51 protein-coding genes, 2 pseudogenes and 1 riboswitch are annotated in these 46030 nt (G+C 29.6%); of the genes and pseudogenes, 6 read left to right on the top strand and 47 right to left on the bottom strand.

All coding sequences use genetic code 11. The features are described from left to right. The 19 genes from BMW96_RS08670 to BMW96_RS08580 form a co-directional block, all read right to left on the bottom strand. Positions 1-250, bottom strand: a 250-nt coding sequence (locus tag BMW96_RS08670; RefSeq protein WP_143050728.1) for a transposase, incomplete at its 3' end; no start/stop codon positions are given. A gap of 279 nt (positions 251-529) precedes the next feature. Next, complete coding sequence (locus BMW96_RS08665) at positions 530-898, bottom strand: hypothetical protein (RefSeq protein WP_092354506.1); 369 nt, start codon at positions 896-898, stop codon at positions 530-532. 10 nt (positions 899-908) lie between these two features. After that, positions 909-3470 (bottom strand): translation factor GTPase family protein, encoded by a 2562-nt coding sequence (locus BMW96_RS08660; RefSeq protein WP_092354504.1) that lies wholly within the window; start codon positions 3468-3470, stop codon positions 909-911. A 173-nt stretch (positions 3471-3643) separates the two neighbouring features. Next, positions 3644-4381 carry an amino acid ABC transporter ATP-binding protein gene (locus BMW96_RS08655; RefSeq protein ID WP_092354502.1) on the bottom strand — a complete coding sequence of 246 codons (738 nt, stop codon included), beginning with the start codon at positions 4379-4381 and terminating at the stop codon, positions 3644-3646. Further along, positions 4381-5952, bottom strand: a complete 1572-nt coding sequence (locus tag BMW96_RS14735; RefSeq protein WP_092354499.1) for an ABC transporter permease subunit — start codon at positions 5950-5952, stop codon at positions 4381-4383. The genes BMW96_RS08655 and BMW96_RS14735 overlap by 1 nt, the downstream gene beginning before the upstream one ends. Before the next feature lie 56 nt (positions 5953-6008). Next, positions 6009-6176, bottom strand: a riboswitch (Lysine riboswitch). A 406-nt stretch (positions 6177-6582) separates the two neighbouring features. Then, positions 6583-7152, bottom strand: a complete 570-nt coding sequence (locus BMW96_RS08645) for an NUDIX hydrolase (RefSeq protein ID WP_092354497.1) — start codon at positions 7150-7152, stop codon at positions 6583-6585. Positions 7153-7169: 17 nt separating this feature from the next. Then, a complete protein-coding gene (locus BMW96_RS08640) occupies positions 7170-7565 on the bottom strand; it encodes a hypothetical protein (protein ID WP_092354495.1) in 396 nt (131 codons plus the stop codon). Positions 7566-7585: 20 nt separating this feature from the next. Next, positions 7586-8170: a nucleotidyltransferase family protein gene (locus tag BMW96_RS08635; RefSeq protein WP_092354493.1), complete on the bottom strand. Its 585-nt coding sequence runs from the start codon at positions 8168-8170 to the stop codon at positions 7586-7588. Next, positions 8170-10461, bottom strand: a complete 2292-nt coding sequence (locus BMW96_RS08630) for a xanthine dehydrogenase family protein molybdopterin-binding subunit (RefSeq protein ID WP_092354490.1) — start codon at positions 10459-10461, stop codon at positions 8170-8172. Before BMW96_RS08630 ends, BMW96_RS08635 begins: the two co-directional genes overlap by 1 nt. Beyond that, the gene (locus BMW96_RS08625; RefSeq protein ID WP_092354488.1) at positions 10461-10934 is read right to left on the bottom strand and encodes a (2Fe-2S)-binding protein; all 474 of its coding nucleotides are present in this window, start codon (positions 10932-10934) and stop codon (positions 10461-10463) included. Before BMW96_RS08625 ends, BMW96_RS08630 begins: the two co-directional genes overlap by 1 nt. After that, positions 10924-11727 (bottom strand): FAD binding domain-containing protein, encoded by an 804-nt coding sequence (locus tag BMW96_RS08620; RefSeq protein ID WP_092354485.1) that lies wholly within the window; start codon positions 11725-11727, stop codon positions 10924-10926. Before BMW96_RS08620 ends, BMW96_RS08625 begins: the two co-directional genes overlap by 11 nt. A 3-nt stretch (positions 11728-11730) precedes the next feature. Then, on the bottom strand, positions 11731-13134 hold the full coding sequence (locus BMW96_RS08615; protein WP_092354483.1) for a uracil-xanthine permease family protein: 1404 nt from the start codon (positions 13132-13134) through the stop codon (positions 11731-11733). Between the two features lie 11 nt (positions 13135-13145). Beyond that, positions 13146-13913, bottom strand: a complete 768-nt coding sequence (locus tag BMW96_RS08610; RefSeq protein ID WP_092354481.1) for an ABC transporter ATP-binding protein — start codon at positions 13911-13913, stop codon at positions 13146-13148. Further along, positions 13913-14905 carry a FecCD family ABC transporter permease gene (locus BMW96_RS08605; RefSeq protein WP_092354479.1) on the bottom strand — a complete coding sequence of 331 codons (993 nt, stop codon included), beginning with the start codon at positions 14903-14905 and terminating at the stop codon, positions 13913-13915. Before BMW96_RS08605 ends, BMW96_RS08610 begins: the two co-directional genes overlap by 1 nt. A gap of 6 nt (positions 14906-14911) precedes the next feature. After that, complete coding sequence (locus BMW96_RS08600; protein WP_092354477.1) at positions 14912-15928, bottom strand: ABC transporter substrate-binding protein; 1017 nt, start codon at positions 15926-15928, stop codon at positions 14912-14914. Next, positions 15925-16455 (bottom strand): nucleoside-triphosphatase, encoded by a 531-nt coding sequence (locus BMW96_RS08595; RefSeq protein WP_092354475.1) that lies wholly within the window; start codon positions 16453-16455, stop codon positions 15925-15927. The genes BMW96_RS08600 and BMW96_RS08595 overlap by 4 nt, the downstream gene beginning before the upstream one ends. Positions 16456-16637: 182 nt before the next feature. Next, entirely contained in the window at positions 16638-16940 is a 303-nt protein-coding gene (locus tag BMW96_RS08590) for a hypothetical protein (RefSeq protein WP_092354510.1), read from the bottom strand. Positions 16941-16956: 16 nt separating this feature from the next. Next, on the bottom strand, positions 16957-17607 hold the full coding sequence (locus BMW96_RS08585) for a Type 1 glutamine amidotransferase-like domain-containing protein (RefSeq protein WP_244881294.1): 651 nt from the start codon (positions 17605-17607) through the stop codon (positions 16957-16959). A gap of 50 nt (positions 17608-17657) precedes the next feature. After that, positions 17658-18464 (bottom strand): MerR family transcriptional regulator, encoded by an 807-nt coding sequence (locus BMW96_RS08580; protein ID WP_092354473.1) that lies wholly within the window; start codon positions 18462-18464, stop codon positions 17658-17660. Between the two features lie 82 nt (positions 18465-18546). Here BMW96_RS08580 and BMW96_RS08575 point away from each other — a divergent pair, with 82 nt between their 5' ends. Next, the gene (locus BMW96_RS08575; protein ID WP_092354471.1) at positions 18547-19194 is read left to right on the top strand and encodes a GNAT family N-acetyltransferase; all 648 of its coding nucleotides are present in this window, start codon (positions 18547-18549) and stop codon (positions 19192-19194) included. Positions 19195-19237: 43 nt separating this feature from the next. On the opposite strand, the gene tig is transcribed toward BMW96_RS08575, so the two are convergent. Continuing rightward, entirely contained in the window at positions 19238-20188 is a 951-nt protein-coding gene (gene tig, locus BMW96_RS08570) for a trigger factor (protein WP_092354469.1), read from the bottom strand. Between the two features lie 354 nt (positions 20189-20542). On the opposite strand from tig, the gene BMW96_RS08565 reads away from it, so the two are divergent. Next, the gene (locus tag BMW96_RS08565) at positions 20543-21076 is read left to right on the top strand and encodes a methylated-DNA--[protein]-cysteine S-methyltransferase (protein ID WP_092354467.1); all 534 of its coding nucleotides are present in this window, start codon (positions 20543-20545) and stop codon (positions 21074-21076) included. Positions 21077-21170: 94 nt separating this feature from the next. On the opposite strand, the gene BMW96_RS08560 is transcribed toward BMW96_RS08565, so the two are convergent. The 3 genes from BMW96_RS08560 to BMW96_RS08550 all read right to left on the bottom strand — a co-directional run bounded on the left by BMW96_RS08560 (position 21171) and on the right by BMW96_RS08550 (position 24270). After that, positions 21171-22151, bottom strand: coding sequence for a diaminopimelate dehydrogenase (locus BMW96_RS08560; protein WP_092354465.1), 981 nt, complete (start codon positions 22149-22151; stop codon positions 21171-21173). Positions 22152-22317: 166 nt separating this feature from the next. Continuing rightward, positions 22318-23358: a 16S rRNA (cytosine(1402)-N(4))-methyltransferase RsmH gene (gene rsmH, locus BMW96_RS08555; RefSeq protein ID WP_092354463.1), complete on the bottom strand. Its 1041-nt coding sequence runs from the start codon at positions 23356-23358 to the stop codon at positions 22318-22320. A 258-nt stretch (positions 23359-23616) separates the two neighbouring features. Continuing rightward, complete coding sequence (locus tag BMW96_RS08550; protein WP_092354461.1) at positions 23617-24270, bottom strand: HipA domain-containing protein; 654 nt, start codon at positions 24268-24270, stop codon at positions 23617-23619. Between the two features lie 342 nt (positions 24271-24612). On the opposite strand from BMW96_RS08550, the gene BMW96_RS14360 reads away from it, so the two are divergent. Continuing rightward, a complete protein-coding gene (locus BMW96_RS14360) occupies positions 24613-24885 on the top strand; it encodes an integrase core domain-containing protein (protein WP_211283637.1) in 273 nt (90 codons plus the stop codon). A 326-nt stretch (positions 24886-25211) separates the two neighbouring features. Here BMW96_RS14360 and fic read toward each other — a convergent pair whose 3' ends face one another. Then, positions 25212-25817, bottom strand: a complete 606-nt coding sequence (fic, locus tag BMW96_RS08535) for a protein adenylyltransferase Fic (protein WP_092354457.1) — start codon at positions 25815-25817, stop codon at positions 25212-25214. Positions 25818-25880: 63 nt separating this feature from the next. Between fic and BMW96_RS08530 the strand changes: the two genes are divergently transcribed. Further along, on the top strand, positions 25881-26117 hold the full coding sequence (locus BMW96_RS08530) for a restriction endonuclease subunit S domain-containing protein (protein WP_092354454.1): 237 nt from the start codon (positions 25881-25883) through the stop codon (positions 26115-26117). On the opposite strand, the gene BMW96_RS08525 is transcribed toward BMW96_RS08530, so the two are convergent. The 13 genes and pseudogenes from BMW96_RS08525 to xerA all read right to left on the bottom strand — a co-directional run bounded on the left by BMW96_RS08525 (position 26006) and on the right by xerA (position 36727). Further along, on the bottom strand, positions 26006-26311 hold the full coding sequence (locus BMW96_RS08525) for a type I restriction-modification system subunit M N-terminal domain-containing protein (protein ID WP_433915389.1): 306 nt from the start codon (positions 26309-26311) through the stop codon (positions 26006-26008). The two genes, BMW96_RS08530 and BMW96_RS08525, sit on opposite strands and share 112 nt — an antisense overlap. A 91-nt stretch (positions 26312-26402) precedes the next feature. Beyond that, positions 26403-26576 (bottom strand): annotated as a pseudogene (locus BMW96_RS14495) (helix-turn-helix domain-containing protein). 194 nt (positions 26577-26770) lie between these two features. Beyond that, complete coding sequence (locus tag BMW96_RS14155; protein WP_157796100.1) at positions 26771-26944, bottom strand: hypothetical protein; 174 nt, start codon at positions 26942-26944, stop codon at positions 26771-26773. A 283-nt stretch (positions 26945-27227) separates the two neighbouring features. After that, on the bottom strand, positions 27228-27578 hold the full coding sequence (locus BMW96_RS08515) for a restriction endonuclease subunit S domain-containing protein (protein ID WP_092354452.1): 351 nt from the start codon (positions 27576-27578) through the stop codon (positions 27228-27230). Positions 27579-27587: 9 nt separating this feature from the next. After that, complete coding sequence (locus BMW96_RS14690; protein ID WP_257606892.1) at positions 27588-27710, bottom strand: hypothetical protein; 123 nt, start codon at positions 27708-27710, stop codon at positions 27588-27590. A 236-nt stretch (positions 27711-27946) separates the two neighbouring features. Beyond that, positions 27947-28264, bottom strand: coding sequence for a type II toxin-antitoxin system RelE/ParE family toxin (locus BMW96_RS08510; protein WP_092354451.1), 318 nt, complete (start codon positions 28262-28264; stop codon positions 27947-27949). Positions 28265-28267: 3 nt separating this feature from the next. Beyond that, the gene (locus BMW96_RS08505) at positions 28268-28534 is read right to left on the bottom strand and encodes a type II toxin-antitoxin system Phd/YefM family antitoxin (protein WP_092354449.1); all 267 of its coding nucleotides are present in this window, start codon (positions 28532-28534) and stop codon (positions 28268-28270) included. Positions 28535-29069: 535 nt separating this feature from the next. After that, positions 29070-29561 (bottom strand): HEPN/Toprim-associated domain-containing protein, encoded by a 492-nt coding sequence (locus BMW96_RS08495; RefSeq protein ID WP_092354447.1) that lies wholly within the window; start codon positions 29559-29561, stop codon positions 29070-29072. Positions 29562-29653: 92 nt separating this feature from the next. After that, positions 29654-29884, bottom strand: coding sequence for a hypothetical protein (locus BMW96_RS14355; RefSeq protein ID WP_211283638.1), 231 nt, complete (start codon positions 29882-29884; stop codon positions 29654-29656). Positions 29885-29904: 20 nt separating this feature from the next. Beyond that, positions 29905-30885, bottom strand: coding sequence for an ATP-binding protein (locus BMW96_RS08490; protein WP_218139418.1), 981 nt, complete (start codon positions 30883-30885; stop codon positions 29905-29907). A gap of 505 nt (positions 30886-31390) precedes the next feature. Then, on the bottom strand, positions 31391-34447 hold the full coding sequence (locus tag BMW96_RS08485) for a type I restriction endonuclease subunit R (RefSeq protein ID WP_092354445.1): 3057 nt from the start codon (positions 34445-34447) through the stop codon (positions 31391-31393). Between the two features lie 100 nt (positions 34448-34547). Continuing rightward, positions 34548-35729, bottom strand: coding sequence for a restriction endonuclease subunit S (locus tag BMW96_RS08480; RefSeq protein WP_092354443.1), 1182 nt, complete (start codon positions 35727-35729; stop codon positions 34548-34550). Positions 35730-35743: 14 nt separating this feature from the next. Continuing rightward, positions 35744-36727 carry a site-specific tyrosine recombinase/integron integrase gene (gene xerA / locus BMW96_RS08475; protein WP_092354441.1) on the bottom strand — a complete coding sequence of 328 codons (984 nt, stop codon included), beginning with the start codon at positions 36725-36727 and terminating at the stop codon, positions 35744-35746. A gap of 98 nt (positions 36728-36825) precedes the next feature. Between xerA and BMW96_RS08470 the strand changes: the two genes are divergently transcribed. Continuing rightward, positions 36826-37497 carry a restriction endonuclease subunit S gene (locus BMW96_RS08470; protein WP_180320310.1) on the top strand — a complete coding sequence of 224 codons (672 nt, stop codon included), beginning with the start codon at positions 36826-36828 and terminating at the stop codon, positions 37495-37497. Here BMW96_RS08470 and BMW96_RS08465 read toward each other — a convergent pair. From BMW96_RS08465 to BMW96_RS08430, 9 genes are all read right to left on the bottom strand, one after another. Next, a complete protein-coding gene (locus BMW96_RS08465; RefSeq protein ID WP_092354439.1) occupies positions 37494-38033 on the bottom strand; it encodes a restriction endonuclease subunit S in 540 nt (179 codons plus the stop codon). The two genes, BMW96_RS08470 and BMW96_RS08465, sit on opposite strands and share 4 nt — an antisense overlap. A 2-nt stretch (positions 38034-38035) precedes the next feature. Continuing rightward, on the bottom strand, positions 38036-39085 hold the full coding sequence (locus BMW96_RS08460; RefSeq protein ID WP_092354437.1) for a PIN domain-containing protein: 1050 nt from the start codon (positions 39083-39085) through the stop codon (positions 38036-38038). Next, complete coding sequence (locus tag BMW96_RS08455) at positions 39069-40583, bottom strand: class I SAM-dependent DNA methyltransferase (RefSeq protein WP_092354435.1); 1515 nt, start codon at positions 40581-40583, stop codon at positions 39069-39071. The genes BMW96_RS08460 and BMW96_RS08455 overlap by 17 nt, the downstream gene beginning before the upstream one ends. Positions 40584-40585: 2 nt before the next feature. Further along, complete coding sequence (locus BMW96_RS08450; RefSeq protein WP_092354433.1) at positions 40586-40792, bottom strand: helix-turn-helix domain-containing protein; 207 nt, start codon at positions 40790-40792, stop codon at positions 40586-40588. A gap of 14 nt (positions 40793-40806) precedes the next feature. Next, on the bottom strand, positions 40807-42597 hold the full coding sequence (locus BMW96_RS08445; protein WP_092354431.1) for a GmrSD restriction endonuclease domain-containing protein: 1791 nt from the start codon (positions 42595-42597) through the stop codon (positions 40807-40809). Positions 42598-42759: 162 nt separating this feature from the next. After that, positions 42760-42912 carry a hypothetical protein gene (locus tag BMW96_RS14150; protein ID WP_157796101.1) on the bottom strand — a complete coding sequence of 51 codons (153 nt, stop codon included), beginning with the start codon at positions 42910-42912 and terminating at the stop codon, positions 42760-42762. Positions 42913-43235: 323 nt separating this feature from the next. Then, positions 43236-43580: a DUF6431 domain-containing protein gene (locus BMW96_RS14795; protein ID WP_418361236.1), complete on the bottom strand. Its 345-nt coding sequence runs from the start codon at positions 43578-43580 to the stop codon at positions 43236-43238. 198 nt (positions 43581-43778) lie between these two features. Beyond that, on the bottom strand, positions 43779-44633 hold the full coding sequence (locus tag BMW96_RS08435) for a hypothetical protein (protein WP_092354427.1): 855 nt from the start codon (positions 44631-44633) through the stop codon (positions 43779-43781). A gap of 288 nt (positions 44634-44921) precedes the next feature. Beyond that, complete coding sequence (locus tag BMW96_RS08430) at positions 44922-45194, bottom strand: hypothetical protein (RefSeq protein WP_092354425.1); 273 nt, start codon at positions 45192-45194, stop codon at positions 44922-44924. Between the two features lie 327 nt (positions 45195-45521). On the opposite strand from BMW96_RS08430, the gene BMW96_RS08425 reads away from it, so the two are divergent. Further along, positions 45522-45686: an Arm DNA-binding domain-containing protein gene (locus BMW96_RS08425; RefSeq protein ID WP_211283641.1), complete on the top strand. Its 165-nt coding sequence runs from the start codon at positions 45522-45524 to the stop codon at positions 45684-45686. Positions 45687-45807: 121 nt separating this feature from the next. On the opposite strand, the pseudogene BMW96_RS14350 reads toward BMW96_RS08425, so the two are convergent. Beyond that, positions 45808-46030 (bottom strand): annotated as a pseudogene (locus BMW96_RS14350) (IS4 family transposase); the annotation flags it as partial.

The raw sequence follows: 46030 nt of genomic DNA, 5'->3' as shown, positions 1-46030 counted from the left end.
CAGCAATAAACATAAATCTGATATCAGTTTTGCACAAATCAGCTAATCTTCTAGTAGAACAGTAACCAAAAAGTGATTTGGCAAGAACAAGAAGTTTAAACATCATAACTCCATCATACCCATAAGAATTTCTGTTAGAGAAATCGACATACTTAGCAACATTGATCCCTTCCGCAACTTCAATAACAGTTCTACAAATATCATCATGAGCAATATCTTTTTCGAAAGATAATGAAAAATCCAGTAGCATATTCGGTTGATATGCGTTATAATTTTTTGTGTGTAGTGTTGTATTCATAACTAACATTATACCAAAAAACACGGATGACCGTGTTTTTTTTCGTTTTTTTGAAACTGAAATGAGTTATTTACTCGTTACAGCCCCTACTATTTTTTTATAATGTTATCATAGAAATAATTGTTATCAATGAACTCTATATTCTACCTTCAAAAATTATTTGAAGACTTGAATATATAACTCATAATAAATTTTAGTTTTTATTTTCCAATAAAGATACAACCAATATATTTAATGATATTGTTCATAAACTTTCATCAATTTTTGATAAGCATTCTTTATACTTGTTTCATGTTCTTCTGCAAAGATTATAGTTGTATTTTCTAAAACAATGACTAAACAATAATGAAGTCTTTTATTTAAACGGCGATCTAATAATCCAATATTACCAAAAATATTTATATTTACTTCTTCAATATTTCTTTTTAATTCATCTGTTGTACCATAAACTATTTTGATAACTTGATTATATGAAAATTTCTTCTTTTTAATTAGACCATTTACATAAAAACAATCTCTATCAATAACTAAAGTATAAATAGCTCGTTTAGAATATTCATTAATTCCACTAATATAATTGAGATTGTATTTAAAACTCATAATCTACCCCCTATTCTTTATGATATTTCTTTAAATCTTGTAACAAATAATTATATCCTTTAGGTTGACGGCTTTTAAATTCAGCCAATTTTTCTTTATCCAAATATTCAATTTCTAAACGTAATTCCCTAGATGAAATTCGCTTGGCCCCCTGTCCTAAAACAATCAATTGTTCTAAAGCATCTGATGTAGCAACTGTAATACTATATTTACTAGCTAATTCATGAGTAGTACGTTCAATATACATATCAGCAGTTTGAGCTTCTTTAGTATATACAATATAAATATTATGATACTTATAACTACTTCCCAAATTATCTTTTACTTTATAAGCATCAAAAACTAAAATTAAAATACACTTTTTATATCCTTGATAATTACACATAATATCAATCAATCGTGACCTTGCGGCATCTAGATTATCTTTAGCTAGTTCTTTAAGATCTGGCCATGAATGAATAACATTATAACCATCAATTAGATAACATTCAGGAATATGTTTATAAACTGGTTCATTGAGTAATTTTCTTGGTGTTTCTTTCATAAAATTACGGTTTTTAACAGGTCCATAAGTTTTTGTGAATATTTCTTCTAGTTCTTTATCTGCATCATCAAATTTAGTAGTTTGCTGATATTTTTCTTCTATTCTAGAAGTTTTTTTTAATTGTAAAGGAATGTGCATATGCTTCTCTACTTCATCCCATTTAACATTATAACCTGCACCATGACTACAAAAAACAGAACCAGTCGGGTTATCTTTATCAGTTTCACTATCATAATTAATTTGTTTAATAACCTCATCTTCATCTTGACAAGGATGATATCCAGCAACTTGACATATTAACCGACCTTTACCCTTAGTATAATTAATTACTTCACTTTGATAATTTTGCATTCTGCTTACTGGAGCACTACCAGTAATACTAACAACTTCTCTATGAATATCAGGCATAACAAAAGATCCTTTCATTGCTTCAATATCATAAATAGCTTTACTTAAAAATTCAACAGGTAATTCTAAAGTAAAATCAAAATATGGTTCCAATAAAATTGATTTGGTTGACTTTAAACCTTGTCGAACAGCCCGATATGTTGCTTCACGAAAATCGCCACCTTCAGTATGTTTTAAATGTGCTTTACCAGAGATAAGAGTTATTTTCATATCAGTAATTGCAGATCCAGTTAATACACCTAAATGTTCCTTTTCCTTTAAATGTGTCAAAATCAATCTTTGATAACTACTAGATAAAACCTCATCCTTGCAATTAACCCCATATTCCAAACCACTCCCTGGTTTACCTGGTTCTAAAAGCAAATGAACTTCAGCATAATGACGCAATGGTTCAAAATGCCCCACTCCTTCTACTGCTTCTAAAATAGTTTCTTTATATATGATCTTACCATGATCAAAACTAACATTTAATCCAAATCTTTCATTAATAAGGTTTTTAAGAACTTCAATTTGAATAGCTCCCATTAGTTGAACATGAATTTCTTGAGTATGATTATTATAATTAATATGTAATTGAGGATCTTCTTGAGCTAATAAAGATAATTTTTCTAATGTTTGATGCCAATCATGATCTTCTGGTAAAATAATTCGATAATCCATATAAGGTGATAATACAGGTTGGATTATTTCCTCTTCAATTCCTAATCCCTGTCCAGCCATAATATTCTTAAAACCTTTGATAACACAAATATCTCCAGCTTTAACTTCATTTACTAATTGATATTTATTGCCAGAGTAAATTCTAATTTGATCAACCTTTTCATCTTTACCAATTTGTGCTTTTGTTTTTAATGTTCCACCAGTAATTTTAAGATGAGTCAATCTATTACCTTGTTTATCATGACTGATTTTAAATACCCGAGCTCCAAAATCTTCTGGATATTCCTTTTCTTTAATATAACTAGTGAATTCATTTAAAAAGGTATCAATCCCTTCCATTTTTAGTGCTGAACCAAAGAAACATGGAAAAAGCTGGCGCTTTATAATTTCTTCAATTAACATTTCTTTTGGAAGTGTATTATGTTTTAAATAATATTCTAATAATACTTCATTATTTAATGCAATATTTTCATAAAAATCATCATCAAGATTTTCAAAATCATAACACTGTTCATTTAAACGTTTTTTTAATTCTGATAATAGTTCTTCTTTATTTGCATGGATATTATCCATCTTATTTATAAAAATAAAAGTTGGTATTTGATAATGTTGTAACAACTTCCAAATCGTTTCACTATGTACTTGAACTCCATCTATACCACTGATTACTAAAATTGCATAATCTAATACTTGTAATGTTCGTTCCATTTCAGTTGAAAAATCAACATGACCAGGAGTGTCAATCAATGTTATTTGACAATCATTCCAATTAAATACTGCTTGTTTTGAAAATATCGTAATTCCCCGATTTCTTTCTTGGACATTATAGTCCAAGAATGCATCTCCATGATCAACTCTCCCTAAAGTACGAATTGCTTTACTTAAATACAAAACACTTTCAGTCAATGTTGTTTTACCTGCATCAACATGTGCTAATATTCCTAATACTATTTTTTTCATTTTATCATCCTGCTTATATTGTAATAATATTATTATAAATATAATTATAAAAATTACAATAATATTAAAAAGTTATTTAAAGAAAATAAATTATTCAAAATTATATATTTGTAAAAAAGATTGCCAGAAAATTTTATTTCTACAACAATCTTTTTATTACTAACATATTTAATTTATTGATTTAAAAAACGCTTTAAAAATTCTTTTGTCCTATCCTTAGAAGGATGGTTAAAAATATGATCAGGAGTCCCCTCTTCAACAATCACCCCATTATCCATAAATACAACTCTAGAAGACACATCACGAGCAAACTGCATTTCATGAGTAACTACTATCATTGTTAATCCTTCATTAGCTAAATCTTTCATAACCTTAAGTACTTCACTAACCATTTCAGGATCTAAAGCACTAGTTGGTTCATCAAACAATAACACTTCTGGTTCCATACATAGTGCTCTAGCTATTGCTACTCTTTGTTTTTGACCACCTGAAAGCTGAATACTTCCAGCTTTAGCAAATTTTTCCATTCCAACTTTTTCAAGAAACTTCATCGCAATTTTAGTTGCTTCTTCACGACTTCTTTTTAATACTTTCATTTGACCAATCACACAATTTTCAAGAACAGTTTTATTATTAAAGAGATTAAACCCCTGAAATACCATTCCAACTTTACTACGATGTACATTAACATTAATTTCACCTTTTAAAATATCTTTTCCATGATACATGACACTTCCAGAATTAGGAATTTCCAAGATATTCAAACAACGTAGAAAAGTTGATTTACCACTACCACTAGCTCCAATAATAGTAACTACTTCACCTTTTGAAACAGTAAAATCAATATCATGTAATACTTCTAAATTACCAAACGATTTTTTTAAATGTCTTACTTCAATAATTAATTCCATTACTTTACCCTCCCTTTACTATCAAATGTAATTACTTTTTTACAATTCATTCTATTTTCAATATAATTTAAAATTCTAGTAGTTGGGAAAGTTAAACACAAATAAATCAATGCAACAACAAAATAAGTTGGTACAAATGCATATAAGCTTCCAGCTACACTTTTAGCTTGGTAAAATAACTCAGTAACTGCAATAACATTTAGCACACTACTATCTTTGATATTGATTACAAACTCATTACCAATAGATGGAAAAGAATTCTTAATTGCCTGAGGTAAAATAATATATACCATTGTTTGAATACTATTCATCCCAATACTTCTAGCTGCCTCAGTTTGTCCTTTATCAACTGATTGAATCCCCGAACGAACAATTTCTGCCATATATGCTCCAGTATTAATAGTGATGACAAAAATTCCTGCTGTAAATGGATCCCAATGAATAATATTTTTAAGTCCATAATAAATAAATGCTCCTTGTACCATCATTGGTGTTCCTCTAAAAATCTCAATATATATGGTTGTAATAATCCAGGCAGTTCTTTTTATGATCTTACTAAATAATTGTTCTCTTTCTTCAATTTTAATAGCTCTGATTGCTCCAATAACTAGTCCAATTAATAACCCTAAAATCGTTCCTCCAAAAGCTAAAGTTAATGTTGAGCCAATTCCACTGAAAAATAATGAACTATATACTTCAAAAATCTGTTTTGCTGCAACAAAAATATTATCACTTAAACTAGTGATAGTAGCAGGAATTCTATCAATTGCTTCATCCATCATTTCTTTTTTATCTTCATCAGATATAGAATTAAGATATTCATCAATTTTATTTTTTAATTCTAAATTTTCCTTACTTACTGCAATAGATACTGAAGTATCTGTTAAATCAACATCAAATCCTTTTCCCTCTTCAAATTCAACATATGTTAAATCAGGATTAGTTGCAACAATTCCAGCAGCTACAGGTAATTCAGCAGTTACAGCATCTACTAATTCATTATTTAACTGCATTACCATTGCTGGATAATCCTCTAAGGCAGTAGCATGTTTAACACCAGGAATCTGATCAATTACAGTATCATACAAAGTATTTAGTTGTCCCAGTACCTTTTTATTAGAAAAATCTTTTAAACTCTTAGCATCTTCTAATTTATCTTTCTTTCTTACAATTAATACCATTTGTGATTCATAATAAGTCTGGGTAAAATCAACTCTTTGACGACGATCTGCAGTATCAGTCATACCAGCAATAATGGCATCAATCACCCCCGCTTGTAAAGCTGGTTCTAGCCCATCCCAACTCATTTTTTTAATTACTAATTCTTTTCCTAAATGTTTAGCAATTTCACGAGCAACAGCTACATCATAACCATCAGCATAACCCCCACCCTCTAAAAAAACAGCCGTTTCTGTCTCATTTACTTGTGTCCAGTTAAATGGAGCATAATTACATTCCATTCCTACAACAAATGTATTATCATTCTCTTCTTCAGCCTTTATAGGAACAACTGGTATAATTACAGTAAGTACTAAAACTAATACTGTAAAGATTTTTAATATTCTTTTCATCTATTTATCTCCTTAAACAAAATTAAAAAGTCGTGCTACTAACACGACTAAAATTCTGTGTCAATAGCTCCTCTTCATTACTGAAGGAGTACTGTAGGTATTTCCTACAGCACCTAGATAATAAATTGCCATCTATTATCTATCGGCAAAGATTACCTTTCCTATAGATCAATGTATGCCTACTCACTATAGTACTCTGATGCCTTGCAACCTCTATTTTTTCCTCATAACAATATCTTAATCAATAAAGTTTGTCAATATATATAATTATTTTGTTTTAAATCATTTTCCTAAACCAAAAATAATAATTTTAGGATTATTTTCAAAACAAAACATTCATATCTAAAAAATTATTTATAATAATAAAATAATATATAAATTATCTATTTTAGACAATAACTTTCTTTTTTATACAAAAATAATTAAAAATTCAGTATTTCCATAATAAATTACTCGTTTTAATAAAAATATATTATTAAAACAAACAGCTTTAACTAAGAGTAATAAATTATGTTATAAACAATTATAATATAAAAATAGAATAGTTAATCATTTATATATCAATTTAGATTATCAATCATTTTTCCTATATATATCATATTCCAATACACAATAATAAAAACAGAGTTTTTAAGCTCTGTTTCTTAGTTTTAAAACACGTTTTATTAGTTTATGGTAAATAGGAATCATTTCTTTTTCCTTTACCACTTGTTCTATTTCATTAAGAGCAATCCATTTTACAGCTTTATTTTCATCAAGTTTTGGTATAACTTGTTGTTTATCATCAGCAATGAAAGCAAAAGTAAAATTAAAATGCAAATGAAAATCTACTAACTGATTATTTTTAAAATGTAATTGCACAGGTAATATGTCTATTGCTATCCAGTCATCACTTAAAAAACAAATATCTTTAATTCCAGTTTCCTCCATCGCTTCACTAATAGCAACCTGACCTAAATCATGGTTACCATCAGCATGTCCACCAAGCCAAGCCCAAGAATTATATATATTATGATGTGCCATTAATACTTTATTTAATGTAGGATTTAATACCCAGGCAGATACTGTTATATGAGCAGTTTTATTATCTCTTGTTAAAGCATTAGGACTATCTTTAATAAAATCTTTAATAATTTGAAGTTGTTTAACTTCAAATTCATTAATTAGATTGAGATTTCTTGATCTTTCTAATTCTATCATATTTAATCTCCAGTTTCTTACCCTTTAAGATACTGAATAATATCTCTAGTTAACTTAAAATTATTTTTTAAATTAGGGTTTATAATTATTTCATTAGTATCATCCATCTTTTTCATTAATTGTAAACATTCAAAGATAGATACTGACAAACAATATTTAAATTGTCTGTTGGTATTTTTTTGATTAGAAAAAACAGAAAAATATCGTTTATCATTTATAATAAATAAGTTATCTAGAATCATTAACAGATCATCTTTTGGTATTTGAAATAATTTGCGTTTAGAAATTTTTATTGTGGTAAAAAGATATAGAGGATTTTTTTGTAAATAATCTAAAATATCTTTTAGATTATTTAACTCTTTATCACAATTATATTTAATTATTAAATCTAACAGCTTATCTTCATTTACCATTTATTTTCCCTTATCCATTCTTATTGATAATCATCAATTAAATCCTCTAATTTGTCTATATCTAATAGCTCAAGTCCATTTTCAATTTGATAAAATAGACATTTATCTTGATGTTGATTAATAATCTTACGTCCACCTTGATCACCCTCTAATTTCATTAACTCTTCAATATAGGTCGCATCAAATATAGTTGGATTTCCTACTCGACCTTGATAAATCATCGAAGCTAAAGAATAATTAGAATTATTATAAATATCAAGCATTTTATTTAAAGTTTGATAATTTAAATAAATTTGATCTGCTACAACAAACATAATTTGAAAATTATCCTGCTGATTAATCATTTCTATTCCAGCTTTGATTGAATAGGAAAGCCCCTCCTGACATTTAGAACTATATATATAATCAAGTTCTGGATAACAGCTTATTATTTCAAGGTACTGTGTCACTACAATTAATTTACAATCACTGCGGTTAGAAGATAATTTAATTAAATTATCTAAACCATAACGATATAATTCTTTTCCCCTTACTTTATACAGTAGTTTATTTGAGCCAAAGCGAATACTATTACCAGCTGCTAAATAAATAATATATGTTCTCATTATTCTTCTGGTAATGCCATTAATACTTTTTCTGGTGTCATTGGTAACTCCCTAAGCCATATTCCTGTAGCATTATAAATAGCATGTGCAATTGCTGGAGAAGGTGTATTAATTACAATTTCTCCAATTGATTTAGCACCAAAAGGTCCTGTCTTTTCATAACTGCTTTCAAATTCAACTCTTAATTTACCCATATCTAAACGAGTTGGAATTTTATATTGCATGAATGAATTTTCAGCAATAGCACCTTTTTCACTATATTGAACATTCTCATAAAGAGCCATTCCAATCCCTTGAACTAGTCCTCCTTCAGTTTGAACTTTTGCTAGATTAGTATTAATAACAGTTCCACAGTCAACTACTGCCACATAATCTAAAATATCTACTTGTCCAGTTTCTTTATCTAATTCAATTTCTACCATTCCAACCATAAATGGTGGTGGTGATACTGGTGAAGAATGTGTAACAGTTACTTGAGTTGAAATATTATTTCCACACATTGATTTAGCTGCTAATTCTGATAAAGAAATAATTGTATCAGTGTTTAAGTTTTTAATACCATTTTTAGTAAATTCAAGTTCCTTAATTGAACACTCTAGTTTTTCAGCTGCCAATTTACATAGATTTTCTTTTAATTGATAACAAGCTTTTTCAACAGCCTTTCCAGTAACATAAGTAGTACTTGAAGCATACGAACCAGAATCATATGGTGAAGCATCAGTATCTGCTCCAAACACAATAATTTTATCAACATCACAATCTAAACACTCTGCAGCCATCTGTGCTAAAATAGTATCACATCCTGTTCCCATATCTGCAGCTCCTATCAAAAGAGTATAATATCCTTCATCATCAAGTTTAATTGTTGCTGAGCCAACGTCTACCCCAGAAATTCCAGATCCCTGCATTGCCATTGCCACACCAGCAGAACGAACTTTTCCATTTCCTAAATCACGGACTTTTGCTTTGTTTTGCCAATCAAATAGCTTTTTAGCATGACTCAAACATTTATCCAAAGTACAACTTGTTGCTACTTCATTATAATAAGCACTCATTTTTTGTCCTTGACGAACCATATTTTTTTCTCTTATTTCGACAGGATCAATTCCTAAGCGACTAGCCAATTCATTTACAGCTGATTCAACTGCAAAGGTTCCTTGAGTAGCTCCATATCCTCGATATGCTCCTGCTGCTTGGCAATTAGTATAAACAACATCATAAGAAAATTTAAACGCTTCTAAATTATTAGAATATAAAGGAATTGATTTATGACCTGATAAACCAACAGTAGTTGGACCATGTTCACCAAAAGCCCCTGTATTTGATAGAGTATAAACATCAAGTGCTTTAATTGTTCCATCTTTCATCGCCCCAATTTTAACTGTAATTTCCATTTCATGACGTGGAGTAGCAGCAATTTGGGATTCTGTTCGTGAATAAATAATGCGTGATGGTTTTTTAGTCATCCAAGTAACAAACGCAGGATAAACTTCAGCCACTACAGTTTGTTTTGCTCCAAAACCACCACCAATTCGTGGTTTTTCAACTCGAATCTTAGATTTAGGAATTCCTAATGCATTAGCAAGAATACGTCTAACATGAAAAACAATTTGAGTCGAGCTAATTACATGTAAGCGACCATAGGGATCGATTTGACAGTATGTCCTAAAAGTCTCCATCATTGCCTGCTGATTAGCTTTAGTATGATAAATTCGTTGAAATACCTCATCACACTGTAAGAAAATATTTTCAATATCTCCTTCCTGGCAACTGCCACTAGCACATAAATTCCTTTGATTATCTGCACCTACAGAACATAATGATTTCCAATTTTCTTCAGGGTGAACTAATATTTCATTATCTTTAGCTTGATTTAAATCTAGCACTGGTTTTAAAACTTCATATTCAACTTTAATTAGTTTCATAGCTGCATTAACAACTTTTTCATTTTCACCAGCAACAATAGCTACTGCATCACCAACAAAACGAACTCTTTGATCAAGTATCAAACGATCATATGGACTAGGTTCAGGATAAGTTTGCCCTGCCATAGTAAAGCGTTCTTGAGGAACATCTTTATATGTATAAATCACTTCAATTCCTGGTAATGCTAAAGCAGCAGAAATATCAATCTCTTTAATCAAAGCATGAGCATGAGGAGAACGCAAAACTTTAACAATCAAACAATCAGCAGGAGTAATATCTTCAACATATGCTGGTTTTCCTAAAAGTAAATTCATGGCATCTTTTTTACGAATTGGCTTATTAACCTGTTGGAAAGAATTTTTCATTAGTTACCCACCTTTCCTTTTTGTTCTTGAAAACTCAAGTAAGCTTTAATCCCACGCAATTGTCCTTCATACCCCGAACACCGACATAGATTACCAGCTAAATAAGCCAAAATCTCTTCATCACTAGGATGAGGATTTTCTTTTAACAATGCTATTGTATTCATCATAAATCCTGGATTACAAAATCCACATTGCTCAGCACCCTGATCAGCAATAAACGCTGCAAATTCACTAGCTTCCTCTTGTAATCCTTCCAATGTTACAACTTTATGACCATTTGCTCGAACTGCTAGAACACTACATGATAAAACTGGCTGTTCATCTACAAAAACAGTACATAAACCACAATTACTTGTGTCACACCCTCGTTTTACACTTACACATCCTAGACTACGAACAAAATCAATTAATAACATATCAGGTTCAATATTCCTACAAATATCCTTACCATTCAAATTTATCTTAATTTCCATGATTAGCCTCCTTATCAAGAGCCATAAGTGCACGTTTAATTAATACTTTAGCAATTCGTCGACGATATTCTTTACTGCCACGTAAATTAGAACCTAAAACTAATTGTTCAGCTATATCATTGACAAAACTTTTTACTGTTTCTTCAGTAATACCATTATCTAAATAACCTTTTTCATCCTCAAAAACAATTGCTTTTAAAGGACGAGCACCAATTACACATAAATAATTATTGTTTAGCTTACTGATAGCACAAGTTAAAACCGGAAAATCTGTCTTAGTGTTTCTTTGTGACATATATTTTATCTGTAAAGGAACCTTTTTAATAATTACACGAACCAAAATATCTTTAGTTATTGGCATAGCTGCAAACTCCTGAATTGGAATAATTCCACCATGATATAACTCAACATAAGCATCCAAAGCCATGAATATTGTTAAAACATCTGAAAAGCCATAACGACCAAATAAGCTTCCTCCAACTGTAGCCAAGTTTCTAAACTGGACCCCAACAATATTTTTAACACTTTCTCTGATTGCATTTTGAGTATATTCATTTAATATTGGATTTATTTCCAACTGACGTAAACTCACCATTGCTCCAATATGAATTTCATCACCTTTATCCTCAATTAAATTCAATCCCAAATCACATAAATCAATAGCATAGTCAACAGTACGATTTTGCATTTTTAACCAAAGCATCCCACCAAGAACAACACTACTACGATTTTGGCATAATTCATAAGCTTCCTCAATACTTTTAGCTCGAATATATTTATGAATTGTAAGCAAAGTTTATGCCTCCTCTACATTTTTTTCTTTAGGTAAACAAACATTTAAAATAATCGCTACAAAAGCTGCAGGAACAATTCCTGATCCACCAAAAATCATTTGTACTGCTTCAGGTAATCCTGTTAATATCGCACTATTAGCACCTAATCCATACCCTAAACCAAGTGCTACAGAAACAATTGTCATATTACGAGCAGACAATGGTTCACGTGTAATCAATTGTATCCCACTCATAACAATTGATGAAAACATGATTACTGCAGCTCCACCCAATACACTTTGGGGCATGATTGAAATCAAAGCAGCTAATTTTGGAAATAATCCACATAAAATTAAAAACACAGCTCCACATGCTAAAGCATAACGATTTACAATTTTTGTCATTGTTACTAAACCAACATTTTGACTAAATGAGGTATTTGGTAAAACACCAAATAAAGCTGCAAATGAAGAACCTACCCCATCGCAAATAACTCCACCAGATAATTCCTGATCAGTTGCTTCACGATCCATTCCGCCTTCAATAACTCCAGATATATCACCAACTGTTTCTACTGCTGTTACTACAAACATGATCAACACTGGTAAGATTGCTTTTAAATCAAATACAGGTGCAACAGGCATAAATTCTGGTAATGCAAACCAGCTAGCCTTAGCAACTTTATCCCAATTTAAAACCCAAGATTTTACAAATTCACTTCCATCACTAGCTATTCCTGTTGTAGATAAAAACATTGGTAAAATCATACATACAATATACCCACAAATAATCCCAATTAAAATACATGAATAACTCATCATACCTTTAGTTCCATGTTTTAAAACTAAAATTATAAATAAAACAAATAAAGCAATTAATAAATTTTCAACTGAACCATAGTCTTTTGCATTACTTCCGCCACCAAAAGAACCAACTCCAACACCAATTAATGATAATCCAATTGATAAAACAACTGTTCCTGTTACAACAGGTGGAAAAAAACGTCTCAGTGGTTTTAGAATAAAACCTAAAACAGTTTCTAATAAACCGCCAATAATTGAAGCTCCCATAATTGCTCCATAACCAATGATTCCACCACCCATTACATTAGCAACGCTTTGAAATACACCAATAAAGCCAGAACTTGTTCCCATAATAATCGGAACTTTTCCACCAATAGGACCAATTGCAAACAATTGAATTAAAGTGACAATTCCAGCAACCAGCATTGCATTTTGTAATAACGAAACTTGAATTTTTGCAAACTCACTTGCATCACTCATTGCTGCACAAGAACTAGTAATAATTAAAATTGGTGTTAAGTTACCAACAAACATTGCTAAAACATGCTGCAAGCCTAAAGGAATAGCTTGTTTTAATGGCAATTTTCCTTCAAATTTATATGGATCTGAATATTCTTTTTTCATACCTTTCCCCTTCATCTTGTTAAATAATAATATTGTTGATATTCGTCATCTCTTTTTATGATAACATTTGAATAAATTAATTGAATTTTTTTTGTGATTTCTTCACAACTTTCTAGTTGTGGTTTTATTTCGCTAATTATTTTACCTTTATCCATCAACAAAACCCGATCACAATACATTAATGCATATAATGGATTATGTAAAACAATTAATGCTGATTTACATTTAAATTTAATTAATTGTTGTAAAGTTTTAAACATCATACAACGATTATCGAAATCTAAAGCACTATCGGGTTCATCTAATAATAATACTAGTGTATCCTGCATTATTATTCTAGCTATTTGTACTAACTGTTTTTGTCCTTCACTTAAAATAGAATAATCTTTATTTAGTAAAGATTCAATCTGTAAACTTTTAGCAATTTGTTGAACTTTTTTTATATTAATTTTTTGATTAAGCTGTAAATAAGGATAACTTCCTAAACCAATCAGCTCACCTGCACTAATACCTTCAACCACTTCTATTCTTTGAGTTAACATTGCTATATTTTGAGCTCTTTGTTTCATTTGCATAGTCATAAAATCACGGTTTTCAACAGTAACAGTTCCAGAATGCTTCAATGAACCCATTATTCCTTTTAACATCGTTGATTTCCCACAACCATTATGACCAATTAACCCAACTAATTCATTTTCATGCAAAGTCAACGAAACGTTGTCAACAATCAATGAATCATAATAAACCGAAAAATCTTTTACTAATAATAGTTCCTTCATCAAATTTTTCCTCTTTGTTTATACATCCAAAATACTAATACTGGTGTGGAAAATAAAATTGTTAAAATACTCAATGGTAATTCAACCCCAGAAGTCAACATACGTGCCAGCATATCTGCAACTAATATTAAAACTGCTCCCACTAAACTACTAATAATATAAAAATAACCTGTTCTTTTTTTTAACATCAAATATGTAATATGGGGAGCAATTAATCCAACAAATGAAATTACACCTGTTATGGCAATCACTGAAGCTACCATCCATGTCGTTAAAATCAAAATTACTGCTCTTTGCCATTTAGCATTAATTCCTAAATACTGTGCATTTTCATCACCTAGTGACAAAATTACGATTTGTCGATGTAATAGACATAATATTAGCAATGGAATTAATCCACTAAACAATGAAACCCACATTTTATCAGCAGTGATAGCAGCAAGACTCCCCATAGTCCAAAACTCAATTGTAGCTAACTGTCCTAAAGGATCTGCCATATATTTAAACATCATAATTCCTGCATCTGCTAAAGAAGAAATTACGATTCCTGCTAATATGTAAGCTGAAGCCTTTTGCATTCCCATTGTTTTAACTAAAACAATAACCAAAATAAGACTCAACATTCCAAAAATAAATGCACCAAACATTTTTTCAACTGTAGTTCCAGCCCCAATTACTATTGCACCTGCTGCTCCTAAACTTGCACCTGAAGCTACTCCAGTCAAATCAGGTGAAGCTAAAGGATTAGAAAATAACATCTGATAAACAGCTCCTGCTAAACCTAATACTAAGCCTGTAAATAATCCCATAACCACTCTTGGTAAGCGTAAATTATAAAAAACATTTTGTTGAATCAAAGAACTATTAGTACCAGTTAAAATTTCGAGAATATCATTAATTGATAAATCATAACTTCCAACTGTTAGTGAAAAACAAAACAAGCTCAAACAAATTATAATAAATGCGATTAAATATATCTTTTTATTTTTCATTTGAAATTATTTAATAATTAAACTTTGATCAATATCAAATTTATAAAAAGTTTTATAAAAAGAAGAAACATCTTTTACGAAATTATCAAATGGATAATCATTTTCATGTAAAATACTTGTCAACCACATTGTCCCTAATATTCCAGAGGGAATAGGTGAATCCCATTCTTCAATTCCTTTAGGCATCTGATAAACAGTTTTATTCTTTATTGCAGTTAATGAAGTTAATTGAGTATCATTTAATATATCTTGAACACTATATGTAGCACCAGATGGAACTATAATAACTTCAGGGTTTAATTGTAATAACGTTTCATAAGAAACAGCTGTCCAATAATCTCCTTCAATATCTTTTGCAGCATTTACCCCACCTGCTGTTTCAATCAATTTACTTTGATACATACCTGTTGGTGCAGTTTCTAAATAAGACGAATTAGAACCTATATAAACAGTTTGTTTAGCAGTACTATATTCCTTGATTATATTTATTTGTTTTTCATAATAATCAGTTAATTCTTTAGACTGATTTTGTTTCCCTGTTGCCTTACCAATTAGTTCTAACATTTCAACTAGTTCTTCATGACTTTCTGGATTTACAACTAGAACAGAAATTCCTAAATCTGTTAAAGCATCAATGTTATCTTTAAGTTTCATTGGTAATAAAACTAAGTCTGGTTCTAATTTTGCTATTGCTTCTAAATTTAATCCTTTCATAGAACCAACTTGTGGTAATTGTAATAATTCAGGTTTAGCCATTTTATAAATTGGTCTTGTATCAGCCTTTTGTTCAAGACCAACGATTTGATCCCCAAGTTCTAATGATAAGCAGGCATAGGTTGTAATATAATATGAACTAACAATTTTTGTAGCTGGTTTATCTAATGAAACCTTTCTTCCAGCCTGATCAGTTAAAGTGATTTTTGTTTCTTTTTTTATTGTATCTTTATTAGATGCACAAGCTGCCAATGAAAGTGCAATCATAACCGATAAAGTTAAAGTTAGTATTTTTCTAATCTTTTTCATTTTTTCTCCTCTCTTTGTAATATAATATTTAGTTTAGAAATAATATCCTGATAAACTTCATCAAATAAAGAATCATCTAAATTATAAAGATAACAATCTGGTCTATCTTTTATCAAACTTAAATAATCAATCGATTCAGCTTTTAATACCGCAATCACTATTTTTTCACTAGATAAGACTTTATTAACCATATCAATAAAATCATAACTAGTTCTTTCAAAACGCCCTAATTCATCCATCACTACAAATAAATGTTTACTAGTTATCGAATTTTCTAAACATCTTTTACCAAAAGTTGAAAATGTTATAGGAATACCGACAATTCGTTTACCAACACACTTTGAAATAGGCGTTTGTTTTTTAGTAATCAAATCTCTCATTAAATAAGTAGGACCTGCTTCAAATATCTCAAAAGGAATAGTTTGAAACCCAGCATATGAAGCACTAAATTGTTGTAATATTTTTTGAACCAAAGTTGATTTACCAGTATTTTTACTACCAGTAATTAAAATATTTTTCTTTATCATTTAAAATCTCCATCTAATAAATAAAAACAGCTTATACGATATTTCTAAACTCTTTAAGCCTAAAAATTATATCATATAAACTATTTTTCTACAATAAACCGACTTTAATTACATAATTATTATGTGTTGATATTTTAAATCTGTTTCATATTAGTAAATTATTTTTATATCAATTCCCAAAACTAATCAAACAATGTAAATTCTAAATAATAAACCAGCTCATGAAACATTTTAGTATTAAAACCATAACAAATACAATCCTCCCTTTCACCTTCCCAATCATCATTTAATTTATCCAATAATGATTGAATTTCATTTTCATGAATCTTAAACGTACAATAAAATTCACTATGTTCTTTTAATCCCTGATAATCACGAGCTGGTGAAATCGAAAATTCAGGATTAATTTGTAATAATATCTGCTTAACTGTATTAATATCTTTATCTATTTCACTTGAAATAATAACATGTAATCTTGCTAACATAATATCCCTACTTTCTTTATTTTACTAAATATGCATTACCAAATAGCTTAATTATTTTTTCTTCAACAACTAAACCACCATCATTAGCAATTGTATAAGTTGGAAGTCCTTTTTCTTTTATTACTCTTTCAATTCCTTGATTTTGAATTTGACTACGACAATAATGAACCTCAACTTCAAAACCACTTACTAGGCCTAAACCTCTTTGATATTGATAAATAGGATAATCATCATCAGGAGTAATATGATAATGATCTATTTGAATCAATGCTCCAGCACTAGCCCCTATAATTAAAGCATTACTCTGTTTAATTAAAATATCCAATTTAAATTCTTCTAATCTATCAAGATATTGATCAGGTAATCCCCCTGTTAAAAAAATAATATCTGCAGACAATACTTTTTTATGTGCTATTTCAATATTATCACGAAAATAGTCTATAAACTCAATATCTTTAATTCCATAAAAATGAAATGGTCTTAAAATATATGGTGTATGTATACCATTTTTTCCATAATGCAAATCAAACTCTTCAACTTTTGTAACTTCCTTTTTATCAAAAGAAAATGGAATAACTACTACCTTCATATTTTCCCGCAATAAAGGTTTCATTACATCTTGTGCCCATTTTTCATGAAAATCATATGAACTTAATAAAATATTCATCTTCTATCTCCTATATAATCTATCTAATTAAAACAAAACTATGAGTAATATTACTTATCTATTTTAATCATAATCTGTGTAATATAATCTTCCTGGCTTGAAATCACAAATTCATTCAATCCTAATTCATAGGCATAACCAGTTAATTTCAAATCATTCTTTTTAGCAAAAGCTATCATTTTTTCATACAATTCTGGTATCCTATCCCATCTTCCTTTTTGATAACCACATAGATATGTTCCCTCTGGTTTTGTATAAATCTTTTCATATGGTATAGAATTCAAAACTGGTGTATAAAGCTTATCATATAGTTCAAACTCTTTATTCATAACTTTTTTAAGCGAAAGCATTCCTCCTACTCCCATTTGAATTTGTTCTAAATTCCATATTTTTTTTATATAATCAAATAGTTTTGATATATCATTTTCTACAAAACTATAAGGGATAATTGAAATTTTTTCTTTTTTACAATTAATCACTTTTATTTCTTGTTCCTGTAAATTATTACAAAAATTTACTTGTTCTTTTTTTATTTGTAAAATCTTTTTAATATGTTTAAGTTTTTTGATTTGATTTTCAATTTCTTTTTCTTTAGTTTCAGCAATTTCTATAAACTTATCAGGACTAGGTTTTCTTAAATATAATTTAATTTCTTCTATACTCATATTCAAATCTTTCAACATCCGAATATATTCAAAATCTATACTTTGTGAAATCTCATAATATCTATAACCATTCTCACCTTTTGTACATGGAGAAAAAAGACCAATATTATCATAGTAATGTAATGTTCTTTTATTAACATTATGCATTTTAGCAAATTGTGCTGTTGTTAAATGAACAAGATTTTTTTTCATTTCTTAATCTCCTTATTGACTTTACAGTTACTGTATACTTTATTATATGTGTTGTTAAAACAAAAAACAAGGAGAATAAATCATGGAAATAAAATTAAGAGAGTATCAAAATCAGGATTTTAATGAATTAGTGAATATTGTTAGAGAAACATGGCAGTATGATAAGTTTTGTAATTCTAAGACTGCTAATAAATTAGCTCAAGTATTTTTAAGCAGTTGTCTAACTAACTATACATTTTCACAAGTTGCTGTTTTAAAAGATAAAGTAGTAGGAATTATTTTAGCAAAAGATATAAAACAACATAAATGTCCTTTTAAAAATCGGATAAAGCAGCTTCTTGCTATTTTATCATTATATCTTACAAAAGAAGGAAGAAAGGTATCTAAGATTTTTGCAGATGTCAGCCAAATAGATAAACAACTTTTAAAAAACTGCACCACCCCATATTCAGCAGAATTATCCTTATTTGTAGTTAATTCCACTTGTAGAAACACAGGTATCGGTAAAGTACTATTTCAATCTGTTATTGAATACATGAACAGACAAAAATTAAATAATTTTTATTTATTTACTGATACAAGTTGTAATTACGGTTTTTATGAACATCAGGGAATGATACGTCGTTATGAAAAAGAACATAATTTTATTGTTAATAATCAACTTACAAAAATGAATTTTTTTATATATGACTATTTATGTAATAACACTTATAAAAAAGATAAATTTTAATTCATTGTAATATAAAACCGACAGGATTCTGTCGGTTTTATATTTATTCAGTTACAATTGCGCTTTCTGCAATTAAACGACTTGCTTTAACTCGATTAAAATCATGTCTTAAACCTTCTGGATCTATTTTTTGTAATACTTCTTCTTTAGAAACTTTATTGTATGAAGCAATTGATTCCACTTGCTGATCAACTTCTTCATCACTTGTTTCAATATTTTCTACATTTATGATTTCATCAATAATAGCTTCAAATATAGCTTGCTGCTTAGCTGATGGTTCAATTTGCTGACGAAAAGCAGTTTCATCTACTCCCATCATTTGAAGATATTGTTCCAACTGCATTCCTTGTTGAGCCAATTGCATACTAATATGCTGAATATGTTTTTCTAAAGCTTTTTGTAATTCACTATCATCAATTTCAACATCACTATCTGCTAAAATTTTATCAAAAATAGCAGTTTCTTTTTGTGCTTGATATGCTTGATCATGTTGAGCTTGGATATTAGCTTTCATACTTTCATATAAATCAGCTACAGTCTGCATTTCAGGAATATTTAATGAAACAACAAATTCATCATTCAATTCTGATTCTTTTTTTGTTTCAATCTTATGAACTGTTACTTTAAAAACAACATCAGCTCCTGCTAAATCTGGAGCACCATAATTTTCAGGGAATGTAAGATTTAATTCTCGTGTCTCACCTTTTTTCATTCCAATCATTTGGTCCTCAAAACCAGGAATAAATTGTCCTGATCCAATTTCTAATTGATGTCCCTCAGCTTTTCCCCCATCAAATGCTACGCCATCTTTAAATCCTTCAAAATCAATAGTTGTAACATCTCCATTACTAACCTCTCCATCTTTTTCTTCAAGAGTTGGCTTTTGAGCTAAAAGAGCTTTTATTTGGTTATCAATTTCTTCTTGAGTTACTACTTGTTTATTTACTTTTACTTCGACACCTTTATATTGTCCTAACTTATTAATTTTACTCATGCTTTATTTCCTTTCTATATGAGGTCATTTAATTGTAACATAATTGTTATTGTTTAGGCAATATTTCTTATTTTAAGTTATATTATAAAGCATATTTTAATTATTAATATAAATAAAGGAATATTTTTAGCTTTAAAACAAATAGATTTTAACATTATTTATCAGTCATAAATATATCTAAATCATCATCTCATTTATTTTTCTTTTCTAGCAGCTCTCATTTCTATATTTTTATAAATATATTTTTACAAACTATTATAAAACCAATCCATACAAACTAGTAAATAAATAGATATACCTATAATTATAAATAAGCTATAATAGTACATATATAAAAAATTGGAGGTACTGAAAATGCATTATATTTATGAATATAAATCACCTATTGGCGATATTACAATGGCAAGCGATGGAACATCACTAATTGGGTTATGGTTCAATGGACAAAAGTACTTTGCAAGCACTTTATCTTCTAAATATGAATATAAATTATTACCTGTTTTTAAAGAAACAATTTTATGGTTAAACATTTATTTTAATGGTAAAGAACCTGATTTTATGCCAAGACTAAAATTAGATGGTACTGCTTTTCGCATTGAAATTTGGCAAATACTTCAACAAATCCCATATGCTACCACATTAACATATGGCGATATAGCTAAAAAGGTAGCTATAAAAAGAGGAATAGAGAATATGTCAGCCCAAGCTGTTGGTGGAGCAGTTGGACATAATCCCATTTCTATTATTATTCCTTGTCATCGCTTATTGGGAAGTAATGGCAGTTTAACAGGCTATGCAGGTGGTATTGATAAAAAAATAGCATTACTTGAATTAGAAGGTATTGATACTAATAAATTTATCATCCCTAAAAAAGGTACAGCTCTCTAATAATCAATTAAATAGATAATTTCCAAACTAATCATTGCAGAACAATTTTAATTAAATAAATTTTATAAAAATAAACCTGCAAATTTATGCAGGTTTATAATAATTTTTTACGTAATTCTTCCACAGATTCAATATGTAAATAAGCTGGTGCAATATCAAAAACTGTTTTACAACCATGTTGTCCTTCCTGATGCATTCGATATGCTGCTCGAGCATACGCAACTAACACACTTGATGTAAATTCAGGATTTGAATCTAAAGTCAATTTATATTCAATTACATGTTTATTTTCTTGTTTAAAACCAGTAGTACCACTTCTTAACACCACTCCGCCATGAGGAATTCCTTGATGATCACGTAATAATTCTTCTTCACTAATGAAATGAACTGTTGTATCATAATCAGCAAAGTAATTTGGCATAGTTTTAATTTCTTTTTCGATTCTTTTTAAATCAGCACCTTCATCAGCAACAACAAAACATTCACGAGTATGTTTTTGACGTGTTGATAAAGTTGGATTATCACCATTACGAACACTTTGTAAAGCTGCTTCAACAGGAATTGTATACTGTCTAGCATCCTTAACTCCAGCAATTCTTCTGATTGCATCTGAATGACCTTGACTTACACCTTTTCCCCAAAAAGTATAATCTTGTCCTTGTGGTAAAATAGCTTGTCCATATAAACGATTTAATGAAAATAATCCTGGATCCCATCCAACTGAAATAATACTAATATGTTTGCTTTTTTCACTTGCTTGATCTACATTTGAAAAATGTTCAGGAATTTTTGCATGAGTATCAAAACTATCAACCACATTAAAATATTCTGCTAATTCTACTGTTTGTTTAGGTAAATCATTAGCACTTCCCCCACATAAAACAAGAACATCTATTGCATCTTTCATTTCATAAACTTTTTCCATGTTGTAAACTGGAACATCACTATGAGTTTTTACTGTATCTGGATCTCTTCTTGTAAAAACCCCCACTAATTCCATATCTTGGCTATTTAATACTGCACATTCAACTCCGCGTCCTAAATTACCATAACCTACAATTCCAATCTTAATCATTTTATCACTCCTCATCTTTTATTTTTGTCTATTTTACCATTGTTAAGTAAAAAAAACAATTAATTAGGAGACATGAATATAAATTTTTTATTATATCTTGATATTTTTCTTATCATAATAAAATAATTTATTTTTAAATGATAAAATATTTTAATAACTATATATATTATGATTTAATTGCCCATCTCATTTTAGTTGATTTAGCTCGGCTGTTTGTATGGCACTCTTCCTTAGTTGGTCTGATTACATTTCTTGCTACATCACTATAAATACCAAGATTCTTCATTTCTTTAAAAGCCTTTTTAACTATGCGATCTTCTCCTGAATGAAATGTTAGAATTGCTACTCTTCCACCAGGTTTAAGAATAGCAGGTAGTTTTTCCATAAACTCATACAAAACATCAAATTCACTATTTACTTCAATTCGTAATGCCTGGAAAACTCTAGCAGCTGATTTTTTGACACTTTCTTTTCTTTCCTTTATCGGGATAAAAGATAAACTTTTTTCAATTATTTTATATAGTTGAGTTGTTGTTGAAATTAGTTGTCCTGATTTTAAATATGAATCAATGTTTTTTGCTATTTCTTTTGCATATGGCTCATCAGAGTTTTCAATAAAAAGCTGTTCTAATTGATTTTTATTTAATTCTTGTAATTTAATAGAGGCAGGTATTCCTTTTTGAGGATTTAACCTTAAATCTAAGGGACCTTCTTTTTTATAAGAAAAGCCACGTTCTGGATTATCTATCTGCATTGAAGATACTCCTAGATCAGCTAAAACAAAATCAAATAATCCTGCTTCATTTGATACAAGATCAATATCTTTAAAGTTGCAATTTTTAATTGTTAAAATATCTTCACCATATCCTTTATTTAATAATCTTTCTTTAGTTTTTACACTTTCAATTGGATCAATATCTAAAGCATACATATGACCTGTATGATTTAAACATTCAAGCATTTTTAAAGTATGTCCACCATATCCTAAAGTACAATCTAAACCTATTTGTCCTTCTTGAATATTTAAAAATTCTAGAATTTCATCAACCATGATCGATAAATGCATTCCTACTGGTGTACTTCCTTTTTTTATTACTTTTTCAATCGTTTCAGGATATAATTCAGGGTTTAATTCTTTATACTTTTCATTATATTTTTTAGGATGAGTTCCTTTATATCTAACTCTTCTTTTATGTTTAGGTTCCATTATCAGATTCCTTTCTTGCTAAATCATTATCTTATATTACCACTATAAAACATTAATTGTCTACAATAATTATTCTTTATGCATTTAATTTAAGTATAGCTAAAACAGCAATTACAATAAATATTTTTAAATTTACAACATATTAATACTAAACAAAAACTATTATTTATTAATGAAATATTATAATTCAACTCATAAAATAAGCTAAATCATATAAAAATACTAATTATTCAAAGCATTTTTAAATAATTAGTGTTTCTACTTATTAATATTTTCAAGTAAAGCAATTCTTTGTTTGAATGCTTGTACTAGTATAGCTATATCATCTTCTTTTAGTGGAAGTTCATCAATATATTTATTTAATAATTTCTTAAAATAAATAGGGACTTGATAAAGTTTCTTTATTCCCATATCATTAATTGGATAGTCAATGAACTGTTTAACTGTTTCACTATTAACAAAATGGTTAGTAAAAAATCTCATATCTACTATTTCATCTAACCAGTACTTGTTATTTAAACTTCTTCCTGTATCAAATATAGGGCAAATAGCAACCCATTGTAATGATTCAACATCTCTAATTACACCAAAATTGCCAAGATGGCGATCTTCATTAGCCATGATAAAATCAAGAATAATCATTTTCTGCAAATATTCTTTAGCATTAGGAACATTTTGTTCTTCAAGAATGCTTAGATATAAATAATAATCATTAACAGTATTAGTAATTTTATCGCTTTTTTGAGTTAATACCTGATATGCAGGAATAAATTCTTGATTATGATCAATCATCGATCTACAAATACTAACTAGAGCATTAGATTTAGCACCTTGTAATATTCCAATTTTATAGTTAACATATGGTACATCTAAAATCTGACATAAATAAAAAGCTACATTTTCACAAATCACTTCAAATCTAACGTGTCTACTGATATTACATTTCCGTCCATTTGATAGGTATTGTGTGGTAATACAATTTCATCAGTTTTAGCATATAGCAACATTCCAGCAGCATTACCATTTTTATCCTTGTCATAAATTTTAACATATGTATAAATTTGATAAAGATTATTGGAATGAATAGTATGAACACCATATTGTACTTGCATTGTTTTAGAATAATATTTTGCATCAATAATTAATTATTTCTCATTATGTTGTAGCATAATATCGCTGTTATACCAAATTCAGTATAAAAGTGATCGAGAAATACAGTTCACAAGTGAAGAATATAGAGAATTAACAGAAAAAATGAAAAGAAGTTATTCAAAAAAAGGAACACCATGGGATAATGCATGTATAGAATCATTTCATGCATTAATAAAAAGGGAGTGGCTAAATAGATATAAGATATGGGATTATCAACAAGCAAAGAGATTAATATTTGAATATATAGAAACATTTTATAACACAATAAGAATACATAAACGTTGTGATTATTTAAGTCCAGACACATATGAAAAAGAATATTATGCAAATCAAACAATTAAATCTAAATTAAATAATAACAATATTTCAGTTTAATTGGCACTTTTTCTTGACATAATACCAATACTTTAGAGACTTTTCAGAACAACCTTCTATTTTCTTTGCGGAAATAAACAGTTTTACATAGTTTTGTTCTTCTTTACTATCATAAGTTTACTTTCAGATACTTCATACTAAAAAAGTATGTGTTGCATTACCGATTGTAATTTTTCTGTTCGAGAATTATTCAAGTACAGTAACATTTCTTCAATAACATCATTTATTAAGTTTTGTTTCATTGTAGTTTCTCCTTTTTTATTGAGAACCAACAAGCAACGGCTGTTCTTTGATATTAACCTCTGCCACTGATAGAAGTACATTAATTACAAATTACTTGCCTTAAATGTTGAATAGCCTTCGTAATAATAGCTGTGATCAATACCTTTCATATAAATCTCACGGTCATTGATTTTATCTGTCAGTGCTTGCTTTAATATGTGTTTGATTTCAATATCTTTAATAGGACTACGTTCCATAGCAGAAAGATAGTCTTCTTTATCTACAAGACTCCAATCAACAACTTGACCTAATTCTTTTTTCAAAATCAAATCAAGCCAAATTCTTGTGCTTCTGCCATTTCCCTCACGAAAAGGGTGTGCAACATTCATTTCTACATATTTTTCTATGATTTCATCATATGTTGACTGAGGCATTTTTTCGATATTTTCAAGTGCTGCTTCTAAGTACATAAGCGGAGCAAAACGGAAATTACCTTTTGCAATATTAACAGTTCTTATTTGTCCAGCAAAATCATAAATCGAATCAAATAAATATTTGTGGATTTCAGCAAGTGATTTAAAAGTTCCAGCTTCAAGGTTATTTAAATACCCGCTTTCAAACAGTACTATTGCTCTTTTTTTACTGATTTTTTCTTCAGCTTTGGCTAATTCTACCGAATCAGCGATGCCGAGTTTATTTTCTAATGTCATAGTTATTTTCCTTTCTATATTTTTATAATATTTGAGATAAACGATAATTTAGAAGAACAAGCAATGGCAATTTTCAAATCATGGTTTATTGATTTAGAACCATTTGAAAATCGAGTTCCATCTACATGGAAAAATGGTGTTCTTGGCGATTTTGTTGAAATAAAATGTGGTCAATCACCTCGTCCTATTCAAAAGTACTTGTCTAATTGTGGATTGCATTGGTTGAAAATATCTAATGCTATTGGTATTAGTTCTCCATTTATCAGTGAAATTAAAGATGTTCCGATTTCAAGTGTATGAGCTGCTGAAGAAATTCTATTCCAACGAGCTTCTTCTGAAACATGAAAAACATTTTCTTCAGCATATGCATCACGATCATCTTCAAACCCATAACCTTCAGCTACAAGTTTCTGATAACGTTTTTCAAATGAACTAGAAATGTATCGAAGGAAAATTAAACCTACAATAACTTTTCTATATTCAGCTGATGGAATATGTCCCCATAAAACACAAGTAGCATCCCATATTTGTTTTTCAAATCCAATATTTGCATTGTTTTTATCCGCTATCTTTTTTCCTCCTATGTTACTTCTCTAACTTTATTTCACAAATATCTCCAATATCACAATGAAATACTCTGCATATATGCATTAAGACTTCTATTGATATCGGTTAATTTTTGTAAATCTTTGAAGCAGTACTGGAACTCATTTCAGTGGCTCTAATCAAATCTTTTTGTTTCATTTGATTCTGCTTCATTAAGCCAAATAATTTATTATATTTTATCTCCATTTCTTGCCTCTTTTCTAAGTCAACAAACAAATAGACTAATATACTTTATATTATAATCCCAAAAATTTGCCATTACAATAAATCAAGATATATTAACCTATAAATATATGTATGTTGTTATAATTTAGTGACAATATATGCAGTTTTATATATAATTTTCTTCAATAAGCTTTTCTAAAGCCTGATTTTGTTATCTTTAATTCATTACTACCACTTAGAATTTCTACTCTTGGATAGCCTTCTTTACTAGTCATTTCTGCAATAACACTGCTACTATCATTTTTTCCACTTGTACTATGTGGAATAGGTCCAAATAATACAACTCGGTAATTCAAAGCATATTGTAACTTTTTATAATTATATGTTTTTGTACCGTTATAATCTAAACAAAATTCAAAGATTTAGTAATTTCTATTAATACGTTTTTCTTAACCTTAGATTGAACAATAACAACAATTTTTCCATCTTTGTTAGTCTCGTATACTGAATCATCTGATAATAAACCATCTAAGTCCCACTAATGAAGAAGAGATTCTAATTGCTCAGTACGATTAGCTAATGTAACTTTTCGAATAATAGCATTAATAACTTCTTCTAATTCTTCACTTTTTAGCAAAGTTATTCCTCCTTATCAAAAATGCTTCTTAATCTATTTTTACTTTTTCTATTTAACATTACTAATTCATCTATTGTGGTAGCATATTTATTTGCGATATCCATTTGTTCTTCTAATAGCAGAAATAAGATAATCATCTTTTTCAGCTTATCAAGTGTTATTGTCGGAATTGCTCCACCTGTATAAATGTTTTTAAATATTGCAACTCCTAAATCACTTGATAGAAACGCTTGTAAATAATATGGATTTATTTTTATTTCGTCTAATTCTATTACAAACAAGTTTCTTTCACAACGTCTTGGTTTTACGTTTACCTTTTGGACTTCGGTTTGCTTAGCAACCTTATCCACCATTTAGCCTCATCAAGTTTCTGTTCGTACGCTCAAAAGAATTGTTACACCACTTCCTTCACCCATAATATCACTATCAACAGCTTGTGGTTCACTACACTTGGCAGTAACTACCTGTGGTTGGTTTATTTCCAACTGAATTCATAAATGCCTGGCACATACATAAAAGAATACATTTGCATTCTTTTCTAGCATGTAATAAATTGAAATAATTTACTGTTTAACACATCGTCAACCAAAAAAACATTAATTTTGTGCGATTTCGTATTTCTCAATTAATTTTTACTTCTAATATGATTTCCCCTTTCAATCATTTGAACAAACAAAAATCGCCACCAATAATTAGTGACAATCTTCTAATAATAAATTATTTAATTCATAAGCCAAGCATAATTTTTACGACAATCAATAATATAGTCAACATAAACAGTATCATCTTTGATTTGATAAAGAACGATATACCATTTTTGAATAAACATTTTGCGATATTTATTTGGTATAATATATGTTTCATTAAAAAAAGGGAAACGTTGAAGCATTTGATTAAGAGAACGCATAACATCCATTATTTCTTTTTTCTTTGCCTTTGCCACATCTCTATTCACTTGAGCAATAAAATGAATGTGTGAAGCAAGCATTCGTTTTGCTCTATCAGAAATAATAACTTTATAATGTCGGTCTACGCTCATACACTATACCTCAGCAATAACACCATCAAGGTATTCATCAAGTTCATCTAGTGTACAACCCATATTACCAGCCATTCGATCTTCTTCAACCGCTAAAAGTTCTTCACGAAGTTTAAGCATTTGTTCCCTACGATTAAAAGCTTCGATGTCCATAACAACCAAATCACCTTCACCATTTTTTGTAAGGAAAACAGGTTCTCCAGTTTTTTTACACATATCAGCAATTTCATTGTAATTTTGTCGTATTGCAGCAGATGGACGAATATTCATAAAGAGACCTCCTTCTATTCGCGTAGTATAATTCTATATATATTATATCTAAATATTACAATATGGTCAATTATAGTCCCATCATTTTCTAATGGTACGATCAGACATCTCAACTGTTCCTACTAATACAAGCATATTAAATATTAATTGTCCTATATAAGACCCACACCTGAGTGATGGCAGCTACATCTACAACTGGTGGTGATGATACAAACAGAGAAAAGATAATACAAGCTAGTAATATGTCAACTCCTTCTAAAAGAACAACACAATAGCTTTTAGTAAAACTCCTTCCTACATTTTGTGTTGATTCACCAACAAACGTTCGCCATATTGTCTTAGACGAAGACATACTAAATGAACTTTCTTACCAGAAAGAACTTCAACAAAAAGTTATCAAAACAGAATTTATATTAAATTATAACGACATCTTCTTTCTTAACCCATCCACCTTCCACAACATCCGCGTAAGACCAAAACACATCCAATTCAGCACAAAGCCAATAACCTTAGAATAATGTAAGGATAGAGATTTTCAAAAAAACACTCTAAATTCCAATATAATTCCCTTTTTTCCACTAACAGCTTCAAGTAATTTATCGTATATTTCTTTTTCAGAAATAATACACCTACGAGCGAATTCACCAAAATCATAACCATTTTCTTCAAATTCAACAGCAAGTTTTGGGGTATTAATTTTGTTAACATTAATAGTCTTTATTATATTTGCAAAATCATCAAAAGAAAGTAATATTTGTAATTCATGGCATAATGCATCACACTTTATTTCATCATACATGACATCGATTTCATTAAGTGTGTACTCAAGTAAATCCAATCTTTTTTTTACATACTTTAATTTTTTAGAATATCCTTCTTTTTCAATAATAAGTGGTTTGTCATCATCTCCAACATAATAATAAGGGATTAATTTGACATCTTCTGGTTTAAATAGCGCAGAATGATCTTTAAAATAACTATTTCTTTCCCAATCAATTTCCATTGTTCCAACACCTAACGAAATCATAGATCCCGTATATATAAATTCCTCCATTATAGATGATAAAAATATTATAGACTATCTTCTATTCTATTATCTAAGGCAAGTATATTCCATTTTTAAAACTTTTCACAGTTCTTCATAAAATCAATTATATTAATATGTTTAATACCATTACGTTTTTGTAACAAGTAATCAGTTGTAGCAACATACTTTGGATAATTATCTTTGATTTGCTCTAATGATTTATATTCTCTATCTTCTGTCTCTTTGCTTGCTAAAATTGTATATGCCACTTGAACATAAGAATAATTTGAGTCATGATCCCGTAATATAAAATCACATTCCAATTTACCAATTCTCCCAATACTTACCGCATAATCATGACTTTTTGCATAAATATATATACAATATTTTCTAAACAAGGTCCATAATTCATTTGATTATCTGTATTTAATGCATAATAAAAACTTAAATCAGCTAGATAATACTTCTTTTCACCTTTAATAGATTTCTTGGATTTCATATCATATCTAGAACAGTCATAAATAATCTTTGCATCCAATAAAGCATGAACATATTTAATTACTGTTGGCTTAGTTATTTTATTACCATTTTTTCTTAATGAATCTACAATATTATTAATACTTATTGGAGAAGCATAATTATTTATAATAAAGTTTTTAACTATTTCAAAAGCATCTCTATCTTTAACTTTAATTCTTCTAATATCCTTCTCAAAGATTTCTTTGATTACATTTTGAGCATATGTTCTTCTATCTGCCACACTATCAAATTGAATAGAACGTGGAAATCCACCATCTATAATATAAGAACTTAATTCCTCTAATGGATTAGAACTGATTGATTTTTTATAGAACAATTTCATTGATTCATATTCTTCAAAACTAAGTGTATAAATCTCGAATTCAATATAACGTCCTGTTAATTTAGTTACTAATTCACCACTTAATAAATATGAATTTGATCCAGTCACAAAGATAGAATAATCATCTTCTGATCTAAATCCATTCAATACTTCTTCAAATCCATCTACATTTTGAACTTCATCAATAAATAGGTATTTTGTACCTTTGATATCCATTGTTTTTTCTTCAATCAAAGCATCCAATTGATCTGCGCTTTTAATATTTCTATATCCATGTTTATCTAAATCAATATAGATAATATTATCTTCAGAAACACCTCTATCAACTAATTCATCAGCAATTGTTAACATTAATGATGACTTACCACATCTACGAACCCCAGTAATAACTTTGATAATATCAGCCGCATCATAAAAGCCCCTAATCTTCTTTAAATAATTTTCTCTTTTAAAAAGCTGCATATTTATCACGATAACAAAGTTATATGCAAGTTATCAATACCATTTTTTCAATTTTATCATTTTTGGTATTCATAACAACAATTTAACCACCTGAAAACAAAGTAACTTAGAATAATATGATACTTTTATTAATTTGATAACAGTCATTACTTCATATTATATAGCTAGGTATTGACCAAAATTAAAAAATATTCATTTTTGGTCAATAGAATTATCACATTATTATAAATTCATTATATGATAACTTCATTTTTGTATAATGCATATAAATAAGCATAAATAATATACGAGAAAGAAAAAATCGCCATGAAACATGACGATTTAATAACAAATATAATTTTGGACTATTCCCACTCGACTTACAGACCTTATTTTCTCATATTTTTCCGTACTAACAATACATATTTCGTCTATAATTTCCTCATATTTTAACTATTACAGTACGTCTTTGAACTTTTTGTAGCCAGTAACATTTACCACTGGCTACTTTTTTATTTTTTTATATTTACATAACATTATCAGTCCATAGTTCGCATTGCATCATTACTATTTGAACAGCATCTTCCATTCCTTCAGGTGGATACCTATGTTTTTTAAGTAATTTCTTGATTAGCATACGCATTTTTGCACGTGCAGATTCTTTTTTCTGCCAATCAACAGTTTTATTGCTTCTTAGTGCTTTCGTTAATTCTCTAGTAATAGCGATTAACTCATCATTTTCATAAAAATCTTTAATTGCTTGTGGTCTTGTTAAAGCGTCATAAAATGCTAATTCATCGGATGTTAAACCTAGTGCATTTCCTTCTTCGCGAGCTACTTTAATTTGCTTGGCTAAATCTAACAATTCTTTAATAACTTCTTCATTACTTAACATTCCGTTTAAATAAGAATTAATTGTCGTTTGAATTATTTCAGAGAATTTTTCTGATTTAACTACATTGGTTCTTCTATATACCTTAATTTGATCTGCAATTAGTTTTTTAAGTACCTCCACAGCTAAATTTTTCTCTTTTATTTTGCCAATTTCTTTTAAAAAGTCAGTATCAAACAAAGAGAATTCTTGTTTTACATCACTAAATAAATTGATTACTCCATCACTCTTGATAGATTGCTTTAACAACTCATTAATCCGTTCATTCATTTCTGGAAGAGAAATTTTACCTTTTCCACCTTTATTCATTAAACGGTTTAGCATAACACGTATTGCTTCAAAGAATGCTGCTTCAACACGAAATTCTTCTTCAACAATAGATGAGCATAATTGAACAGCTTGATGTAACGCTGTACTTTCTCTAATAAAATGATCCTTATCTTCTTGTCGTTTTGGGTCTAACATGAAGTTTACTGCACCACTGATTGTTTTTGCTTTTTCTAGATTTGTTCCAATCTTAAATTTATACCAATCATAACCATGCAATAAATCTTTACAGATTTGAAGTTTCTCTTCAAATTTAGTGTAAGCAGCTTTAGATATATCCATATCTCCATAGTTTTTCTTATCTCTGACAGTATAATCGTTCATAGCTTCTTTTAAAGCTTGAGCGATGCCGATATAATCAACGACAAGTCCACCTTCTTTATTCTTGTAAACACGATTTACACGAGCTATAGCTTGCATTAAATTGTGCCCATTCATAGGTTTATACACATACATAGTTGCTAATGAAGGTACATCAAATCCTGTTAACCACATATCAACAACAATCGCTATCTTCAATGGGTCATCATTGTTTTTGAATTTAACAGCCAACTCTTCCTTATGTGCTTTATTCCCAATAATATCATGCCATTCTTCAGGATCTTTATTGCTAGAAGTCATGACACATGTCACTCTTTCCATCCAATCAGGGCGTTTCTCTAATATCTTCTTATAGATTTTTATTGCGATAGATCTAGAATAAGCAACAATCAATGCTTTTCCAGTTAATAAATTTGCACGATTGTCTTCATAATGTAGCAAAATATCATTAACTAAAGATTCAATTGTCTGATCAGCTCCAAGAACTGCTTCCATTTTACCTAATTCTTTCTTGCTCTTTTGAACAACTTCCTCATCAGCAGAGTTAGCCATTAAATCATACTCTGCATCAATCAATCTGATTATGTTATCATCTAAATGAAGTTTAATAACTCTACTTTCATAATAAACAGGGCGAGTTGCTCCGTCTTCAACAGCTTGAGTCATATCATAAACATCAATATAATTACCAAATACTTCTATAGTACTTTTATCTTTAGCAGAAATCGGTGTACCAGTAAAACCAATAAACGTTGCATTAGGTAAACTGTTACGAATTATACGTGCTGTGCCTTTTACAACTTTCGCTTCATCTTCACCTTTTTCATTTTTTATAATCTTTACTTTTTCTTCCAATCCGTATTGACCACGATGAGCCTCATCAGCCATAACTATAATATTTCTTCTATCGGTCAACACATCAAATGAATCTTCAAACTTCTGCATCGTAGTGAAGATAATTCCATTTACCTTGATATTATCTAACAGATTTTTTAAATGTTCTCTACTAGTAGCTTGAACTGGTGTTTGTCTTAAAAAATCTTTACATTTAGAAAACTGTGAAAACAATTGGTCATCTAAATCATTTCTATCTGTTAAAACAACGATAGTTGGTGATTCTAAAGCTTTTTGTAATAAGTGTGCATAGAATACCATTGATAATGATTTTCCACTACCTTGCGTATGCCAAAAAACTCCACCTTTCCCATCGGTTACAGTAGCTTTTTTTGTAGAAGTAATAGCTTTTCTTACAGCAAAATACTGATGGTATGCTGCCAATATTTTTATAATATTTTCTCCATCATTTGAAAAACAAATGAAGTTTTTTATAATGTCTAATAATCGTTCTTTCTCAAACATTCCTTCAAAGAATGTATCGAATTGAGCAAATTGGGTATTTTCATAACTACCATCTTTTGTTTTCCATTCCATATATCGATCTTCACCAGAAGTTATTGTTCCAGCTTTAGAAGTTAATTGATCACTCATAACACAAATTTGGTTATAAATAAACATTGACGGTATTTCTAGCATATAGTTTCTTAATTGAGCATATGCTTCAGATACATCAGTTTCTTCTCGTGATGGCGATTTTAATTCAACCAATGCTAATGGCATACCATTGATAAATAGAATAACATCAGGTCTTTTGTTACTATGCTCAATAAAAGTCCATTGATTCGCAACTACGAAAGAGTTATTCGATACATTTTCATAATCAATTAAATAGACGATATCCGACTTTTCTTTTCCATCTTTGAAATATGAAACATCGACTCCATTTTGTAAGTAGTTAGTAAAAACTTGATTTTTCTTTTCTAACGATCCGTTTTCAATATGGGTTATCCGATAAATGGCATCTTTAATGGCTTCTCTATCTTTTCCTTTGTTAATTCTATAAACTGAATCTTCAAAATCATCTACATATAAAGGATTCATATAATCTCGCTCAAGATCTGGTCCATAGACATATCTATAATCCATTCCCTCAAACAATTCTATAATTGATTCTTCATAACTTGATTCTGTAAAATGTGTTGGCATACTTTCACCTCATTTCTAATATTTTTACATATATTATTAACTTTTTTATCTACATTTAATTTTATAACTATCATTAACCACTAAACAATAATTTAGTGGCTTAAAGGTCAATGTCGGAGACATCAAGTTCGCCAGACATCAATTTTGGAAGTAAAGCATCACGAATATTGGAAAGCCTAATATTTTCTGCTTCAAGAATTTCTTGTTGCTGAAAAATAGGACTACAAAAATCATTGAATTGTGCAATGGTTTTGTCATCAGGAATAACAACTGGAACGGATTTCATTCCTGTACCAGAAATTTCTTTGAATGTTGAACCTGATGCCATTCTTTCAATAGTTGGCAATAACCACTTTAGAAGAAAATACATAAAAGCTGTCCCGATATTTTCATTTGGTACTACCGATTTGAAACCTTGATTAGTTGTTAATTCATTAGCAGCAATAGCAATATAGCCAATAGGTGCTCTTGAACTAAATAAAACAGTTCCAGCTGGCATTTTGGTCGTACTACTTTTGGAGAAACCCAATTCCGAAATATCATTTTCTCCATGGGATATAAATTTTGACTTATTCAGGGATAAGTCTTTAGGAGTAATCCAAGCAATTCCATGTTCAGCATAGTATTTGGGTTTTGCTTTAGATGGAGTTCCACCAGCAACGATGGTTCCAAGATCAGAAAGTACGCCCTCTTGCCATGCAGAATTTACATTTTCCACAAAGAGTGAGCGAAAAAGCGTTTCCATTTGATGCTCTAAATTATTGTTTATTCTCTGATTGTTCTCAATTTTATCATCTATAGCAACTAGCATTTTCGCTATACGATGTTGCATTTGAGTATCCGGTATAGCAACCTCAATATTTGCGAAAGTATCCCTTGTAATCGTATCGAATACTGAACCATGAGTCATTGCTTTAAGCTTTCTCACGCTGTTTTTTATCAAGTAATACAAGAAGGTATTATCAATGCCTTCTTTAGCTCTTATACCATAACAGGACTGATTAAAAGCCATCGGAAACGGTATCATAGCCAGTTCTCCAACAGTTCCTCTGGCTGAAATAATGATGTCATCTCTTTTGAGTAATTTCGTTGAGCTGTTATTAAGTCCTTCTTCTGTAATAGTTTTTTCTGTGAAATAAACATAGCGGTTCTCATTGTTAAAATCTTTAACTGACAACCAGTTAATATTTCCGCCCCAATACTCCGCTTTAGATGTTTTGGGTGTACCACCACCAATAAGATTCACTATATCTATCAGTAAGGTTTTCTGCCATTCAGCCATAATCAAATTCCTCTCTATCCAATATATTTTCGATGAGCAATTTTAACATTGCTCTGTTTAACCATTGCGTATTGCAAGGTTGTATCTATTTTTCTATGCCCCAAGAGCTGTTGCAATTGCTCAATAGGCATTCCTTTATCTATTGCCATAGTTGCAAGGGTACGCCTGAATTTGTGAGGGTGTACCTTTTGCAAACCTAATTGTTTTCCAAATTCTCTCAAACGAACTTCAACACCACCAATTTGTAATCTTTCATGTGGTGATTTTAATGACACAAATAGTGCTTGGTTGTTGTCCGTTCTGCTTTCTAAATAATTCTGTAAATGTATTTTGGTACGAGCATCAAAATATACCACTCGTTCCTTACTGCCTTTACCGAAAACAATACATTCTCGTTCGTTAAAGTCAATATCATTTCGATTAAGCAGTACCATTTCTCCAACACGCATACCTGTTGAAGCAAGCAAATCTATAATCGCCAAATCTCTCAACTCAATGCATTTATCCCTCATAAGCTCTAATACTTCATCAGAATACGTTTCCTTAATGTTTGTACCTGTTTTTACCTTATGTATTCTTCTTACAGGGCTTTTTAATATGTAATCCTCATCCTCTAACCAAGAGAAAAAGCTTGAAAGTATGCGACGGATATTATCAATCGTAACCTTACTTGATTTTTTTCTTTCCTGATAATCAGTTAGATATCCTCTAACGTCATCTGTAACAATATGCTTTACGTTCTTGTTAAGATCGACAAGCATTGCATCAATGGTTGCTTTGTAGTATTTAAGAGATTTCTCGGAACAACCCTCAATTCGTTTTGCTGACAGGAACAGCTCCACAAAGTTCTGCTCCGAGAATTTCTCTTTATTCTCTGATTGTGTTACCTCATAATCTGCAAGAGTGTATTTAAGTACCTCTTGTAGCTTTTCGTTTTGTGCATTGTTCAAGTAAGGTAACATTCCCTGAACAATATCTTTGATTAAATCTTGTTTCATAGTCAATTCTCCTTTGAAATATTCTTAGAGAACAACTATGGAGCGGAAGTCCCCTGATATTAACTCCCGCCACCCACGAAAGTTATAGGATATGTTATATGCTAAACAATAATTTACTGGAACAAGTGCTAACTTTATATCTTAATAAATTTGTCGATACCATCAATGATGAGCGAAGAATTTGCCGTGCTGACGAATATTTTGATATTTCTATTGGTAAAACGCCACCAAGGAAGGAGCCGCAATGGTTTAGCACTAATCCTCAAGATGTCACTTGGGTATCTATTTCAGATATGGGTAATTGCGGTCTTTATATCAGTAGCAGTTCTGAGCAACTTACAAAAGAAGCACTTGACCGTCATAATGTTAAAGTAGTACCTGATAACACAGTTTTACTTAGCTTCAAACTCACTGTTGGCAGAATCGCAATTACAAATGGTGATATGACAACCAATGAAGCGATTGCACATTTTAAAACTAACAAGAAAGAAATAAATGAATACCTATATTGTTATTTGAAATGTTTTAACTACCAAACTATGGGCAGTACATCTTCAATCGCAACTGCCGTAAATTCAAAAATAATCAAAGGTATGCCATTTGTCGTTCCAACCGACAATGAATTGAAAGAGTTTCACGACTTCGCTGCACCAATGTTTGCAAAGATTAAGCATAATCAAATTGAAAGCGACAATCTGGTAGCACTTAGAGATACGCTTTTACCTAAGCTTATGTCTGGCGAGTTGGATGTGTCAAACATTGAACTCTAAGCCACTAAATTATTGTTTATTTTATTATTTAAAGCAATTTTATCATCCAGTGATTTTAGTATACTGGAAATTCGAGTTTGCTTGTCAAGTGAAGGAAAATTAATTTCAAGATTTGCTACTATATCCGTTTGTACTCTTTGTCGTCCAGATGATCCAACCATTGACTTTATTGCAGGTTCTCGTACAACCGAACTGCAAACAAGGTAGTAAACAAAATTAGGAATTGTCCACCCTTTTTTTGCTCTAAACACAATGTATTCAGTTGAACCGAAACCCACCTCATTTTCATCCAAAATAGTCACCATAGCGGTTTTCCCGTTCTCAAGGCAAGGGGTAATTCGAGCCATAATAGTATCACCATTACGAAACTTAGAGCCTCCATTAAATTCGGCTAATTCATATTCCAGAATATCTCGACAAAATGGTTGGAGTTTGTCCATTCCTATTTTCTTAGCTATACAACCTTTAGCAATTGTTTCTCTCGGATTCATTTCAATATAATCAATTAAAGACATTTTTGTTCGATTTATATTCATATTTAAGTCTCACTTTCATCTTCGTCCTCATTTATTCTATATACATCTTCAACAGAAAAAACAACATCCTCCAATTTTTCAACTTGAATACCTGCATTAATGATTTCTGATATGTTTCCGCCATCTTTTAAATTGTATTCAATTCTTAAAGTGGTTTCTATATAATACTCTTTTGAATCTTCATTTTTATTTAAACATTCAATATTATCAATGCTTACCAAATGAGCAGTTGTTGAAGTAATTAAACGCCCTTGTTCAACAAAACCATAATCTCGTTCTATTATTTGTACAAGAAAATCTCCAGAATTTAGCCAATCGATAATTTCCTTATTTTCATCAAAATCTTCAATTGGTTGATAGGAATATTTATCGATTTCTAGCGCCCACTCTTCTAATTGTATCTTAACTTCACTTTCATTTTTGCATATAAATAGTGAAGAATCTGATATGTTTTCTGTAAACTCCTTTAAAAGAAATTCTCCAAAAGCATTATCTTTAGAATAGTATATAATTTTTGAGTTTCGATGCTTTAATGCAAATTCTAAAATACTTTCCCATAACAATGCATCTTTAAATCCTTTATCGGACTTTTTATCTTTTCCTTCAAAAGGAGGTAATTTATCGAATGCACGATTTACTATGCTTTTAAATCTATTATTAGAAGCAATTGGAATCTCTATAACTTTATTCAATTTTTCTGAAATTTCTTTCTTATATTCTTCAATTCTAATTTTTATGTACTCTGGATAATTTATTGTAGAATTCTCCTGTATGGAATACTCAGGGAACCGTTTCTTTGATATTGTATTTTTATAGGTTAAAAGTAATTCATCATGCTTTGCTATAATCTGTTTTTCCATTTCATTCCAAACAACACTTGGGATCGCTACGGTTACCTGATTATATATATCAAGTTGGTTAATCATATCAATTACATTTTCAAATGTTGCATTAAAGTTAAAGATTGTGAAATCCGCTTTCTTTTCATATGCTTGGAAAAGAGCATTTGTATCAAAAATCAACCAGTACGTTGTTTCATCGCTTAAGTTCATACCCAATCGCCCCCAATTTATTACGAATTTCCTCTTCAAGTTCATGGGATTTGGCAAACATATCAGATAATTCAGAAGTTAATCTAGCCATCTTTTCATCAAATGGTTCATCATCTTCTTCTTGCTCTTCAATACCGACATATCTTCCTGGAGTTAAAATATAATCTTGATTTTTAATATCTTCTATAGAACACACAGCACAATAACCTTTTTCATCAACATCAATTCCATTTTGGAAATCTTCAAATGTTTTTGCTATTTTATTGATATCTTCTTCTGTGAAATCACGATGTGTTCTATCTACCATGTACCCCATTTTGCGAGCATCAATGAATATTGTTTTTCCTTTTTGTTTTTTATCTTTAGAAATAAACCATAATGTTACTGGAATAGTAACGCTGTAGAACAATTGTGTTGGTAAAGCGACAATACCTTCGATTAAATCATCTTCTATAATGTTCTTTCTAATTTCACCTTCACCACTTGTTTGTGATGATAAAGCACCATTAGCTAGTACTAAACCGATTTTCCCTTTTGGTGCTAAATGATAAATCATATGTTGAATCCAAGCGAAGTTTGCATTTCCACCTGGAGGAGTACCATATTTCCATCTCACATCATCTTTTAGTTGATCAATTTTTAATCCTTTCCAGTTAAATGGAGGATTAGCCATTATAAAATCTGCTTTTAATGTTTTATGTAAATCATTGGTAAATGTATCTGCATTATATTGTCCAAAATCAGCATCAATTCCTCTAATTGCCATATTAATTTTTGCCATTTTCCATGTGTCTGGATTTGCTTCTTGTCCATAGACAGAAATACTATCCCTATTTCCACTATGAGCTTGAATGAATTTTGCCGATTGAACAAACATCCCACCTGAGCCACAACATGGGTCATACACACGACAGTTATCATATGGTTTTAATATTTCTACTAATAATTTTACAATGCTAGAAGGCGTATAGAATTCTCCTCCATCCTTACCTTCTTTAGCCGCAAATTCAGCTATACAATATTCATATGTTCTACCAAGTAAATCCATATCTTGATCGGTACCATCCATATGAATTTTGTTAGTAAATAAGTCTACCACATCTCCCAAAACTGTTTTATCTAAATCAGGTGTTCCATAATTTTTAGGCAATACACCTTTTAAAGTTGTATTTTCCTTTTCAATAGCTTCCATTGCTTCATCAATATATTTACCAATCTCTGGTTCATGGGAATGGACTGCTATATAATCCCATCTGGCGACTTCTGGAATGAAGAAAATATTTTCTTCTGTATATGCATCTTTGTCTTCTTCAAATCCATAACTTTCTTCAACTAATTCTTTATAACGCTTATCAAAAGCACTGGATACATAGCGTAAAAATATCAATCCTATAATTACTTTTCTATAATCAGCTGCTGGGATATGCCCCCATAACACACATGCCGCATCCCACAGTTCTTTTTCAAATCCAATATTTGCATTTGTTTCCTTCGCCATATCTAATCCTCCCATACAATTTCTACTACATCTTCAATATTGCATTTCAATCCTTTGCATATCTTTACAAGAACTTCCATAGATACATATTCGTTCTTTGAAAGTTTAGCTAAGGTATTTTGACCAATGCCTACTTCTTTAGCAAATTCCGTTTTCTTTAATCCTTTATCGATTAATAGCTTAAACAATCTGTTGTAACAAACGTTCATAACACTCTCCTTTTTTACAATCCATTATAGAAATCTTTTATTTTACGAGCCATTAAAACTCTACGTTCTTCTAAGAATTTTCGATAATTCTCTATTGAATAATTACAAAAATCATCTGGAATACAATTTTGTTTAAAATTATCTTTTAAATTAACCATATCAACTATTCCACCAATTGTAGGCACTTTATTTTTGATTTGATCTAAAATACATTTCATATAAACATGTGGAGCTACGTCTTTTATTTTTATGTTGATTTCCGACTGAGTATAAGCATAATTTGCGATTTGATTATATTCTCCTCTTGCATCCAATCCATTTTTTTGAAGATATTTTTTAGGAAATAGATGGTGTATATCCCCTCTATTCTCAATCAACGCTTGAACAGTTATGTGATTTGATAAAAAACCATGATTTCCTTCCTTTACTTGAGCCATTAAATACAATTTAAAATAGGGGCTACTGGCAACGGAAGTGTTTAATCTTGAAGGTAAAATATGTTCCCAATAAGCATCAGACAATTCTCCTAATTCAACACTATGTAAATATTCCATCGGCTCATTGCTATCAAAACGCTTAATATCAAAATCAAACATTGATTCTGGTGAACCTGAATACCTTCCAGTTAAAAGCGATAATACAATCCATTTTCTAACTACAGTTTCTATATAATCTGCATTAAACCCTTTATCTCTTAGTAAAATGTATAAAGCATACCCAAAATTCAAAGCATTGTCCGATCTAACCAATGATTCATCAATGATGCCCGCAGATTTTACTATCATTATAAAACGGTCAAAATTTGTTTTATTAACAAATTTCATTACACCATTTCTTAGTTTTTCATAAGATTCTTCTGATATTTGTTCTTCATAACCTCTAGTTTCAAAATTTCTTCCTGACAATTTACTAACTAAGTCAGCTAACTTTCCTCTTAAAAATTGAGAAGTAAATGCTACTCTTAATACATCAGTATAATCAGGACTATATATATCATCATGATTTCTTGCAATCCATTTTAGTTTGTCAAATTCATCTAGTTTGCAGAAATCTCTATCATTTTCCATGATGGTTTCTATATCCATTGGTCTTTGCTTTAAATGACAAAAATAATCTATAGTTTTACGAATAATATCTCCTCCGTATTTTTCATTAGAAGAGATTTTAGACATGGCAAAATCCGCTTGCGATAGCACTGTTCCCTTTGAATTAATTCTTATAAAAATATCGGTCACAGTTTCAATATCTAGGCTATGCTCTAATTCAATTACACCTATGTTATTCGCCTTTATTGCTTGAAGATTGGTTATTGATTTACTTATTTTAGATGGATCTACATTATTTTCTTTTGAATACTCAATTGAAAAATTAAAACTATCAAATCCTGGTTCAAAAATAACTGAAATATCGTCAATCATTTTACTATCTTTTCCAATAGCTGGATTATAAACTTCAAATATTTCATTTATTGGATTAAACGAAATCTTAATTCTTACCTTCTTGTATTCTTGATTAACAACATCATGTCCAGCAATAGCAGCAGTTAGTGCAGTAATACGTTGTTGTCCATCAATTACAATTTTCTTTCCACTACTTAAAGTTCCGTCTTTTAATTTAATATCTGGATTTTTCCATATAATAATATATCCAACTGGATAGCCTTTATATAATGAATCTATCAAATCTCTTACTTTTGTAGAATCCCACACAAATGGTCTTTGCATCTCTGGAATAGCAAATTCACCACTTTTTATCCAAGAAACTATGTTTTCTACTGAGTAATTATTTACTATATACCGTGCCATAATAATCTCCTGTCCGTAAATTTTTATTTTCTTTTTAATTATAAACCATTTTATATCATAATGATAGATAATCTTTGCATTTACAAATAGTTTTATACAAAATATAAAGATACAGTATCTATATACAGTAAAAGTCCTGGTTATTTCCAAGACTTTGATTTTTTATAATGATTGCTCATGTTTTTTGTGAAGCTGATATGCAGGATTTTTATTTTCTGAATGAATTACTCTATGAATGAATCCTTTAACTAACTCTGGTGCTTTTCGAACAGCTTCAATAAGATCTTTAGTTTGTTCTTTAAGTTCTTCATACAATAATTATCTCATTTATTTATAAACTCAACAATATATTTCATACAATTTGAAAAAATAAATTTTTGTTAAAAAAAAGAAGTGGTTTCCCCAATGTCATTAAGTTAAGATATTGTCTTTATAGAGGATTACAATAAAATGTAACCCTCTTTTTTGTTTTGTTTTTTATTTAAAGTATTGACATTCGTACATATTTGTGTGGCCTATTATTTATCTTTTTAAAATAAATAATAGGCCAATTGTTTATAAGTATACGAAACGGAGGATTACTTATGAACAATGTCAACTTTTTACGAAATATGGGTGCTAATGCACTCAAAGATGAATTATATGATCTGTTTGATTTCAAAAACACACCTACGACTTCTGCTTTTGTTCAGCAGAGTTTTCAAAAGAAGAGGAGCAGAAAAATATCGATATGGAATAATGACATCAGGAAGAAGAGCATGAGTGGAAAGGCATTTTTCACATCGAACACGTTGGACATTGATAAGTTCATCACTGTTATTAAAAAGATATCTGAAATATCTGCCATGATTATGAAAAAAACCAACAGTACCGCATTTAGGACATTTAACAGTGGCATAATTTAAGCATCTGATATCGCTGTCATAAGAATCCTGATTGTATTTAGTATCAGTATTGAAAACCTGGCTAATAGATGTTATCATAATAATGGTTTTGGAGAATATCAAGTGGCTCGGCAAAGCGGTATGATATTCTCTATTCCATTCTATAAAGTAGTTAGAATAATGTGATTATACAATTATCATATTATTTCACATAAAAAGAATCAACTGATTAATCTAATTTGATTAATATGCAGCTGATTCTTTTAATTTAATTTAGTAATTAACAATAAACATTTATTATGAATTAGGAATCTCCATCATATTTTCACCTTTTTCTTCTATTATTTTTAAATGCTCAAACTTTGTCACATATGTATCAGCTGTTGAAATCGGGATAAATTCAACTAATCTAACATCACCTTTTACAAAAGTATCAATTTTAAATTTTAAATCATTAAGATTAACTGAATATTTACCAAACACATATGCTAAATCTTCGTCTTCTAAAGTTGCATCATATAATATAGGTAATTCTTTTTCTAAACGATATAAATAAGTACAGTTGGATTTGTTCATCATAGAATAAATTGATTTTAAAGTGTCAACATTATTGATACTAAGTTCAATTTTATCTGGTCTTAAACTAGATATTATAGAATAGCCTTTCTCGATAAAGTTAATAAGTTCTTTCCTATATTTATCATCAAGTTGGTAAACACTCTCTGGACAAATAAATTTCGCATCAAAATAATTCTCGATTTTCCTTAATTCTTCTAATATGTTTATTGTTTCATTATCATACTCATCGCTACATGATAAATTATCGGCACTAATAATTATTTTTTCATTACTTTTCAAACATATTTTTTTCAATGGATCTTTAGAATCAGCAAATTCATTACTATAGTTATATATTTTTTCCCTCTCTAAAATAGATTCTATATTATTCCTCTTCTTGTTGGGTAACTCAATTTTAAAATCAACGCTTTTATCTGATTTACACACAATTGAAACATCAACATTTCTTGTCACATGCTTTTTATTACTCATTTTTAAACAATGACTTGAATTTTGTTCTTCTACCATAACTTTTAAGTCTATCTCTCTTTTCAATTGATCATAATTAAATTCTAACTTACAATCACTAAACATTGTACTTTTATCACAAAAGCCATTTTCGTCAGGTATACTTATATTTGGTTCGTCAAATTTGTGCCATCCACATATACTATTATATTGATAACTAACTACATCAAATTTCTTTTTCTCCTTAACTTCTATAATACTAAACGAAATTGGATGACTGTCGGAATAATATGTTGCACCACCTGTTAAGATACTTCCACCATCTTTTTGTTTATTTATTATCGGTTTATCACCCGTTTCAGTGTGTCCACATAAAATTAAATCTACATTTTTTTGTAATAAAGGTAAAGTTGCCTATCTATTATCATACGAACACAATTCATGAGATGATAAATATCTACTTGGATGATGAAATATTGCAATTGCAAAACAATCCTTAGTTGGTAAAATATTATTTCCTATTAAAGATTTTACCTGTTCTAAACCTATCCACATCTTATCTTCACTTATAGTTTTTTTCATATAAGACAAAAGAGCAGTATTAAAACTTGTTAGTATTAATTCTTCGTTATTGCTTGTTATTTTTTTATACCCAACACTGTAACTATACTCAAGATCACTATTCATAAAAAATATATATGGCTCAACATTTAAACTTTCACAAAATTGTTCATAATATTCTAATGTTGTTTCGTAAAATTGTATATTTTCATATCGATAAATATTATCGATATCAGCTATATCACTTTCTTTATATAAATGTTGGTAATTGCCATGTTTATGATATAAATCATGATTCCCAACACAGAAACTAAGATCTTTTCCATCGAGTTTAAGTGATGATAATAATTTTTCAAACCACTTTTTCGCCTCATCAAAAGAAGAACTTTTAGGAATAACATTACCAGATAAAAACTGATTGCACTTCTTGCATTGTATGTAAGGAGTGAGATTATGGCAAAAGACCCCATTAAAAAAGCTGACAATGGAACTTATTATTTCAGAGCAAATTTAGGATATGATACTTTAACAGGTAAACAAATTCAAAAATATCAAAGTGACTTTAAAACAAAAAAAGAAGCTAAAACAGCTTATTCTAAATCAATGTCATTAAGTTAAGAAGATAAGAAAGAAGTCATAAGTATAGAATATAAAAAATCTATGCTTATGGCTTTATTTTATGTACACAAAAAAGTACAGTCTTGAAACTGCTTTTCCAAAGGTATATAATAGTCGTGTGTTAGTCAAACCTATAGTTGAAACATACGACTTTTTTGGCAGAAACATGACGTGTGCTTGTTCTTCCTGGTCGGACAGGAAGTATTTCTTTGGCTATCAGGTTCTCAACGGGTGATTTTTTACCCGTTTTTTTGTTTAGAAACCTTCTTATGATATGCGATGCCCTTGTAAAATTAATTTGATATGTATACTTTGTCTTCTTTTTTATTATCTTTATATCCTGT

Origin of the sequence: Thomasclavelia cocleata (assembly GCF_900102365.1) — a bacterium.
Lineage (GTDB): Bacteria > Bacillota_I > Bacilli_A > Erysipelotrichales > Coprobacillaceae > Thomasclavelia > Thomasclavelia cocleata.
Note: the sequence above shows the minus strand (reverse complement) of the source record. Positions and strands in the feature narration are given on the sequence as shown.

Excerpts from the sequence above, each read along its gene's own strand:
- BMW96_RS08430 (WP_092354425.1), bottom strand. The coding sequence starts at position 45,194 with ATGAATAGTGATCTTGAGTATAGTTACAGTGTTGGGTATAAAAAAATA.
- BMW96_RS08505 (WP_092354449.1), bottom strand. The coding sequence starts at position 28,534 with ATGAATATTCGTCCATCTGCTGCAATACGACAAAATTACAATGAAATT.
- rsmH (WP_092354463.1), bottom strand. The coding sequence starts at position 23,358 with ATGGAACCTAAACATAAAAGAAGAGTTAGATATAAAGGAACTCATCCT.
- BMW96_RS08510 (WP_092354451.1), bottom strand. The coding sequence starts at position 28,264 with ATGAGCGTAGACCGACATTATAAAGTTATTATTTCTGATAGAGCAAAA.
- BMW96_RS08435 (WP_092354427.1), bottom strand. The coding sequence starts at position 44,633 with ATGTTTAGTGATTGTAAGTTAGAATTTAATTATGATCAATTGAAAAGA.
- BMW96_RS08625 (WP_092354488.1), bottom strand. The coding sequence starts at position 10,934 with ATGGAAATTAAGATAAATTTGAATGGTAAGGATATTTGTAGGAATATT.
- BMW96_RS08600 (WP_092354477.1), bottom strand. The coding sequence starts at position 15,928 with ATGAAAAAGATTAGAAAAATACTAACTTTAACTTTATCGGTTATGATT.
- tig (WP_092354469.1), bottom strand. The coding sequence starts at position 20,188 with ATGAGTAAAATTAATAAGTTAGGACAATATAAAGGTGTCGAAGTAAAA.
- BMW96_RS14360 (WP_211283637.1), top strand. The coding sequence starts at position 24,613 with ATGAAAAGAAGTTATTCAAAAAAAGGAACACCATGGGATAATGCATGT.
- BMW96_RS08590 (WP_092354510.1), bottom strand. The coding sequence starts at position 16,940 with ATGTTAGCAAGATTACATGTTATTATTTCAAGTGAAATAGATAAAGAT.
- BMW96_RS08595 (WP_092354475.1), bottom strand. The coding sequence starts at position 16,455 with ATGATAAAGAAAAATATTTTAATTACTGGTAGTAAAAATACTGGTAAA.
- BMW96_RS08635 (WP_092354493.1), bottom strand. The coding sequence starts at position 8,170 with ATGAGAACATATATTATTTATTTAGCAGCTGGTAATAGTATTCGCTTT.
- BMW96_RS08495 (WP_092354447.1), bottom strand. The coding sequence starts at position 29,561 with ATGATTTCGTTAGGTGTTGGAACAATGGAAATTGATTGGGAAAGAAAT.
- BMW96_RS14735 (WP_092354499.1), bottom strand. The coding sequence starts at position 5,952 with ATGAAAAGAATATTAAAAATCTTTACAGTATTAGTTTTAGTACTTACT.
- BMW96_RS08655 (WP_092354502.1), bottom strand. The coding sequence starts at position 4,381 with ATGGAATTAATTATTGAAGTAAGACATTTAAAAAAATCGTTTGGTAAT.
- BMW96_RS08575 (WP_092354471.1), top strand. The coding sequence starts at position 18,547 with ATGGAAATAAAATTAAGAGAGTATCAAAATCAGGATTTTAATGAATTA.
- BMW96_RS08640 (WP_092354495.1), bottom strand. The coding sequence starts at position 7,565 with ATGGTAAATGAAGATAAGCTGTTAGATTTAATAATTAAATATAATTGT.
- BMW96_RS08465 (WP_092354439.1), bottom strand. The coding sequence starts at position 38,033 with ATGAATATAAATCGAACAAAAATGTCTTTAATTGATTATATTGAAATG.
- xerA (WP_092354441.1), bottom strand. The coding sequence starts at position 36,727 with ATGAAACAAGATTTAATCAAAGATATTGTTCAGGGAATGTTACCTTAC.
- BMW96_RS08450 (WP_092354433.1), bottom strand. The coding sequence starts at position 40,792 with ATGAACGTTTGTTACAACAGATTGTTTAAGCTATTAATCGATAAAGGA.
- BMW96_RS08560 (WP_092354465.1), bottom strand. The coding sequence starts at position 22,151 with ATGATTAAGATTGGAATTGTAGGTTATGGTAATTTAGGACGCGGAGTT.
- BMW96_RS08660 (WP_092354504.1), bottom strand. The coding sequence starts at position 3,470 with ATGAAAAAAATAGTATTAGGAATATTAGCACATGTTGATGCAGGTAAA.
- BMW96_RS08610 (WP_092354481.1), bottom strand. The coding sequence starts at position 13,913 with ATGAAGGAACTATTATTAGTAAAAGATTTTTCGGTTTATTATGATTCA.
- fic (WP_092354457.1), bottom strand. The coding sequence starts at position 25,817 with ATGACATTAGAAAATAAACTCGGCATCGCTGATTCGGTAGAATTAGCC.
- BMW96_RS08445 (WP_092354431.1), bottom strand. The coding sequence starts at position 42,597 with ATGGCACGGTATATAGTAAATAATTACTCAGTAGAAAACATAGTTTCT.
- BMW96_RS08605 (WP_092354479.1), bottom strand. The coding sequence starts at position 14,905 with ATGAAAAATAAAAAGATATATTTAATCGCATTTATTATAATTTGTTTG.
- BMW96_RS08580 (WP_092354473.1), bottom strand. The coding sequence starts at position 18,464 with ATGAAAAAAAATCTTGTTCATTTAACAACAGCACAATTTGCTAAAATG.
- BMW96_RS08480 (WP_092354443.1), bottom strand. The coding sequence starts at position 35,729 with ATGGCTGAATGGCAGAAAACCTTACTGATAGATATAGTGAATCTTATT.
- BMW96_RS08515 (WP_092354452.1), bottom strand. The coding sequence starts at position 27,578 with ATGGTGGATAAGGTTGCTAAGCAAACCGAAGTCCAAAAGGTAAACGTA.
- BMW96_RS08485 (WP_092354445.1), bottom strand. The coding sequence starts at position 34,447 with ATGCCAACACATTTTACAGAATCAAGTTATGAAGAATCAATTATAGAA.
- BMW96_RS08460 (WP_092354437.1), bottom strand. The coding sequence starts at position 39,085 with ATGAACTTAAGCGATGAAACAACGTACTGGTTGATTTTTGATACAAAT.
- BMW96_RS08630 (WP_092354490.1), bottom strand. The coding sequence starts at position 10,461 with ATGAAAAATTCTTTCCAACAGGTTAATAAGCCAATTCGTAAAAAAGAT.
- BMW96_RS08645 (WP_092354497.1), bottom strand. The coding sequence starts at position 7,152 with ATGATAGAATTAGAAAGATCAAGAAATCTCAATCTAATTAATGAATTT.
- BMW96_RS08425 (WP_211283641.1), top strand. The coding sequence starts at position 45,522 with ATGGCAAAAGACCCCATTAAAAAAGCTGACAATGGAACTTATTATTTC.
- BMW96_RS08585 (WP_244881294.1), bottom strand. The coding sequence starts at position 17,607 with ATGAATATTTTATTAAGTTCATATGATTTTCATGAAAAATGGGCACAA.
- BMW96_RS14795 (WP_418361236.1), bottom strand. The coding sequence starts at position 43,580 with ATGATAACATCTATTAGCCAGGTTTTCAATACTGATACTAAATACAAT.
- BMW96_RS08565 (WP_092354467.1), top strand. The coding sequence starts at position 20,543 with ATGCATTATATTTATGAATATAAATCACCTATTGGCGATATTACAATG.
- BMW96_RS08615 (WP_092354483.1), bottom strand. The coding sequence starts at position 13,134 with ATGAAAAAAGAATATTCAGATCCATATAAATTTGAAGGAAAATTGCCA.
- BMW96_RS08530 (WP_092354454.1), top strand. The coding sequence starts at position 25,881 with ATGGCAATTTTCAAATCATGGTTTATTGATTTAGAACCATTTGAAAAT.
- BMW96_RS08455 (WP_092354435.1), bottom strand. The coding sequence starts at position 40,583 with ATGGCGAAGGAAACAAATGCAAATATTGGATTTGAAAAAGAACTGTGG.
- BMW96_RS08490 (WP_218139418.1), bottom strand. The coding sequence starts at position 30,885 with ATGCAGCTTTTTAAAAGAGAAAATTATTTAAAGAAGATTAGGGGCTTT.
- BMW96_RS08665 (WP_092354506.1), bottom strand. The coding sequence starts at position 898 with ATGAGTTTTAAATACAATCTCAATTATATTAGTGGAATTAATGAATAT.
- BMW96_RS08470 (WP_180320310.1), top strand. The coding sequence starts at position 36,826 with ATGCTAAACAATAATTTACTGGAACAAGTGCTAACTTTATATCTTAAT.